Source organism: Ferrovibrio xuzhouensis (assembly GCF_042648965.1).
Lineage (GTDB): Bacteria > Pseudomonadota > Alphaproteobacteria > Ferrovibrionales > Ferrovibrionaceae > Ferrovibrio > Ferrovibrio xuzhouensis.
In genome coordinates, this window is sequence record NZ_JBHRYJ010000008.1 from 1 (window position 1) to 55,221 (window position 55,221).

General features: G+C 66.7%; 57 protein-coding genes (1 of these 57 only partly in view). 36 read left to right on the forward strand and 21 right to left on the reverse strand.

The window, feature by feature from the left end; genetic code table 11:
- Positions 1-306 precede the first annotated feature (306 nt).
- Both ACFOOQ_RS22025 and ACFOOQ_RS22030 read left to right on the forward strand, forming a co-directional pair.
- Positions 307-681, forward strand: a complete 375-nt coding sequence (locus ACFOOQ_RS22025) for a 3'-5' exonuclease (protein WP_379729855.1) — start codon at positions 307-309, stop codon at positions 679-681.
- Complete coding sequence (locus ACFOOQ_RS22030; RefSeq protein ID WP_379729856.1) at positions 647-820, forward strand: topoisomerase DNA-binding C4 zinc finger domain-containing protein; 174 nt, start codon at positions 647-649, stop codon at positions 818-820. The genes ACFOOQ_RS22025 and ACFOOQ_RS22030 overlap by 35 nt, the downstream gene beginning before the upstream one ends.
- A 210-nt stretch (positions 821-1,030) precedes the next feature.
- On the opposite strand, the gene ACFOOQ_RS22035 is transcribed toward ACFOOQ_RS22030, so the two are convergent.
- Entirely contained in the window at positions 1,031-1,189 is a 159-nt protein-coding gene (locus ACFOOQ_RS22035; protein WP_379729858.1) for a hypothetical protein, read from the reverse strand.
- A gap of 158 nt (positions 1,190-1,347) precedes the next feature.
- On the opposite strand from ACFOOQ_RS22035, the gene ACFOOQ_RS22040 reads away from it, so the two are divergent.
- From ACFOOQ_RS22040 to ACFOOQ_RS22050, 3 genes are all read left to right on the forward strand, one after another.
- Complete coding sequence (locus tag ACFOOQ_RS22040; protein WP_379729860.1) at positions 1,348-1,890, forward strand: O-acetyl-ADP-ribose deacetylase; 543 nt, start codon at positions 1,348-1,350, stop codon at positions 1,888-1,890.
- Positions 1,891-2,086: 196 nt separating this feature from the next.
- On the forward strand, positions 2,087-2,827 hold the full coding sequence (gene lexA, locus ACFOOQ_RS22045) for a transcriptional repressor LexA (RefSeq protein ID WP_379729861.1): 741 nt from the start codon (positions 2,087-2,089) through the stop codon (positions 2,825-2,827).
- A gap of 85 nt (positions 2,828-2,912) precedes the next feature.
- Positions 2,913-3,392 (forward strand): gamma-glutamylcyclotransferase family protein, encoded by a 480-nt coding sequence (locus tag ACFOOQ_RS22050; RefSeq protein ID WP_379729862.1) that lies wholly within the window; start codon positions 2,913-2,915, stop codon positions 3,390-3,392.
- A gap of 39 nt (positions 3,393-3,431) precedes the next feature.
- Here the strand turns inward: ACFOOQ_RS22050 and ACFOOQ_RS22055 are convergent, their stop codons facing one another.
- The 3 genes from ACFOOQ_RS22055 to ACFOOQ_RS22065 form a co-directional block, all read right to left on the reverse strand.
- Complete coding sequence (locus ACFOOQ_RS22055) at positions 3,432-3,989, reverse strand: type 1 glutamine amidotransferase domain-containing protein (RefSeq protein WP_379729863.1); 558 nt, start codon at positions 3,987-3,989, stop codon at positions 3,432-3,434.
- A 111-nt stretch (positions 3,990-4,100) separates the two neighbouring features.
- Positions 4,101-4,664, reverse strand: a complete 564-nt coding sequence (locus ACFOOQ_RS22060) for a PAS domain-containing protein (protein ID WP_379729864.1) — start codon at positions 4,662-4,664, stop codon at positions 4,101-4,103.
- A gap of 22 nt (positions 4,665-4,686) precedes the next feature.
- Positions 4,687-6,963 carry a ComEC/Rec2 family competence protein gene (locus ACFOOQ_RS22065; RefSeq protein ID WP_379729865.1) on the reverse strand — a complete coding sequence of 759 codons (2,277 nt, stop codon included), beginning with the start codon at positions 6,961-6,963 and terminating at the stop codon, positions 4,687-4,689.
- Positions 6,964-7,080: 117 nt separating this feature from the next.
- On the opposite strand from ACFOOQ_RS22065, the gene gltX reads away from it, so the two are divergent.
- Together gltX and ACFOOQ_RS22075 are read left to right on the forward strand one after the other, a co-directional pair.
- Positions 7,081-8,484 (forward strand): glutamate--tRNA ligase, encoded by a 1,404-nt coding sequence (gltX, locus tag ACFOOQ_RS22070; RefSeq protein ID WP_379729866.1) that lies wholly within the window; start codon positions 7,081-7,083, stop codon positions 8,482-8,484.
- Between the two features lie 2 nt (positions 8,485-8,486).
- Complete coding sequence (locus ACFOOQ_RS22075; protein ID WP_379729867.1) at positions 8,487-9,038, forward strand: RBBP9/YdeN family alpha/beta hydrolase; 552 nt, start codon at positions 8,487-8,489, stop codon at positions 9,036-9,038.
- A gap of 50 nt (positions 9,039-9,088) precedes the next feature.
- On the opposite strand, the gene ACFOOQ_RS22080 is transcribed toward ACFOOQ_RS22075, so the two are convergent.
- From ACFOOQ_RS22080 to ACFOOQ_RS22095, 4 genes are all read right to left on the reverse strand, one after another.
- Positions 9,089-9,958 (reverse strand): hypothetical protein, encoded by an 870-nt coding sequence (locus ACFOOQ_RS22080; protein WP_379729869.1) that lies wholly within the window; start codon positions 9,956-9,958, stop codon positions 9,089-9,091.
- Between the two features lie 169 nt (positions 9,959-10,127).
- Entirely contained in the window at positions 10,128-10,604 is a 477-nt protein-coding gene (locus ACFOOQ_RS22085) for an SPOR domain-containing protein (protein ID WP_379729870.1), read from the reverse strand.
- The gene (locus ACFOOQ_RS22090; protein ID WP_379729871.1) at positions 10,601-10,810 is read right to left on the reverse strand and encodes a hypothetical protein; all 210 of its coding nucleotides are present in this window, start codon (positions 10,808-10,810) and stop codon (positions 10,601-10,603) included. The genes ACFOOQ_RS22085 and ACFOOQ_RS22090 overlap by 4 nt, the downstream gene beginning before the upstream one ends.
- Before the next feature lie 80 nt (positions 10,811-10,890).
- On the reverse strand, positions 10,891-11,115 hold the full coding sequence (locus ACFOOQ_RS22095) for a sulfurtransferase TusA family protein (RefSeq protein WP_379729872.1): 225 nt from the start codon (positions 11,113-11,115) through the stop codon (positions 10,891-10,893).
- Between the two features lie 151 nt (positions 11,116-11,266).
- Here ACFOOQ_RS22095 and ACFOOQ_RS22100 point away from each other — a divergent pair, with 151 nt between their 5' ends.
- The 4 genes from ACFOOQ_RS22100 (at position 11,267) to ACFOOQ_RS22115 (ending at position 14,565) form a co-directional block, all read left to right on the forward strand.
- The gene (locus ACFOOQ_RS22100; protein WP_379729873.1) at positions 11,267-12,355 is read left to right on the forward strand and encodes a YeeE/YedE family protein; all 1,089 of its coding nucleotides are present in this window, start codon (positions 11,267-11,269) and stop codon (positions 12,353-12,355) included.
- Positions 12,356-12,415: 60 nt separating this feature from the next.
- Complete coding sequence (locus tag ACFOOQ_RS22105; RefSeq protein WP_379729874.1) at positions 12,416-13,159, forward strand: cytochrome c biogenesis CcdA family protein; 744 nt, start codon at positions 12,416-12,418, stop codon at positions 13,157-13,159.
- Between the two features lie 136 nt (positions 13,160-13,295).
- Positions 13,296-13,832 carry a cytochrome b gene (locus ACFOOQ_RS22110; protein WP_379729875.1) on the forward strand — a complete coding sequence of 179 codons (537 nt, stop codon included), beginning with the start codon at positions 13,296-13,298 and terminating at the stop codon, positions 13,830-13,832.
- Positions 13,833-13,890: 58 nt separating this feature from the next.
- Positions 13,891-14,565 (forward strand): SOS response-associated peptidase, encoded by a 675-nt coding sequence (locus ACFOOQ_RS22115; RefSeq protein WP_379729876.1) that lies wholly within the window; start codon positions 13,891-13,893, stop codon positions 14,563-14,565.
- A gap of 4 nt (positions 14,566-14,569) precedes the next feature.
- Here the strand turns inward: ACFOOQ_RS22115 and ACFOOQ_RS22120 are convergent, their stop codons facing one another.
- Positions 14,570-15,319 (reverse strand): SDR family NAD(P)-dependent oxidoreductase, encoded by a 750-nt coding sequence (locus ACFOOQ_RS22120; protein ID WP_379729877.1) that lies wholly within the window; start codon positions 15,317-15,319, stop codon positions 14,570-14,572.
- A gap of 147 nt (positions 15,320-15,466) precedes the next feature.
- Between ACFOOQ_RS22120 and ACFOOQ_RS22125 the strand changes: the two genes are divergently transcribed.
- Together ACFOOQ_RS22125 and eutC are read left to right on the forward strand one after the other, a co-directional pair.
- On the forward strand, positions 15,467-16,861 hold the full coding sequence (locus ACFOOQ_RS22125) for an ethanolamine ammonia-lyase subunit EutB (protein WP_379729878.1): 1,395 nt from the start codon (positions 15,467-15,469) through the stop codon (positions 16,859-16,861).
- Positions 16,858-17,616 carry an ethanolamine ammonia-lyase subunit EutC gene (eutC, locus tag ACFOOQ_RS22130; protein WP_379729879.1) on the forward strand — a complete coding sequence of 253 codons (759 nt, stop codon included), beginning with the start codon at positions 16,858-16,860 and terminating at the stop codon, positions 17,614-17,616. The genes ACFOOQ_RS22125 and eutC overlap by 4 nt, the downstream gene beginning before the upstream one ends.
- Here eutC and ACFOOQ_RS22135 read toward each other — a convergent pair.
- Positions 17,606-19,027, reverse strand: coding sequence for an FMN-binding glutamate synthase family protein (locus ACFOOQ_RS22135; protein WP_379729880.1), 1,422 nt, complete (start codon positions 19,025-19,027; stop codon positions 17,606-17,608). The genes eutC and ACFOOQ_RS22135 overlap by 11 nt on opposite strands.
- Positions 19,028-19,531: 504 nt before the next feature.
- Between ACFOOQ_RS22135 and ACFOOQ_RS22140 the strand changes: the two genes are divergently transcribed.
- Positions 19,532-20,587 (forward strand): methyl-accepting chemotaxis protein, encoded by a 1,056-nt coding sequence (locus ACFOOQ_RS22140; protein ID WP_379729881.1) that lies wholly within the window; start codon positions 19,532-19,534, stop codon positions 20,585-20,587.
- 145 nt (positions 20,588-20,732) lie between these two features.
- On the opposite strand, the gene ACFOOQ_RS22145 is transcribed toward ACFOOQ_RS22140, so the two are convergent.
- Together ACFOOQ_RS22145 and ACFOOQ_RS22150 are read right to left on the reverse strand one after the other, a co-directional pair.
- Positions 20,733-21,662 carry an SAM-dependent methyltransferase gene (locus tag ACFOOQ_RS22145; RefSeq protein WP_379729882.1) on the reverse strand — a complete coding sequence of 310 codons (930 nt, stop codon included), beginning with the start codon at positions 21,660-21,662 and terminating at the stop codon, positions 20,733-20,735.
- Between the two features lie 14 nt (positions 21,663-21,676).
- Entirely contained in the window at positions 21,677-21,877 is a 201-nt protein-coding gene (locus ACFOOQ_RS22150; RefSeq protein WP_379729883.1) for a FitA-like ribbon-helix-helix domain-containing protein, read from the reverse strand.
- 448 nt (positions 21,878-22,325) lie between these two features.
- Here ACFOOQ_RS22150 and rpsF point away from each other — a divergent pair, with 448 nt between their 5' ends.
- The 9 genes from rpsF to ACFOOQ_RS22195 all read left to right on the forward strand — a co-directional run bounded on the left by rpsF (position 22,326) and on the right by ACFOOQ_RS22195 (position 30,428).
- The gene (gene rpsF / locus ACFOOQ_RS22155) at positions 22,326-22,802 is read left to right on the forward strand and encodes a 30S ribosomal protein S6 (RefSeq protein ID WP_379729884.1); all 477 of its coding nucleotides are present in this window, start codon (positions 22,326-22,328) and stop codon (positions 22,800-22,802) included.
- Positions 22,802-23,074: a 30S ribosomal protein S18 gene (gene rpsR, locus ACFOOQ_RS22160; RefSeq protein WP_379729886.1), complete on the forward strand. Its 273-nt coding sequence runs from the start codon at positions 22,802-22,804 to the stop codon at positions 23,072-23,074. The genes rpsF and rpsR overlap by 1 nt, the downstream gene beginning before the upstream one ends.
- 48 nt (positions 23,075-23,122) lie before the next feature.
- On the forward strand, positions 23,123-24,112 hold the full coding sequence (locus ACFOOQ_RS22165) for a DUF2232 domain-containing protein (RefSeq protein WP_379729887.1): 990 nt from the start codon (positions 23,123-23,125) through the stop codon (positions 24,110-24,112).
- Positions 24,112-24,669 (forward strand): 50S ribosomal protein L9, encoded by a 558-nt coding sequence (gene rplI, locus ACFOOQ_RS22170; RefSeq protein ID WP_379729889.1) that lies wholly within the window; start codon positions 24,112-24,114, stop codon positions 24,667-24,669. The genes ACFOOQ_RS22165 and rplI overlap by 1 nt, the downstream gene beginning before the upstream one ends.
- A gap of 314 nt (positions 24,670-24,983) precedes the next feature.
- Entirely contained in the window at positions 24,984-26,483 is a 1,500-nt protein-coding gene (locus ACFOOQ_RS22175; RefSeq protein WP_379729890.1) for a replicative DNA helicase, read from the forward strand.
- A gap of 206 nt (positions 26,484-26,689) precedes the next feature.
- Positions 26,690-28,738, forward strand: a complete 2,049-nt coding sequence (locus ACFOOQ_RS22180; RefSeq protein WP_379729891.1) for a methyl-accepting chemotaxis protein — start codon at positions 26,690-26,692, stop codon at positions 28,736-28,738.
- Between the two features lie 2 nt (positions 28,739-28,740).
- Positions 28,741-29,193, forward strand: a complete 453-nt coding sequence (locus ACFOOQ_RS22185; protein WP_379729892.1) for a chemotaxis protein CheW — start codon at positions 28,741-28,743, stop codon at positions 29,191-29,193.
- Positions 29,194-29,331: 138 nt separating this feature from the next.
- Entirely contained in the window at positions 29,332-29,877 is a 546-nt protein-coding gene (locus ACFOOQ_RS22190) for a Spy/CpxP family protein refolding chaperone (protein WP_379729893.1), read from the forward strand.
- Positions 29,878-29,990: 113 nt separating this feature from the next.
- Positions 29,991-30,428: a carboxymuconolactone decarboxylase family protein gene (locus ACFOOQ_RS22195; protein ID WP_379729894.1), complete on the forward strand. Its 438-nt coding sequence runs from the start codon at positions 29,991-29,993 to the stop codon at positions 30,426-30,428.
- A 9-nt stretch (positions 30,429-30,437) separates the two neighbouring features.
- Here ACFOOQ_RS22195 and ACFOOQ_RS22200 read toward each other — a convergent pair whose 3' ends face one another.
- Positions 30,438-31,394: a DMT family transporter gene (locus tag ACFOOQ_RS22200; protein WP_379729895.1), complete on the reverse strand. Its 957-nt coding sequence runs from the start codon at positions 31,392-31,394 to the stop codon at positions 30,438-30,440.
- A 192-nt stretch (positions 31,395-31,586) separates the two neighbouring features.
- Between ACFOOQ_RS22200 and alr the strand changes: the two genes are divergently transcribed.
- The 7 genes from alr (at position 31,587) to ACFOOQ_RS22235 (ending at position 38,787) form a co-directional block, all read left to right on the forward strand.
- Positions 31,587-32,729, forward strand: coding sequence for an alanine racemase (gene alr, locus ACFOOQ_RS22205; RefSeq protein WP_379729896.1), 1,143 nt, complete (start codon positions 31,587-31,589; stop codon positions 32,727-32,729).
- Entirely contained in the window at positions 32,726-33,520 is a 795-nt protein-coding gene (locus ACFOOQ_RS22210) for an MlaE family ABC transporter permease (protein ID WP_379729897.1), read from the forward strand. The genes alr and ACFOOQ_RS22210 overlap by 4 nt, the downstream gene beginning before the upstream one ends.
- Entirely contained in the window at positions 33,517-34,293 is a 777-nt protein-coding gene (locus ACFOOQ_RS22215) for an ABC transporter ATP-binding protein (protein WP_379729899.1), read from the forward strand. The genes ACFOOQ_RS22210 and ACFOOQ_RS22215 overlap by 4 nt, the downstream gene beginning before the upstream one ends.
- A 127-nt stretch (positions 34,294-34,420) precedes the next feature.
- The gene (radA, locus tag ACFOOQ_RS22220; RefSeq protein ID WP_379729901.1) at positions 34,421-35,869 is read left to right on the forward strand and encodes a DNA repair protein RadA; all 1,449 of its coding nucleotides are present in this window, start codon (positions 34,421-34,423) and stop codon (positions 35,867-35,869) included.
- Between the two features lie 18 nt (positions 35,870-35,887).
- Complete coding sequence (locus ACFOOQ_RS22225; protein WP_379729903.1) at positions 35,888-36,544, forward strand: CvpA family protein; 657 nt, start codon at positions 35,888-35,890, stop codon at positions 36,542-36,544.
- 43 nt (positions 36,545-36,587) lie between these two features.
- Positions 36,588-38,045: an amidophosphoribosyltransferase gene (gene purF, locus ACFOOQ_RS22230; protein WP_379729904.1), complete on the forward strand. Its 1,458-nt coding sequence runs from the start codon at positions 36,588-36,590 to the stop codon at positions 38,043-38,045.
- Between the two features lie 19 nt (positions 38,046-38,064).
- A complete protein-coding gene (locus tag ACFOOQ_RS22235; RefSeq protein WP_379729905.1) occupies positions 38,065-38,787 on the forward strand; it encodes an SDR family NAD(P)-dependent oxidoreductase in 723 nt (240 codons plus the stop codon).
- A gap of 216 nt (positions 38,788-39,003) precedes the next feature.
- On the opposite strand, the gene ACFOOQ_RS22240 is transcribed toward ACFOOQ_RS22235, so the two are convergent.
- Positions 39,004-39,570 carry a hypothetical protein gene (locus ACFOOQ_RS22240; protein ID WP_379729907.1) on the reverse strand — a complete coding sequence of 189 codons (567 nt, stop codon included), beginning with the start codon at positions 39,568-39,570 and terminating at the stop codon, positions 39,004-39,006.
- Complete coding sequence (locus ACFOOQ_RS22245) at positions 39,563-40,117, reverse strand: hypothetical protein (RefSeq protein WP_379729908.1); 555 nt, start codon at positions 40,115-40,117, stop codon at positions 39,563-39,565. Before ACFOOQ_RS22245 ends, ACFOOQ_RS22240 begins: the two co-directional genes overlap by 8 nt.
- A gap of 135 nt (positions 40,118-40,252) precedes the next feature.
- On the opposite strand from ACFOOQ_RS22245, the gene hemN reads away from it, so the two are divergent.
- The 4 genes from hemN (at position 40,253) to ACFOOQ_RS22265 (ending at position 45,992) form a co-directional block, all read left to right on the forward strand.
- Positions 40,253-41,683 carry an oxygen-independent coproporphyrinogen III oxidase gene (gene hemN / locus ACFOOQ_RS22250; protein ID WP_379729909.1) on the forward strand — a complete coding sequence of 477 codons (1,431 nt, stop codon included), beginning with the start codon at positions 40,253-40,255 and terminating at the stop codon, positions 41,681-41,683.
- A 100-nt stretch (positions 41,684-41,783) separates the two neighbouring features.
- Positions 41,784-42,866: an alkene reductase gene (locus ACFOOQ_RS22255; protein WP_379729910.1), complete on the forward strand. Its 1,083-nt coding sequence runs from the start codon at positions 41,784-41,786 to the stop codon at positions 42,864-42,866.
- A gap of 220 nt (positions 42,867-43,086) precedes the next feature.
- Positions 43,087-45,423, forward strand: coding sequence for an Orn/Lys/Arg family decarboxylase (locus tag ACFOOQ_RS22260; RefSeq protein WP_379729911.1), 2,337 nt, complete (start codon positions 43,087-43,089; stop codon positions 45,421-45,423).
- Positions 45,420-45,992 carry a GNAT family N-acetyltransferase gene (locus tag ACFOOQ_RS22265; protein ID WP_379729912.1) on the forward strand — a complete coding sequence of 191 codons (573 nt, stop codon included), beginning with the start codon at positions 45,420-45,422 and terminating at the stop codon, positions 45,990-45,992. Before ACFOOQ_RS22260 ends, ACFOOQ_RS22265 begins: the two co-directional genes overlap by 4 nt.
- A 5-nt stretch (positions 45,993-45,997) precedes the next feature.
- Here ACFOOQ_RS22265 and edd read toward each other — a convergent pair whose 3' ends face one another.
- A complete protein-coding gene (gene edd, locus ACFOOQ_RS22270) occupies positions 45,998-47,830 on the reverse strand; it encodes a phosphogluconate dehydratase (protein WP_379729913.1) in 1,833 nt (610 codons plus the stop codon).
- A 134-nt stretch (positions 47,831-47,964) separates the two neighbouring features.
- On the opposite strand from edd, the gene ACFOOQ_RS22275 reads away from it, so the two are divergent.
- Positions 47,965-49,134, forward strand: a complete 1,170-nt coding sequence (locus tag ACFOOQ_RS22275) for a thiolase domain-containing protein (RefSeq protein WP_379729914.1) — start codon at positions 47,965-47,967, stop codon at positions 49,132-49,134.
- A 5-nt stretch (positions 49,135-49,139) separates the two neighbouring features.
- A complete protein-coding gene (locus ACFOOQ_RS22280; protein ID WP_379729915.1) occupies positions 49,140-49,514 on the forward strand; it encodes a Zn-ribbon domain-containing OB-fold protein in 375 nt (124 codons plus the stop codon).
- Between the two features lie 10 nt (positions 49,515-49,524).
- Here ACFOOQ_RS22280 and ACFOOQ_RS22285 read toward each other — a convergent pair whose 3' ends face one another.
- From ACFOOQ_RS22285 to ACFOOQ_RS22305, 5 genes are all read right to left on the reverse strand, one after another.
- A complete protein-coding gene (locus ACFOOQ_RS22285) occupies positions 49,525-50,745 on the reverse strand; it encodes a hypothetical protein (RefSeq protein ID WP_379729916.1) in 1,221 nt (406 codons plus the stop codon).
- Complete coding sequence (locus ACFOOQ_RS22290; RefSeq protein ID WP_379729917.1) at positions 50,742-51,545, reverse strand: OmpA/MotB family protein; 804 nt, start codon at positions 51,543-51,545, stop codon at positions 50,742-50,744. The genes ACFOOQ_RS22285 and ACFOOQ_RS22290 overlap by 4 nt, the downstream gene beginning before the upstream one ends.
- Positions 51,538-52,359: a motility protein A gene (locus tag ACFOOQ_RS22295; RefSeq protein ID WP_379729918.1), complete on the reverse strand. Its 822-nt coding sequence runs from the start codon at positions 52,357-52,359 to the stop codon at positions 51,538-51,540. Before ACFOOQ_RS22295 ends, ACFOOQ_RS22290 begins: the two co-directional genes overlap by 8 nt.
- Before the next feature lie 338 nt (positions 52,360-52,697).
- Positions 52,698-53,396: an ABC transporter ATP-binding protein gene (locus ACFOOQ_RS22300; protein WP_379729919.1), complete on the reverse strand. Its 699-nt coding sequence runs from the start codon at positions 53,394-53,396 to the stop codon at positions 52,698-52,700.
- Positions 53,393-55,221: the 3' portion of a branched-chain amino acid ABC transporter ATP-binding protein/permease gene (locus ACFOOQ_RS22305; protein ID WP_379729920.1), read on the reverse strand. The gene runs 13 nt beyond the window's last position; 1,829 of the gene's 1,842 nt are visible here — the last part of the coding sequence; its start codon lies off the right edge, out of view; its stop codon occupies positions 53,393-53,395. The genes ACFOOQ_RS22300 and ACFOOQ_RS22305 overlap by 4 nt, the downstream gene beginning before the upstream one ends.

The following is a 55,221-nucleotide window of genomic DNA, read 5'->3' on the forward strand; positions in this document are numbered from 1 at the left end:
ATGAAACGCGCCCCTCGCAGCCGTCAACGCCATGATTTATATGCGAAATATCACGATTACGACAGCGAAATCAGCGACTTACTTGGAGAATGTGGGGGCACTCATGCCCGATAGCGTTCTGACACGTTGGGGAGCATTTCTCCTGCTCGCGGTAAGGCTGAATAACGTAGACCTTGCTGTACTTCGCCAACGCCCGTTCGACGAAATCGTTGAACCAAGCTTTCGGCAATTCCCAGTATTTCTTGCCGTCAATCCAGACCGGGCTTTCCAAGCCGGATTACCGACGATCCGATCCTCCAGATAGCGATGCCGGAACCCGACCCATATCCCCTGGCTGAGGAACGCCGCCTTTTCTACGTCGCGCTCACGCGGGCTCGCCGTCAGGTTCGCATTTGCACCCTGGCCGATGCGCCGTCGCGCTTTCTGATCGAGCTAGCGAGAACCGGCGCAGTGGAGATCGAAGCGGAGGAAGGCGTTCAGAGCCCGTGCCCGAAGTGCGGCTGCGGCACCATGAAGCGGTACGACGGCCAATATGGCCCCTTCGAGGCATGCAGCACCCACCCTCGTTGTAATTTCAAGCGCAACATCTCGGTGGAAAGTTCCCGTGCGGGGGGCACCGTCCAATCGGGTGAGGATCGCACGCCCGATGTCAGTTGGAGATTATTGTCCCACCTGTGGTGATGGATCGATGGTCGTTCGTTCCGGCGGAGCATATCAACCGTTCCTGGCTTGCTCGGGTTATCCTTCCTGCAAGACTACCGCTGCCCTTGACGGAGGCACTGAGGGTGGCGCAACTCGGAGGCAGAAGTTGCCCGGTTGATCATCTAGCCGGAACCGGCTCGCGGACGGCTCCAGAGGCTCCACCGAATCGGCGAGATAGAAGCCTGAGCCGGAAGGGATTGAATTGAGCGCCGTGCATCAAAGGAATTCACTGCGCGCGCCGATGATCGCTCGTGACCATCACAATAGCGCACTAAATGCCGATCCCCAATCCCGGCACCACCTCTGGAATCACTTAGAAAAAATGCTTTCATTTCAATATGATAAAGCAGGTCGTAGGATGATCCACAACCGGACGGCCGGGCGCGGCCTGTGCCTGCGTCGTGCCATAGGCCTGCGCCGCGCTTTGCGCGCTGGCGGCGCGGCGCGGTTTCAGGTTCAGCTCGGGTGCTCTGGTCGGATCGCTCATCTCGCCCCGGTTAAACGATGGCCGGCAGGGCGGCAAGGCTGCATCGCAAGGCCTTGCTGTCATTGTCGTTTCCCATGGTTAGGGAAGCGTAAACAACGGCGGCGCCGATGCTTTCCCGGCGAGTCGCCGGAAAATCGCGGATTCGCTAGGATGCCGCCATGGCCGCGCCCCGCATCCGCATCGAAACCGGCGACATCACCAGACTCGCGGTCGATGCCATCGTCAACGCGGCGAATGAAAGCCTGCTTGGCGGCGGCGGTGTCGATGGCGCCATCCACCGTGCGGCTGGCCCCGCCCTGCAGTCGGAATGCCGCACGCTCGGTGGCTGCCCGACCGGCGAGGCCCGCATCACCGGCGGCTATCGCCTGCCCGCCCGCCATGTGATTCACACGGTGGGGCCGGTCTGGCAAGGCGGCCGGCGCGGCGAGTCCGGATTATTGTCCGCCTGCTATCGCAACAGCCTCGAGCTCGCCCGCCTGCACCGGCTCGGCAGCATCGCCTTCCCCGCCATCTCGACCGGCATCTACGGTTACCCGCTGCAGGCCGCGACCGGGATCGCGGTGGCGGAAGTCCGCCGATTCGTTGCCCGCGAACCGCGCCCGGAACAGATTGTCTTTGTCTGCTTCTCGGCCGAGGCTGTTGCCCTCTATGAGGCAGCCCTCGCCGACCCCGAACCACAAAATACGGGGAACATGGGATAAACAATATCAAGATATAGAGGGGCCGCGGCCCTGCCTGTGGAAAAAATACTTGACCCGTATGCAGAACCTCATTAGAACATTTCGTGGATTTCGCGTTCATGCCGCCAGTCCACGGGCCGACCGCCGCAGCCGCTGATGCCCAGCCTGCGGGCAACAGGACCCACCGGCCGGCGGCGGATATCGAGGAGGCACCTCTATGCTGACCCGCAAGCAGCACGACCTGCTGCTCTACATTCACGACAAGCTGGAAACCACCGGCGTCTCGCCCTCTTTCGAGGAAATGAAGGAGGCGATGAAGCTGAAATCCAAGTCCGGCATCCACCGTCTGGTGACCGGCCTGGAGGAACGCGGCTTCATCCGCCGGCTTGCCCATCGTGCCCGCGCGCTGGAAGTGCTGCGCCTGCCGGACTCGGCGGTACCGATCCGCGGCGGTGTCGGTGCCGTCGCGCAGCGCAGCGCCACCCCGCGCAACCGCATGATGCCGCGCGCCGTCGAGAGCAGCGACAAGCCGATGCCGGGCACGCCGGTGACGGTCAATCCCTACAACGCCCGCGACATCGTCACCCTGCCGCTCTATGGCCGCATCGCCGCCGGTACGCCGATCGAGGCGCTGCGCGACATGAGCACGCAGATCGACGTGCCGATCGGCCTGCTCGGCAACGGCGAGCATTATGCGCTGGAAGTGGCCGGCGACTCGATGGTCGATGCCGGCATCATGGATGGCGACACGGTGATCATCCAGCGCAGCGAGAATGCCGACAACGGCACCATCGTGGTGGCGCTGGTCGACGACCAGGAAGTGACGCTGAAGCGCCTGCGCCGCAAGGGCAACTCGGTGGCGCTGGAAGCCGCCAATCCGGCCTATGAGACGCGCATCTTCGGCCCCGACCGGGTCAAGGTGCAGGGCCGCCTGGTCGGCCTGCTGCGCCGCTACTGATTGACGATACCGGCATCGCCGGGACTATGATCGCGGGGCGCAGCAATGCGCCCCGTTTCTTTTTTGCCCGCAGGACAGCGCCGCGATGACCGCCGCACCGATCTGGTATTTCGCCTACGGCTCCAACATGAATCCGGCGCGGCTGGCCGATGACCGGCTGACTCCGCGCGGCGTCGCGGTCGAACAGCGCCTGCTGGCCGCCCTGCCCGACTGGCGGCTCGCTTTCAACAAGCCCTGGGCGAAGTTCAACGGCGCCGGCGCCGCCAACATCCTGCCCCTTGCCGGCGGCCGGGTCTTCGGCACCATCAACCGCATGCTGCCGGCCGGCCTCGATGTACTCGACGAATACGAGGGCGTCGCCACCGGCCAGTATCGCCGCCAGCCGATCACCGTGTTCGGCGGCGACGGCCGGCCGGTGCAGGCGATCACCTATATTGCGGAAAACGTGGCCACGACCGACCTGCTGCCACACCGGGACTACCTGGCGCATCTGCTGGCCGGCCGCGACCTGCTGCCTGCCGACTATCTCGCCGTACTCGAAGCCCAGGCCTGCTGCGGCGAGTGAGGGCCGGCGACGCCGCCCTCACGCCTTATCGAATTAAGGTCAGGCGGCGCGCTTGTGCTTGCCCTCCTGCACCTCCTCGATGATCTTGCCGACGAAGGCGTCGAGGTCCTTTGGCGAGCGGCTGGTGATGATGCCGTTGTCGTTCACCACCGCCTTGTCGACCCAGTGCCCGCCGGCATTGCTGACATCGGTTTTGATCGACTTCCAGGACGTGACCTGACGGTCGCGCACCACGCCGGCTTCGACCAGCAGCCACGGGCCATGGCAGATCGCCGCGACGATCCTGCCGCCGGAGATGAAGCTTTTCACCAGCCCCATCGCGGCATCGTCGAGACGCAGCGTATCGGGGTTCATCTGGCCGCCGGGAATCACCAGCGCATCATACTGGTCCGGCTTCACCGCCGAGAGCGCGAGATCGACCTCGACCTTGTCACCCCAGTCCTTGTCCTTCCAGCCGCGGATCGCCTTGCCGTCCGGCGAGGCCACCTCGACCGTGGCGCCGGCTTCCTTCAGGCGGTCGCGCGGCACTGTCAGTTCCGATTGCTCGAAGCCGTTGGTGGCGATGATGAGAATCCGGGATTTCCTGATGTCCGTCATGATGTGGCTCCTGTCTGCTGCCTGTCCGTACGGAACGGGTCGGCGGCGGATCGGTTCCGCCATGGCAGGCAAAAGCCACAATGTCTGCGGCGCCCGGAGAAAACCGCGAGATTACGGCGTTTCCCGGCGCATGCCGTAGAGCGCGATCTCGCGCAGGCTGTGGTCGAAATAGGCATTCACCGCCAGCACGATGCCGGGCGCGCCGTCTTCGCCGGCCAGCGGCATGTAGATATTCTCGATATAGGGCGCGCGATCGCCGATGATGTTGACCCACAGCGGCGGGCCCAGCCGCCAGTGCGCCCGGCCATTGAGCAACACGAGAGCGAAGCGGGCGCTGACATCCTGGCGGCCGGCGAGTTCACGGTTTACCTCGTCGACGAATTTTCCGGTATCATCGCCGCCACGTGCCGCCACGATTTCGGTGCCGATCAGGCGGTAGCGATAACGCATGCCCCGCTCCGCCGGCACGGCATCCACCATCCACAGGAACGGCAGATGCAGCCGCAGCGCCAGCGGATCGATATGCTGGCGCCCCGGCAGATGGCCGAGGGACTGCCTGAGGTCCAGCCAGTAGGCGTAGACATCGCGGAGCCGGCCGGAGCGGATCGTATCCGCCGGCAACTCATCGCAGAAACCCGTCCTGGTATCCGAGCCACGCCCGGGGCCGAAGATCATGCGGCGAGTCTGACACAGGCTTTCAGGGCGATACAGAAAAATGATTGCGAGGCGATCCCGCTTCATCCGTATCCGCACTGCCGGGCAGCCCATGGCCCTGCAACAGCGCCCAGGGCCGCCGGCCGCGGCTTTCCGCCACGGTCACCACGCGCAGGCCGGTCTGGCGGTCGAGGAATAGCGTATGCGCACCTGAGCGCCGCAGATCAAAACGGTCGATCACCACGCGGGCGGCCGGACAGCGATAGCGGATCGCCAGTTGCTGGGCGATCACCGCATCGGCATGGCGGCAATCCTCGGTGATCGCCTGCGGCCGTTTCGGCAGGGCAACCAGAAAGCCGTCATGGCGCCAGGCGCAGCCGTCGGGATCGCAGCGCACGGACCCGTCGACGCCGCTGCGTCCCTCGGTGTCGTTGCGACGCAAGGCCGGCCAGGGATAAAGCGGCGGTGCGCCGAGACGCTGCCACCAGACTTCGCCGGCAAAGCTGCGCGGCGGCACGCTGCCGCTGAGATAGAAATGCACGCCATCGCCGGCGCGCGCGGCGATCAGCCGACCGTCGTTGCCGATCAGCAGGTCCGGCACCGGCACCAGCCAGGGCGAGACGCTGCCGAGTGCCAGGCCGGCAAGACCGAGCCAGCGCCAGGCCCGTCGCCACAGGCAGAGCCACAGGCCGCCGCCGGCGATGCCGGCGAGGCCCCAGACCGGCATCGCCGGCATGTAGCCGACGGCGCCGGGCCAGCCGGACACCCAATGCGCGATGCCGACCAGCAGGTCGACACCCCAGACCATCGGCGTGAGCGCGAGTTGCTCCAGCCCCAGCGGCATCAGCAGGAAGGCCAGCATGCCCAGCGGCATGATGATGAAGCTGACCAGCGGCGTCGCCAGCAGGTTGGCGATCAGCGCATAATCGGCAACGCGATTGAAATGATAGGCGGCGAAGAAGGACGAGCCCATGCCGGCGACAAAGCTCGCCGCCATGGTGCCCAGCAACCACAGCAGCGCCAGCCGCAGCGGCGCGCCATCGGCCGCCGCGCGCCAGGCAGTGATCCGCGGCCCCCACAGTTCGAAGGCGGCAACCAGCGCCGTCACCGCGGCAAACGACATCTGGAAACCCGGATCGAGCAGGCTTTCCGGCCATAGCACCAGCAGCACCAGCGCCGCCCAGGCCACGCTGCGCAGGGTAATGGCACGACGATCAAGCACTACCGCCAGCAGGGCCAGACTGATCATCACCAGCGCCCGCAGGGTCGGCAGCCCCGCACCCGACAGCAGCGTGTAGGTGACGGCGCCAAGCAGCGCGATGGCTGCCGCCCACTTCTTGATCGGGTAATGCAGCGCGAGACGCGGCGACAGGGCCAGCAATGCGCGCACCACGAAGAACAGCAGGCCGGCGACCAGCGTCAGATGCAGCCCGGAGATCGACAGGATATGCGCCAGTCCGGAATCGCGGAAATCCTGATCGGTCGTATCGGGGATCGGCCCGCGCTCGCCGGTCATCAGCGCGATGGCAATGGCGCCACCGGCGCCCTTCGCACTCTCGGCCAACCGGCGAGAGATGTCCTGGCGCAGGCTGCTGAGCGCCATCAGTCCGGCATCGCGCCAGCCGGCGGTTTCTTCGATACGCAGAACTTCCGGCGCGCTGATCGCATAGCCGACGGCACCGATCTGCCGGAACCACGCGGCACGGGCGAAATCATAGGCGCCGGGCAGTGCCGGCTCCGGTGGCGGCGACAACAGGGCGCGCAGGCGGATGCGCTGGCCCGGCCATAGCATATCGCCGTCGCGGCGCAGGGTGACGCGGATACGCTGCGGCAGGTCCAGCTCGCCCAGGCTGCCGATCACCAGTCGGTCGAGCAGGACGCGATAGCCACTGTCGCGCTGCTCGGCCTCGCGCACCCGGCCTTCGATCCAGACCGCACCGGTGCGGTGTTCCAGCACCGGGGCGGCCACCTGCCACGTGCGCTCGGCGGCCAGCCACGGACCGGCCAGCACGGCCAGCAATGCGATCAGCGGCACCCGCCAGACCGCCGCCTGCCGCCGCCAGGCCAGCGCAAAGATCGCCAGCAGCAGCGTCGCGACCGCCCAGCGCAGCAGCGCCAGCGCCGGCTCGAAGGGCAGCAGGAAATAGCCGGCGATGCCGGTGCCCAGCAGGACGGGCAGCCACAGGAACCAGCGGTCGCGCTCGGCCAGCAGGATTTCGGCCAGATCGGCCTGCCACAGCCCGGCAACGGCATCGCCGAGCCGCAGGCCGGCGGCCACCAGCCAGTGCCGCAGGTCCCGTTGATGCAGCCGCCCCGCCATGGTGGAAATCTCTGCATGACAGGCATACCGGCGCCAATCCGTGCAAAACGGGAACACGCCTTGCCCGCCTGCCCCCGTATGCTAAAACCCTGCTTCCTTCGTTTTCCGGATTGCCCGATGACCAAGATCGTTACCCGTTTCGCCCCCTCGCCGACCGGTTACCTGCATATCGGCGGCGCCCGCACGGCGCTGTTCAACTGGCTGTTCGCGCGCCATCACGGCGGTACCTTCCTGCTGCGCATCGAGGACACCGACCGCGAACGCTCGACCCAGGATGCCGTCGACAAGATCTTCGAGGGTCTGACGTGGCTCGGCCTCGACTGGGACGGCGAGCCGGTGCTGCAGTTCGCCCGCATGAACCGCCATGCCGAGGTGGCGCACAAGCTGCTGGCCGAGGGCAAGGCCTATCACTGCTACTGCTCGCCGGAAGAGCTGGAGGAGATGCGCGCCACGGCCAAGGCCGAGGGCCGGCCGATGCGCTATGACGGCCGCTGGCGCGACCGCGACCCGAAGGATGCGCCCGCCGGCGTGAAACCCGTCGTGCGCTTCAAGGCGCCGCAGACCGGCAGCACGCTGATCAAGGACCATGTGCAGGGCGACGTCACCTTCCAGAACGAGCAGCTCGACGATCTGATTATCCTGCGCTCGGATGGCACGCCGACCTACAATCTGTCGGTCGTGGTCGACGATCACGACATGGGCGTCACCCACATCATCCGCGGCGACGACCATCTGACCAACGCGGCCCGCCAGACCCAGCTGTATCTGGCCGCCGGCTTCGCGGTGCCGGAGTTCGCCCATATCCCGCTGATCCACGGCGCGGATGGCGCCAAGCTGTCGAAGCGCCATGGCGCGCTCGGCACCGAGGCCTATGCCGACATGGGCTACCTGCCGGCGGCGATGCGCAACTACCTGCTGCGGCTCGGCTGGAGCCATGGCGACGACGAGATCATCTCGACCGAACAGGCGATCGAATGGTTCGGCCTCGACCATGTCGGCCGCTCGCCGGCGCGTTTCGACTTCGTCAAGCTGAACAACCTGAACGGCCATTACATCCGCAGCACGCCGGACGCCGACCTGCTGCAGGCCGCCCTGCCCTTCATCGCCAAGCGCGTCGGCCGTGCGCCCGATACGATCGAGCAGGCGAAGGTCATGGCGATCCTGCCGGCGGTGAAGGAGCGTGCCAAGGACCTCAACGAACTGGCTGAAGGCGTGCTGTTCCTGTTTGCTATGCGACCCCTCGCGCCCGATGCGGCCGCCCAGAAGCATCTGGATGACGGCGCGAAACAGCGGCTGAAGAAACTCGCCGAGGCGCTCGCCGCGCTGAACGACTGGAGCGCCGCCGCCGCCGAGGCCGCCGTGCGCGCACTGGCCGAGGCCGAACAGGTCAAGCTCGGCCAGATGGCGCAGCCGCTGCGCGCCGCGCTGACCGGCCGCACCGTGTCGCCGCCGATCTTCGACGTGCTGGCCGTGCTCGGCCGCGACGAGACGCTGGCGCGGCTGGCCGATATCACCGGCTGAGCATGCCGGCGCCGGTCCTGATCGTTCCCGGGCTCGGCAGCTCCGGGCCGCTGCACTGGCAGAGCCTGTGGCAGGTGCGGCACCCGGAGTTCATCCGCGTCGAGCAGGCCGACTGGGACCGGCCCGATTTCGCCGACTGGCTGGCGCGACTCGCTGCGGCGATTGCCGCCTGCCCGGCACCGCCGATACTGGTGGCGCACAGCCTGTCCTGCGCGTTGGCCGCCCATTGGGTCGCGCGCCACGACCGCGCACTGAAAGGCGCCCTGCTGGTGGCGCCGGCCGATGTCGACTCCGACGCTCACACGCCGCCGGAGACCCGTGGCTTCCGGCCGATGCCGCTGGTGACATTCTCCTGCCCCGCCGTCGTGGTGGCGAGCAGCGACGACCCTTACATCGACCTGCCGCGCGCCCGTGGCTTTGCCGCCGCCTGGGGCGCACGCCTTGTGGAGGCCGGCCCGCATGGGCATCTCAATGCGGCATCGGGGCTCGGCGACTGGCCGGCGGGCCTGGCTTTGCTGAAAGAACTGGCTTTGCTGGAAGAACTGCGCGGCTGAACGCCGCGTTTTTTTGAATCTTGCGCGGCTGAAGGCCGCGCGGGTGCCGTTTAGCGGCGGCTGTGTTTCGACGCGGTCGACTGCTCGGCCATGAAATGCTGCAGCCGTTCGATCGACTGACGCGGCATCGGATCCTGGCCGCTCAGCATCAGGGTCAGCGCGACACGGCTGACGCCGATGCGCTGGGCCAGCTGGTCGAGCGACAGCGCCGCCTGCTTGCAGGCCTGCGAGACCGCGACCAGCGAGCCCTTCTCGACATAGAAACGGCCCCATTGCTCGCGGACCGAAATCTTGGACGGCAGGGTCGCCATGCCGTTGCCGGGGAACATGCGGTCGGCAATCGCACCTTCCGGCAGCGGGATGGTGTTGCGCGGGATCGACGGCGTGGCGGAGATGCGCGGCGGCGGCGGGGCCGGCTGGAATTCCTCCAGCCTCGGCGCGCCCTCGATGCTCTGTTCGAGCAGCTTGCGCACGGCCTCGACCAGGTCCTGGCTGATCGGCGAGAGATCATACTCCTCGCCGAAGCGGTCATAATACTGGGCGATCTCGCTGAGCCGGTCGAGCCGGCGCATCAGGAACTCGCGGGCGCCCAGCGGCAGGCGGCGGCCGGCGCGGGTGATGTTGATCAGGTAGATGCGCGTGGTGTCGAGTTCGAGGATGGTGATCTTCCAGCGGATCTTCGACAGGTGCTTCAGCAGCGGCTGGCGCTTGCCCTCGTCGAATTCCGGAATCCGGCCGTCGACCAGATCGACGAACACGTAGAAATGCTCGATCTTCTCAACGAAGCGCTTGTAGTCGGCGAAGTTGGACGTGAGGTTTGTGTCGTTCCGGCAAAAGGCGAGCAGTTCCCGGCTCTGGTTTTCCACCACGCCGACCAGTTTCAGGGTCTCCTGAACAACCGGTTTTATCGCCTGGTTCACGTCGCGATCCCCGTTCTGTGGACAGCGTCATGCTGCCGTGAGCCGCATTGCACCGCACTCGACATATGATTTTTGCCAGAAAAACTGGAAAACAGCAATCAAACTTGCTGCCAAAGTAAACGGCAAATATGGCCGGAGTATTGCCGGCCGGTGGCCGGTCTGGGGCCGGTCAGTGCTTGGGCGGGACAGCCGGCGCCGCAGCGGCCATGGCGCCGCCCGGTGCCGCAGGACGGTCGTGCGGGGCGCAGTAGAGGCCGGCCGACTTGAGCTGCTGGCAATAGGCAATGGCCTGATTTCGCTCGGCAAATCCCCCCAGCAGCAGGCGGACGACCTTGCCGCGCTGGCCGCCCAGATCGACCTCGACATACTGCCGCTCGGCGCTCTGGATGACCGGGAACCGGGCCGCCAGCTTCGGCCAGTCAGCTTGCGCCGCGGCCATGGTCTTGTAGCTGGCGACATGGTCGGCGTATTTCAGCGGCGGCGGCGGGGGAGCCGGTGGTGGTGGTGGTTCGGGCGGCGGCGGCGGGGCCAGGGCCGGCTGGATCGGCGGGGCCATGGCCGGAGTCGGCGGCGGCGCCGAGGAGCAGGCGGACAGCCCGGCGAGGGCCAGCGCCAGCAGCAGGGCGGTCGCCGGCCCTCGCGTCACTTCTCGACCAGCTTGAACAGGCTGCGGTCGAGCACCGCATTGATCGATACGGTCTTGGTGCTGCTGGCGTCGCGCTCGTTGACGAGTTGGACGTGCATGACGTCCTCGCCCGGAAAATGGATCAGGCGCGTCACGCGCCACGTTAAGCCCTGGCGTTGTTCGAAACGCTGGCCGGGAACAATGTCGTTGGCCGTCAACTTCGCCATGGTAAACACCCTGAATCACCCGGTTTTCAGGCTAGCGCATTCGCACCCCAGCGCCAACCGTCGCGGCGGCAGGGTGTATGTCAGGCGGCCTGGCGGATCTTGAACACGAAGACGCCGTCGCGTTCCTCCAGCGACAGCAGCTCGAAGCCCGAGGCCTCGCACAAAGCCGGGATGTCGCGCGCCGCATTGGGGTCGGTGGCCTCGACGGTCAGCACCTCGCCTTTCGGCACGCCCTTCATCGTCTTCTTGGTGCGCAGCACCGGCAGCGGACAGTTGAGGCCCTTGACGTCGAGAAGCTCACTCATCACAAAAATCCCGTACCGCCGGAAAATTCCGGCCTATTTCACAAATTATCTTGTTGATAAATATAATACTTCACTTCGCGAATGTAAATCCTATACTCCCGGCAAATAAACGCATTCCGTCCGTCTTTAGCCTGATTCCGGAGCTATCGCCATGAGCGCGCTGCCCCTGCCCTATCTGGTCAACATCGCCGGCCTGCTGCTCGGTGCCGTCTTCGGCGCCGCCGTCCAGCGCAGCAACTTCTGCACCATGGGCGCGATCAGCGACATGGTGCTGATGGGCGACGGCAACCGCCTGCGCAGCTGGGTGCTGGCCATGGCGGTGGCGATCCTCGGCAGCCAGCTGCTGCAGCTCACCGGCCTGATCGACCTCAAGGGCGCGATCTACACGACGCCCAATCTCGGCTGGCTCGGTGCCGCCATCGGCGGCCTGCTGTTCGGCTTCGGCATGGTGCAGGCCGGCGGCTGCGGCAGCCGCACGCTGGTGCGCTTCGGCGCCGGCAACTTGAAATCCCTGCTGGTGATCCTGATGATCGGCATTGCCGGCTACGCCACCCTGCGCGGCATCGTCGGCCCGGCACGAGTGTGGATGGAAGGCTGGTCGATGGTCGACCTGAAGGGCCATGGCTTCACCAGCCAGGCGCTGCCCGACCTGCTCGGCGGCAGCGCCACCGTGCGCTGGGTGCTGGCACTGGCGATCCCGGCGGCACTGCTGGTCTGGGTGTTCAAGGCGGCCCGCTTCCGCCGCCAGCCTTTGCTGATCATGGCCGGGCTGGTGATCGGCCTGGTTATCGTCGGCGGCTGGGCCGCCACCGGCATCCTCGGCGCCGATGAATTCGAGCCGACACCTTTGGCCTCGATGACCTTCGTCGCGCCGATCGGCTATGCCCTGCAGTATCTGATGACGTTTACCGGCGCCTCGCTCGATTTCGGCATCAGCACGGTGGGCGGCATGATCCTCGGTGGCTTCCTGATGGCAAAACTCGACCGCAGCTTCCGCATCGAGAGTTTCGCCAGTGCGCAGGATGTCGTCTCGCATGTCCTCGGCGGCGTCCTGATGGGCATCGGCGGCGTCACGGCGCTCGGCTGCACCGTCGGCCAGGGCATGACCGGCATCTCGACGCTGGCGGTCGGCAGCTTTGTCGCACTTGCCGGCATTGTGATTGGCGGCATCCTCGGGGTTCGCTATCTTGAGGAAGGCAGCCTGCCGGGGGCGGTCCGCGCGCTGTTCCAGCGCGGCTGACCACAGCCGGCAGAGCGTATACGAAAGAAACGGCCAGTCTCGCAGGAGCGGAACACCATCATGGGCGGTCTTGATATCTCTTACGCCGGCGCCGCCGGCGCCGGCCTGCTCAGCTTCCTCAGTCCCTGCGTGCTGCCGCTGGTGCCGGCCTATCTCTGCTTCGTCGCCGGCACCACGCTCGACCGCCTGGTCTCCGAAGACGGCGTCGACCCCGCCATCACCCGCCGCGTCTTCGTCTCGGCGCTCGCCTTCGTGATCGGCTTTTCGACCGTCTTCATCATCATGGGCGCTTCGGCCTCGGCGCTGAACCGGATCATCATCGACAATATCGACATCATCGGCAAAGTGGCCGGTGCGGTGATCGTGCTCTTCGGCCTGCATTACATGGGCCTGCTGAAAATCCCGCTGCTCTACCGCGAGGCCCGCATCAACACCGTCGAGCGGCCGACCAGCATCCTCGGCGCCTATGTGATCGGTCTGGCCTTCGCTTTCGGCTGGACCCCCTGCGTCGGCCCGATCCTCGCCACCATCCTGACCGTGGCGGCCAGCCGCGACCAGCTCGGCTTCGGCGTCTCGCTGCTCGCCGTCTATGCGCTCGGCCTCGGCATCCCCTTCCTGCTGGCGGCGCTGGCGGTGAAGCCCTTCATGGCCTTCATGCAGAAGTTCAAGCGTCACCTGCACAAGGTGGAAATGGTGGCCGGCACACTGCTGGTGATCACCGGTATTCTCATTTTCACCAACAGCCTCGGGCAGCTCAGCTATTACATCCTCGACCTGTTCCCCTGGCTGGCGAAGATTGGCTGACCGCGACCTGACACAGCCTAAAAATATTTAAGCCGGAAAATGCGCAGTTGATTTGAATATGCAACTGCAGCCATAGCCCTGCCTTGCAGCGCTGCCCTAGCATGACGGTTCCTTCCACCATTTCCGGCGAGTATCCATGTCATCTCTGTCCCCGCCCCTGCGTTTCACCCTGCCGGCGCGCCTGTTCCACTGGACGATCGCCGCGATGATCGTGCTGCTCTATGCCACCGACTACCTGCGGGAAGCCGCCGAGCGCGGCAGTGCGCTCCGCACCACCATCCTCGCCGCCCATACCACCATCGGCATCCTGGTGCTCGGCCTGACCATCCTGCGCCTGGGCTGGCGGCTGCATGCCGGCGCGCCGGCGCCGCTCGGCCACAGCCCGCTGCTGCGCTTCGCCGCCAGCACCGGTCATGCCACGCTTTATGGCATCACGCTCATCATGCCGGTCTTCGGCTATCTGCGCCTGGCCACGCGTGACCAGGTCACCAGCTTCTTCGGCTTTCCGATACAGTCGGTGACCGGCAAGGTGCCCTGGCTGTACGACATCGCGCATTTCATCCATGGCGAGTTCGGGGAAATTTTCATCATCGTGGTGGTCGCCGGCCATGTCGCCGCCGCCCTGTGGCATCACTACATCATCCGCGACGACACGCTGCGCCGCATGATCTAGGCCGCGAGAGGCCGATTGCCGCTGGCCCGACTCGGGGCCGGTCGGCTATGCAAAAGGCATGTGCGGCCGCTACAGCCTGACCAAACCGCTCGACGACCTCGCGTCGTTCTTCGAGCTGTATGACCAGTCGCAGCGCCCCAATCTGGCGCCGCGCTGGAATATCGCGCCGACGCAGGCCAGCGCGGTCGTGCGTGCCGGCACCGAGGGCCGGCGCGAACTCGCCCTGCTGCGCTGGGGTTTTGCCGGACCTAACAATGCGCCGCTGATCAACGCGCGCAGCGAGACCGCCACCGCCAAGCCGACATTCCGCGAGGCTTTCGCTGCGCGGCGCTGCCTGGTGCCGGCCGACAGTTTCTATGAATGGCAGACGGTCGAAGGCCAGAAAGCAAAGCAACCCTGGCGGATCGGCCTGAAGGGCGGCGGCCTGTTCGCCTTCGCCGGCCTGTGGCAGGTCGAGTCCGCTTTCGATGGCGCCGCATGCTTCACCATCCTGACCACGGCGGCGAACGACTATCTGGCGCCGCTGCATGAACGCATGCCGGTGATCTTGTCACGCGAAACCTTCGCCCGCTGGCTCGATCCGGCGACGCGGGCGGATGCTTTGCACGCGCTGATGCGCCCTTATCCGGACGCGCCGATGGCGCGCTATCGCGTCACCGCGGCGGTGAACAGCGTGAAGACCGACGATGCCGCCTGCTTCGCGCCGCTCAATCCCGCCCTGAAGGTGGCCTGACGCCTTACAGCATCTGGCCGCCGTCGACCACGACGGTCTGGCCGGTGATCCAGCTTGCCGCCTGCGAACACAGGAACAGCGCCAGGTTGGCAACTTCATCCGGCCGGCCCATGCGGCCGAACGGGATGCCACTCAGGATCGCCTTGTAGAGCTGCGGGTTGCCGGTCTTCGCCTGGTCCCAGACGCCACCGGGAAACTCGATCGAGCCCGGCGCGATGCAGTTGGCGCGGATGTTCTGCGAGGCCAGCGCCGCCGCCTGGGTCAGGGTGTACTGGATCAGCGCCGCCTTCACCGCGCCATAGGGCGGCGTACGGGTGCTGGGCGCCAGACCCGAGATCGACGAGATATGCAGGATGCTGCCGCCGCCCGCCTTCTCGAGATGCGGGATCGCGGTCTGCGAGGCGCGCACGCTGCCCATCAGGTCGACATTGATCGAGGCGGCCCAGCCTTCCTCGTCATCGGTGCGGCCGAAACCCGAGGCATTGTTGACCAGGATGTCGATGCCGCCGAGGGCTTTCGCCGCATCCTCGACATAGCCGCGCACCGCCGGACCGTCGCCCAGGTCGCAGGGCGCCGCATGCACCTTGCCGCCGAGTGTCTTCAACTCTGCCTCGGTCTCGCGCAATGCGCCTTCCGAACGGGCACAGATCGACACAGCGGCGCCTTCACTGGCAAATCCCATGGCGATCCAGCGGCCGATGCCGCGGCTGCCGCCGGCCACCACCACGCGCTTGCCTTTCAGTCCGAGTTCCATACTCCGTCTCCTCCTGTCCTGAAGACGCCAGCTTGCGGCGGTCCGGCGACGGGCGCAACGGCCAGCCGCCAGCCTTGCCGTGACGGCACCCGGTGAAATCTGGTACGCTTCTTGCTGCCTCGACAAGGCCATGCTCCGGATCACGCCATGCCGTCCTATGCCAGCAGCCTGAACGGCACCCGCTACCGCTTCGACGACCTGAAGGCGCTGCTGGCCTGCGCCTCGCCGCTGCGCTCGGGCGACCAGCTTGCCGGCATTGCCGCCGCGCATGACGAGCAGCGCGTCGCCGCCAGGCTGGCGCTGGCCGATCTGCCGCTGCGCAGCTTCCTCGACGATGCCGTCATTCCCTATGAGCAGGACGAGGTAACCCGGCTGATCGTCGACCGCCATGATGCCGCCGCCTTCGCAGCCGTGGCACATCTGACCGTCGGCGGCCTGCGCGACTGGCTGCTGTCCTATGCAGCCACCCCGGAAGCGCTGGCCCGGCTGGCACCGGGCCTGACGCCGGAGATGGTCGCCGCTGTCTCCAAGCTGATGCGCAACCAGGACCTGATCGCGGTGGCGGCGAAATGCCGTGTCGTCACGGCGTTCCGCAACACGCTTGGCCTAGAGGGGCGGCTGGCGAGCCGGCTGCAGCCGAACCATCCGACCGATGATCCCGAAGGCATCGCCGCCGCCCTGCTCGACGGCCTGCTGTTCGGCATCGGCGATGCGGTGATCGGCATCAACCCGGCCGGCGACAGCGTGCCGGACGGCATCCGCCTGCTGGACCTGCTGGATACCGTGCGCCAGCGCTTCGATATTCCGACCCAGAGCTGCGTGCTCGCCCATGTCACGGCGACCCTGCAGATGATCGAACAGGGCGCGCCGGTCGACCTGGTATTCCAGTCGATTGCCGGCAGCGAGGCGGCCAACCGTGCCTTCGGCATCGACCTCGCCGTGCTGCGCGAGGCCCATGACGCCGGGCTGTCGCTGAAACGCGGCAGCCTGGGCGACAACGTGATGTATTTCGAGACCGGGCAGGGCAGCGCGCTGTCGGCCGATGCCCATCACGGCGTCGACCAGCAGACCATGGAGGCGCGCGCCTATGCGGTAGCCCGCGCCTTCCGGCCGCTGCTAGTCAATACCGTGGTCGGCTTCATCGGCCCGGAATACCTCTACGATGCCAAGCAGATCATCCGCGCCGGTCTGGAAGACCATTGCTGCGGCAAGCTGCTCGGCCTGCCGATGGGCGTCGATGTCTGCTACACCAACCATGCCGAGGCCGACCAGGACGACATGGACAGCCTGATGACCCTGCTGGGTGTGGCCGGCGTCAATTTCCTGATCGCGGTGCCCGGCGCCGACGACGTGATGCTGAACTACCAGAGCCTGTCGTATCACGACGTGCTCGGCCTGCGGCATCTGCTCGGGCGCAAGCCGGCGCCGGAATTCGAAGCCTGGCTCGGCCGCATGGGCCTGCTGGACGATCAGGGCCGCCTGCCGCCGCCGGCCGGCGACAGCGATGCCTTCCGCCGGCTGACCACTATGGGGCTGCCGTGACCACCCCCGTAAGCGACCCCCCCGTATATGATGCCTGGTCACGCTGGCGGTCAGCGACCCGCGCCCGTATCGGGCTGGGGCGCAGCGGCGACGGCCTGCCGACCACCGCCCTGCTCGACTTCCAGGCCGCCCATGGCCGCGCCCGCGATGCCGTGCATGGCGCGGCGGATTTCGCGAGCCTGGCCGATGCGCTGGCGCCCCAGGCGGTGATCGCCGTGCACAGCCAGGCCAGCGATCGCGCCACATACCTGCGCCGGCCGGATCTCGGCCGCCGTCTCGATCCCGCCGGCCTGCCGCTGCTGGAGGCCGCGCGTGGCGACTGGGATGTCGCTTTCGTCATTGCCGACGGCCTGTCGGCCCGGGCCGTCGCGCATCATGCCGTGCCGCTGCTGCAGACCTGCCGCGTGCGCCTCGATGGCTGGCGCATCGCGCCGGTCGTGCTGGCGGCGCAGGCGCGGGTGGCGATCGGCGACGAGATCGGCGCGCGGCTTGGGGCCGCCTGCGTCGCCGTGCTGATCGGCGAGCGGCCCGGCCTGTCGGTGGCCGACAGTCTCGGCGTCTACCTGACCTGGGCGCCACGGCCGGGCCGCAGCGATGCGGAGCGCAACTGCATCTCCAACATCCATGCCGACGGCTTGGGCTATGAGCAGGCTGCCGGCATGCTGTGCTGGCTGCTGCGCGCGGCGCGGCAGCGGCAGGTCAGCGGCGTCAGCCTCAAGCTCGACACCGCCGCGGCCGCCGCGCTCACATCATGAGGTCGCCGCCATTGACGCGGACATGCTGGCCCTTCAGGTCGCGTACCGACTTGCAGCCGCAGGCATGCGCGATGGCCTCGACATCATGCTGCACGGCGCGGGCGTAATTGGCGACGCGCACCGACTTGCGGGCCGGATCGAGGCCACGCATGAAGCGCGGGTCGTTCGAGGTCACCCCGGTCGGGCAATGGCCGGTGTTGCACTTCATCGCCTGGATGCAGCCCAGCGAGAACATGAAGCCGCGCGCCGAGACGACGAAATCCGCCCCCATGCAGATCGCCCAGGCGACCTTGTCAGGCGTCAACAGCTTGCCGGATGCGACCAGCCGGATGCGGTTGCGCAGATTGTAGTCGCGCAGGCGCTGCGCCACATAGGGCAGCGACTGCACGATCGACTGGCCGACATAATCGGCCAGCGGTGCCGGCGCCGCGCCGGTGCCGCCCTCGGCGCCGTCGATCTGGATGAAATCCGGTGCCTCGTCGGGCCGCTGCTGCAGATAGCCGAAAAATTCGTCGATGAACTCGTAGCTGCCGACCGCCATCTTGATACCGACCGGTTTCTCGGTCACCCGCCGCACCCGGTTGATCAGGGCCACCAGGGTCGGGATATCGGTGATGTCGTGATGGCGGCTCGGCGAGTTGGACGGCTTGCCGGCGGGAATGCCGCGAATCCCGGCGATCTCCTCGGTCACCTTGGTGGCCGGCAGGATGCCGCCGCGGCCGGGCTTGGCGCCCTGACTCAGCTTGATGCAGAACATGCGGACCTGCTCGTAATCGGCAATCCGGCGCAGCTTCGCTTCATCGAGATTGCCGTCCTGGTCGCGCACGCCGTATTTCGCGGTGCCGATCTGGAAGCAGATGTCGCATTGGCCCTTCAGGTGATAGGGCGACAGGCCGCCCTCGCCGGTATCCATCCAGATGCCGGCCATCGCCGCGCCTTCCGACAGGGCGGTCACCGCCGCCGAGGACAGCGCGCCGTAGGACATGCCAGAGATGTTGAAGAAGCTTTTCGGCTTGAACGGATGCTTGACGATGCCGCGGCCGATCCACTTGCCGGTGTAATCCTCGGCCTCTTCGTCATTCACCGGAAAGGCGGAATGCAGGAAGTAGATATGGCCCGGCTGCTGTGCATCGACCTCGGAACCGAAGGCGATGTAATTCGACACGCCCTTGGCCGAGCGGTAGACCCAGGCGCGGGTCAGGCGGTTGAACGGGCGTTCCTCCCAGTCGGCGGTGAACCAGTACTGGCGGAAATACTCGCCCAGATTTTCCATGATATAACGGAAGCGGCCGTAGATCGGGAAGTTGCGCCGGATCGCATGGTCGCGCTGGATCCAGCGGTCGTAAATATAATACCAGCCCATGGTGCCGGCCGCGAGCAGCACCACTGCGGCAAACAGATACCCGACCATGATTGTCTCCCACCCTGCCTGTACGCTGCATTGCCTCAGCAGCTTGGGGCAAGTTTAGCACACTCTGCAATAGAACCCGGCAATAGAACCGGGCAATAGAACCGGCAGCGCGAAACGCCCGGCCGCCGACAGCAAACCTGCAGCAAGGCTTCGGCCTGCGTCGGATGGCGCTTGCCCGACATGTTCGGCCGGGTCAGCCCGTCACGGGCAGCGGTGTCAAAGATGCCCCAGCCCATCCATTGTCTATTTTATAAGCATAATATGGCCCATTTTTTAATCAATTCTCCGCCTGCGCTATTATTACGCGATGTTAGTTCCAAAGTAGGATTGTATACAGACCACTCAGGATACACGGTAATGGCAGTGTCAGGGTTGGCTTTCCGCCATCCCGGCCGCTTCACCCGTGAGACGGGCAATCCATCCGTGCACGGCATGCATCCTGCAAAGGCCCAGGCAACCAAATCAGACTCCGTTTCGCCTCCGTCCCGCACATAGAGCAAAATCATGACAGCCCAGATGCATCATCTGCAGGTCCATAAACTGATCGATGACATCGAACAGGACGTGCAGCAGTTCGGTGCCACCAACGAAGAGATCGCCTTCCAGACTACCCTGCTGTCGCTGAATGCCTCGATCGAGGCGGCACGCGCCGGCGAGGTCGGCCGCAGTTTCGCCGTGGTCGCGCAGGAGGTGAAGGCGCTGGCCAACCAGGCCTCGACCAACTCCAAGCGTTTCCGCGAGGTGGTGCTGACCCGCATCACCGATTCCAAGCGCGCCGCCGAACAGATCGTCGGCCAGATCGTCAAGGACCTCGAAGGCCCGCGCCTGACCGACATGGCGCAGACCATGGTGCAGCTGATCGTGCGCAACCTCTATGAGCGCACCTGCGACTGCCGCTGGTGGGCCACCGACGACGCCATGTGGCAGGCGCTGGCAGAACCTTCCGACGAGCTGTTCGCCCGCGCCGGCGAGCGGCTCACCATGATCAACCGCTTCTACACCGTCTATCTCAACCTCGTGCTGGCCGATGCCAGCGGCCGCGTCGTCGCCACCTCGAACCCGCGGCAGTTCCCGCGCGTCGCCAAGGCCTCGGTGGCCCGCACCCAATGGTTCAGCGCGGCAATGCAGTCGGCGACCGGCGACGACTACATCGTCGACGATATCACCCAGAGCGCCAGCCACGACAACAAGGCGGTGGCGATCTATGCCGCGGCGGTGCGCAGCGGCGGCGAAATCCATGGCGCGCCGCTCGGCGTGCTCGGCGTCGTCTTCGACTGGGACAAGCAGGGCAGGAGCATCGTCATCGACGAGCCGAGCCTGAGCGAGGAGGAATGGAAGCGGTCCCGCGTGCTGCTGCTCGATGCCAAGCAGCGCATCATCGCCGCCTCCGACGGCCAGGGCCTGTACCAGCCTTTCCCGCTGAACACCGACGGCAAGGCGCGCGGCAACTATTACCTGCCCGACGGCAGCCTGGTCGCCTTCGCCCGCACCATCGGCTACGAGACCTACGACGGCATGGGCTGGACCGGCGTGATCGTCCAGCAGCCGCGCAAGGACTGACGCCGGTCTGCATTGTGATGTCATGCCCGGGCCCGACCCGGGCATCCCATTTTCTTCACTGCAGAAGGAAAACAATGGGACCCTCGGGTCAAGCCCGAGGGTGACGATGGATGTTTTCCCTGTTCGTCGCCTGCCCCACCGGTCTTCAGGCGGGCCGGCGCCACAGCCAGCTCAGCTCGTGCTTGTTGTTATGCATGTGCTGCAGCCGGCTGCCGGGGATGGCGGCGAAAGCCCGCGCCGTCTCGTGATCGGTCTCGCCCTGGAATTTCAGCGTGCACACCGCATTGCGCACCTGCCCCGCGGCCAGCCAGCGCTCGACCAGTTTCAGCAGTCGCGCCGGATAGCAGATCACGTCGGAACACAGCCAGTCGATGGGGCCGAAATCGCCGGGCTCCAGCGCAAAGGCACTGCCCTGCCGCCATTCCACGCCCGGCATCGCCGCCACGGCCGGCGCCAGCGGCGCCTTGTCGATGGCGATCACCGTGGCGCCCCGTTTTGCCAGCACCCAGGTCCAGCCGCCCGGCGAGGCGCCGAGATCGAGGCAGGTCTCGCCCGGCTGCGGCAGGCCGGCGGGCACGCCGCCGCCATGCTCCAGCGCATGGCGGGTCAGGGCTTCCTGGAATTTCAGATAGGCGCGGTTCGGTGGCCCCGCGCGATCCTCGACGAAGCGCCATTCGCCATGCGGCATCGGCGACAAACAGCGCGCCGCGTAGAGCATGCGGTCTGGCGCGGTCAGCGTGAAACTGCCGAGCGGCGCCGCCGGCACCGGCGCGCCGAAGACCGGCGGCTTGGCCGAGACATGGGGCAGCTTTCCGGCGATCAGGCTGGCGCGGCGGTGGTGCAGCGGCGCATAGGCCACCCAGTTGCGCTGGATCGCTTTCAGCTTCGCGGCGGCATCGCCGATGGACCCGATGGCGACCTCCTGCACATCGAACCAGGTATTGGCCGCCCAGGCAGCATCTATGACCGCATCGGCCAGCAGCAGCCGGCCATGCTCGGCCATAATGCGGCCGGCCAGCTCGTGGCGCAGCTGGTCTTCAAAGCCTTCGGCGGCGAGATAGCCGGTGATGGTCATGGCGGGTGTCCGGTTCAGGGAGGGTCCGGATAGCCGTCCACCGCCCCCCTGTCCACTACCATCCCTGCCGCCTCGCCGGCCGGCCCGTCCTGAAGCAGCGCACGGAAGAGAATCCGGCGCACCTCTTCTTCCATCGACACGCCGTTCCGGGCCGCCCGCAGGCGCAGCAATGCCTTAGCCTCGGCCGGAAGCCCGCGGATGCAGATTGCGACCATCCTCATCTCCTTTCCGGACTGACAGCCCCAATCGTGTCCGGTGTGGGCCGGTGCGGACCGTTTCTGACCGTTTCCGACCGCCGGCAACCATTTCCGACCGCTACGGCCCGGTTTCTGACCGTTCCGGATCGCTCCTGACCGTTACGGACGATTTCCGCCCACCGCCCGCTATCACTGATATCAGTGCTGTCAGGCCGCCAGCCGGCCTCACGACTAGGATCACACGCCAGATTTTAAGAACATATATCGTACATATACATGATTCAAGCCCGGCGCCGCCCGGTTTTTCCGCCCTGACAGCCCATATTGCCAAGCGGGGGAAAATCGCTATAGTCCGCGCCCTCACATAGCTCCTTGCTGGGTTTCCGTACGCGGGCCCGGCTAGGTCCGATCCGCCGGCACATGGGGTGCCGTCGTCGGGCCGCAAAAGCCAGAAGGAGAGCTGCCGATGGCGTTCTACGAGAACGTATTCATCGCGCGCCAGGACGTTTCGACCGCGCAGGTCGAAACCATGGTTGCGCAATTCAGCGAGATCATCAAAGGCCAGGGCGGCGAGGTCACCAAGACCGAGCAGTGGGGCCTGCGCAATCTCAGCTACCGCATCAAGAAGAACAAGAAGGGCCATTACGTCCTTCTGAACATCTCGGCCAGCGGCGGCGCCATTGCCGAGATGGAGCGCAACATGCGCATCCACGAAGACCTGCTGCGCTACCTGACGGTGCGCGTCGAGGCCCTCGAGGAAGGTCCGTCGGCCATGCTGCTGAACAAGGACCGCGGCGACCGTCCGGATCGCGGCGACCGTCCGCGTTTCGGCGACCGTGACCGTGGGGATCGTGGCGATCGCGGTGATCGTGGCGACCGCGGCGAGCGTCGCCCGCGTTTCGACCGTGACGAGCCCGCCGCTCCTGCCGTGGAGGCCAACTGATGTCGAGCTTTGGTTCCAAGCCCGCCGCCGGCGGCCGTCCGGCCGCCACCCGTCGCCCGTTCTTCCGGCGCCGCAAGACCTGCCCGTTCTCGGGCGCCAATGCGCCGAAGATCGACTACAAGGACACGAAGCTGCTGTCGCGGTTCATTTCCGAACGCGGCAAGATCGTGCCCTCGCGCATCACCGCGGTGTCGGCCAAGAAGCAGCGCGAACTGGCCCAGGCCATCAAGCGCGCCCGCAACCTGGCCCTGCTGCCGTTCGTCATCAAGTGAGGCCTGAGGCGGCCCTCCTGTGAGGACCGCCGAACGGAAGCCCCGGACATGACCCGCAGCCTGATCTTTGGCAGCCTCGCCGGCCTGGCGAGTGCGTTGCTGACGCTGACCGCCTCGAACGGTCTGCTCGGCTTCGTGCTCAGCTATCTGGCGCCGCTGCCCCTGCTGCTGGCCGGCCTGACCCATGGCGTACTCGCCGTGGGCATCGCCGGTGCAGTCGGCACGGTGATCAGCGGTGTGAACGGTCTGGCCACCGGCGGTGTCTTCCTCGCCACGTTTGCGGTTCCGGCCGTGATCCTGGTGCGGCAGGCGCTGCTCGCCCGGCCGGCCGAAGAGGCCGGCGCGGGTGCCGGAGCGGTCAGCAGCGGCGCGCTGGAATGGTATCCGGCAGGCCGGCTGCTGCTGTGGCTGGTGGGATGGGCGGCCGGCATGTTCGCCGTGGCGGTTATCGTCGCGGCCGGCCATGACGGCGGCCTGCCCGGCACCATCCAGCCGGCGCTGGAAAAGGTGCTGCTCGCCTTCCAGCAGGTCAGTGCCGACACGGCAACGCGCAACGCCGATCCGGCCGAGCTGGCTGCCACCCTGGCCCCGCTGCTGCCGTCGGCGATCGCCTTCGGCTGGCTGATGGTGATGGTGCTGAACGGTGCCCTGGCCCAGGGGCTTGCGGTGATGCTGAAGCAGAACCGCCGGCCCAGCCCGCAGTATCGCGCGGTGCTGCTGCCGCGGGTGCTGGTGATCCTGCTGGCGGTTGCCATCGCGGCGGCTGTCCTGCTGCCGCGCGGGGCTGCCTATGTCGGAATCACGATGGCAACGATTCTCGCCGTCCCCTACCTGTTGCAGGGGCTGGCGGTGATGCATGGGCTGGCGGCACGCACCGCCATGCCGGGTTTTCTGTTGGCCGCTTTTTACGCGGTTTTGGTGGCTGGCTCGCTGGGCGGTTTTCTGATCGCACTGGTGGTCATCCTTGGACTGATCGAAGAATGGGCGGGTTTCCGCCGGCGCCTTGCCGGGGCCGGAGCCAGCCGGGAGAAGGACTGATGCAGGTTATTTTGCTCGAACGTGTCGAGAATCTCGGCCAGATGGGCGAAGTGGTGAAGGTGAAGGACGGTTACGCCCGGAACTTCCTGCTGCCGCGCAAGAAGGCGCTGCGGGCCACCGATGCCAACAAGGCCGTGTTTGAAACCCAGCGTGCCCAGCTCGAGGCACAGAACCTGGCCAAGAAGGGCGAGGCCGAGAAGGTCGCCGCCAAGGTGGGCGACCTCAGCGTCACCCTGCTGCGCCAGGCCGGCGACAGCGGCCAGCTCTATGGTTCGGTCAGCGCACGCGACATTGCCGAAGGCGTCACCGCCGGCGGCGTCAGCGTCAACCGCAACCAGGTCGTGCTGTCGACCCCGATCAAGATGGTCGGTGTCTATGCCGTCAAGGTCGTGCTGCATGCCGAAGTCAGCATCGAGGTGAAGGTGAACGTCGCCCGCTCCGAGTCCGAGGCCGAGGCGCAGGTCAATGCCGAAAGCCTGCTCGACGAGGGCGTTGCCCTGGAGAGCGATGAGGCCGAGGCCGCCGCTGACGAAGGCGACGAGGCCGCCACGGCCTGATATCGCCGTGACATCGTGACGATGACGGTCCGGGCCGGCAGCAATGCCGGCCCGAGTCGTTTTCTCGTCCGTTCGGACGAGGCTGTGGATGACTTTTTTGCGCCGCCGGAAATGGCAGCAGTCATATCGACTTACGCAGTCGACTTACTCACAGCGAAATTCCGGTGGATAATACCCCGTCAATACAAATCTGGGGCTGGAACTCCCGGGCGGCATCGAAGTTAATGCCGCCCCGCACCGTGGTGTCGCCATAAAAGCGTCACCGCGCTGTCACGGGGAACCGCCTCAGAACTCGAACCGGGAAGACTTCCGCCATGGCCGTGGTGAGTCCATTTTCGTCGCCGACCGCCAACGACCAGGCCAGTGCCGCGCCCGCGGCGGGCGATGCCGCCTTCCGCGTCCAGCCCCATAACATCGACGCCGAGCAGGAACTGCTGGGCGCCATCCTGGTCAACAACGACGCCGCGATGAAGGTGTCGGGTTTCCTGCAGCCGCCGCATTTCTTCCACGAGGCGCACCGGCGCATCTACGAGGCGTCGCTGACCCTGATCGAGCGCGGCGAGATCGCCAATCCGGTGACGCTGAAGGCCTATTTCGAGCGCGACGAGGTGCTCGCCAAGGCCGGCGGCACGCCCTACCTCGCCCGCCTCGCCGCCGCCGCCACCACCATCATCAATGCCGAAGACTACGCCAAGGTGATCCACGACCTTAGCTTACGGCGCGAGCTGATCGGCATCGGCGAGGACATGGTCAACCGCGCCTATGACCCCAAGGTCGAGGAGCCGGCCACCGACCAGGTCGAGGAAGCCGAGCAGCGGCTGTTCAAGCTGGCCGACGAGGGCAGCTCGGAAGGCGGCTTCGTCTCGTTCAAGGATTCGATCCGGCAGTCGATCGAATCCGTGCAGTCCGCCTTCCAGAAGGGCGGCCTCAGCGGCGTCACCACCGGCCTGAAGGACATGGACCGCATGCTGGGCGGCATGCATTCGTCGGACCTGATCATCCTTGCCGGCCGCCCCTCGATGGGCAAGACGGCACTGGTCACCAACATGGCCTTCAACGCCGCCAAGAAGTATTTCGAGACCGATGGCGCCGAAGGCGCCCCGGTCGCCTTCTTCAGCCTGGAAATGTCGGCCGAGCAGCTCGCCACCCGTATCCTGTCGGAACAGACCCGCGTCCCTTCGGAGCGCCTGCGCCGCGGCGAGATCACCGACGACGAATTCACCCGCGAGATCGTCCCCAAGAGCCGCCTGCTCGAACAGATCCCGTTTTTCATCGACGATACCGGCGCCATCTCGATCGCCCTGCTGCGCAGCCGCGCCCGCCGGCTGAAGCGCACCCACAACATCGGCATGATCGTGGTCGACTACCTGCAGCTGGTGCGTGGCGCCAACTCCCGGCGCAACGACAACCGCGTGCAGGAAATCTCCGAAGTCACCCAGGCCCTGAAGGCGCTGGCCAAGGACCTCAACCTGCCGGTGATCGCCCTCTCCCAGCTCAGCCGCGCGGTGGAAAGCCGTGACGACAAGCGGCCGCAGCTGTCTGACTTGCGTGAATCGGGCGCCATCGAGCAGGACGCCGACGTCGTCATGTTCGTGTTCCGCGAGGAATACTACGAGATGCGCAAGCAGCCCTCCGAGGGCACCCCCGAGCATGTCGCCTGGCAGGAAAAGATGGATCGCATCCAGAACCTGGCCGAGGTGATCATCGGCAAGCAGCGCCATGGCCCGATCGGCCGCGTCGTGCTGCATTTCGAGAGCGCCTTCACCCGCTTCGGCGACCATGTCGCCGCCGACCACCTGCCCGAGGCGTTCTGAGCCGGGCCAAATATTATCGATTGATAATCAGCAGGTTATTGGAAAGTAACGGCCCTCTTTCGCATAAAAAAAGAGAATTATACCCCTGTGCCATTCTGTCGTTGGTAGTATCGCGCTGCCAAACAGAAGCTCCCGCCCGCCACCAGCGCCCCATCGGCCACATGGATCGGGACGGCAAGCCAATGCAGGGGAAACAGATGCAGTTCATGTCAAATATCAAAATCGGCACCCGCGTCATCGCGGTGCTGCTGATCTTCACCGCCGGCCTGATCGGCGTGGCCTGGGTCGGGTTCAACGGACTGCATGTCTATGACCGCAGCGTGCAGGATATGAAGGGCATGTCCGTTCGTTCCGTGCTGGCACTCAAGATCAACATGGCGATCTCCGACAGCGCCGCTACGGCCCGGACCATCTATGCCGGCAAGGATGCCCGGGACATCAGCAAGCAGACCGACGAGCTGCTGGCCATCACCGGCGGCATCGAGAAGCTGATCCCGCTCTACGAGGCTTCGCAACCGCCGGGCAGCCAGCAGGCCTTCCAGGCCCGCAAGGCCATGATGGAGGAGTTCGTCCGCTACCGCCGCGAAATCGCCCGGCTGGCCACCGGCCAGGGCGCCGCCGCCGCCGAGGCCTATGGCAACTCTCCGGAAGGCAATGCCCTGCGGGCCCGGCTCGGCAAGGATCTCGATGACGCCGTCGAGCGCAATGACAAGGGCATCGAGGCGGTGATGCAGCGTCTCCACGTCTTCATCGAGGAAGAGAGCGTATTGCTGCTCAGCCTGTCGGCGCTGATCATCCTGCTGTCGCTGTCGGCCGGCTTCGGCATCTCGCTGTTCACCATCACCCGGCCGATCAACAAGCTGGCCACCGGCATGCGCACGCTGGCGGACGGCGACACCGGCGTCGAGGTGTTCGGCGCCCGGCGCAAGGACGAGATCGGCGTGATGGCCAAGACCGTGCAGGTCTTCAAGGACAACATGATCGCCCGCGCCCGCGCCGAAGCCGATATCGCCGAGCAGCGGCGTGTCGCCGAAGAACAGCGCGCGGCCCGCGAGACCCGCGAGCGCAAGGCCATCGAGGAGATTTCCGCCCTCTGCGACAAGGTCTCGGACGGCGATCTCGGCACCCGGCTGAACGAGGCCGACAAGGAAGGCTTCCTGCTGACCATCAGCCAGCAGCTCAATACCCTGACCGGCATGCTGGGCGAGATCACCGGCGAGCTGGCCACCGTCACCGGCGGCATGGCCGACGGCGACCTGACCAGCAGCGTGCGCGGCAGCTATCGCGGCGTGTTCGGCACGCTGAAAGACAGCGTCAACGCCATGGCCGACAAGCTGCGTGACTTTGCCGCCAAGCTGAACGAGAGCGCGGGGACCGTCAGCGAAGCGGCCGCCGAAATCTCGACCGGCAGCCAGGACCTTGCCCAGCGCACCGAAAGCCAGGCGGCGTCCATCGAGGAAACGGCGGCGTCGATGCACGAGATCACCGCCACGGTGAAGCAGAATGCCGACAACGCCCAGGCCGCCAGCCAGCTTGCCACCACCGCGCGCGATGCCGCCGACAAGGGTGGCACCGTGATGACCAATGTGGTCGGCGCCATGGGCCAGATCGAGACCTCGGCCGGCAAGATCAGCGACATCGTCGGCCTGATCGACGAGATCGCCTTCCAGACCAATCTGCTGGCGCTGAATGCCTCGGTCGAGGCGGCCCGCGCCGGCGAGGCCGGCAAGGGCTTTGCCGTGGTCGCGCAGGAAGTCCGCTCGCTGGCCCAGCGTTCGGCCGATGCGTCCAAGGACATCAAGGCCCTGATCATCGCATCGAACAGCCAGGTCCGCGAAGGCGGCAAGCTGGTCGGCCAGGCCGGCGAAAGCCTGGGCGAGATCGTCAGCGCGGTGAAGAAAGTCTCGGATATCGTCTCCGAGATCGCCGCAGCCTCGCGCGAGCAGGCCACCGGCCTCGAGCAGATCAACACCGCGGTGGCGACGATGGACGAGATGACCCAGCGCAACGGCGCCCTGGTGGAAGAGACCTCGGCCTCGGCGCAGTCGCTGTCCGAACAGGCCCGCCAGCTCGCCGATCTGGTCGGCTTCTTCCACACCGGCGCCGCCGCGCCGGCCCGCAAGGCCACAGTCCAGACCGCCCGGACGACCGCATCGGTGACGCCGCTGCGCAAGCCGGCTGCCAAACCCGCCGCCGCCCTCAAGAAGACCGGCCAGACGGCCGAAGCTGCCGACGCGAACTGGCAGGAGTTCTGATCATGGAACGCTATGACGCCCTGCTGCTCAAGGCCGGTGACCAGACCTACGCCCTGCCGCTGCTGAAGATCCAGGAAATCCGCGGCTGGTCGCCGGTCTCGCCGCTGCCCGACACCGATCCAGGCTGCCTTGGGGTGCTTAACCTGCGCGGCAACGTGCTGCCGGTGTTCGATGCCCGCCGCATTCTCGGCAAGCCGACGCCGGAGCCGACGCCGCAGGATGTGATCGTGGTCGCCACCATCCATGACAAGCCGGTCGGCCTGCTGGTCGACAGCGTGTCGGATATCGTGTCGATCGACGGCGAGAAGATCAATCGCGCCGAGAATGGCGAGACCTGGGCTTCGCCGCTGGTGGACGGCGTCGCCACGGTCGAGGACCGGCTGGTGCCGCTGCTGTCACTGGAGACGATTGCCGGCAGCCGCCTGCCGGCCCTGCCGGATGCCATGGCCGCCTGATCCCCAAACCCTGCGCCGGACCGCCCCTTGCGGAATCCGGCGCAGGAAACGTGGCCCTGCGGCGTGAGGGGAGAGTGAGACAGCGGCGGTGACGGAAAACCGCCCTTCTCCGTCCCGCCTCACCCGAAGGAGCCCGCCATGTCCAAGTTCCGTCCCCTGCTTGCCGCCGCGCTGGTTACCGCCACCCTCGGCGGTGCCGCGATCACCGCCGCCCCGGCCGTCTTCGCCCAGGCTGCTGCACCGGCCGCCGCGCCGGCCGACCAGGCGATGCCGAAGCCGATGCCGCATCGCCAGCATGCCGACCATGCGGCGCCCGGCCAGTTCATCGAGGGTCGCATCGCCTTCCTGCGCACCGAGCTGAAGGTGACGCCGCAGCAGCAGCCGCTGTTCGACAAACTGGCCGATGAAATGCGCGGCACCGCCAAGACGATGGCGGCCCGCCACGCGGCCATGAAGACGGCCGACCACAAGCCGGCCTCGTCGCTGGAGCGCCTGGAGCGCCGCAGCGCCATGATGAAGACCGCAGCCGCCGACAGCGACCGCTTCCTCGCCACCTACAAGCCGTTCTACGAAAGCCTGTCGGATCCCCAGAAGAAGACCGCCGACCTGCTGTTCGCCCGCTTCGGCGGCATGGGCGGCCCCGGTGGCATGGGCGGCGGCCATCCCGGCATGCGTCGCCACTGATTGTGCTCCGTGCAGGGGGGCGCCACGGCGCCCCCCTGTCACAAACTGCCGGCTGTCACAAAATCCCGGCCCCGTCCGTCTGTGCTCCGTGGACCATAACCAAGGAGCCGACCGTGAGCCGCCGTCTCGATTACAAAGCCGCCGCCCCCGAGGGCGTCCGCGGCCTCTATGCCCCCCATAGCTATGTCACCGCCAGCGTGCCGCGCCCCCTGCTCGACCTCGTCTGGCTGCGCGTATCGCAGATCAACGGCTGCGCCTATTGCATCGACCTGCACAGCCGCGAGGCGGCCGAGCATGGCGCGCCTCAGCGCAAGATCCACAATGTCGCCGGCTGGTGGGAATCGCCGCTGTTCGATGATCGCGAGCGGGCCGCCTTCGCCTATGCCGAGGCGGTGACCCGGCTGACCGACCAGCGGGTCGCCGATGCGGCCTATGACACCGCGGCGGCGCAGTTCGACGCGAAGGCGCTGGTCGACCTGACCATCGCCATCGCGCTGATGAACGCCATGAACCGCATGGCGATCAGCTTCCGTCAGGGGCCGCCGGCATGAGGCAGCGGTTCAGCGCCGCCGCAGTTCCGCCAGCAGGATGCCGCCGATCACCAGCACCAGCGCCACGACGTGATAGGGCGACAGCACCTCGCCGATGAACAGCATGGCAAAGCCGGCGCCGAACAGCGGCATCAGGTTGGTGAACAGGCCGGCGCGGCCGGGTCCGATCAGTTCGACGGCGCGGATGAAAAAGATCTGCGACAGCAGCGACGGGAAGACCGCCACGAAGGCGAGCGCCAGCCAGCCCTTCCAGGTCGGCCAGAAGAACCCGCCGGCGGCGACCTCGACGCCGAGCACGGCCACCGAGGCGACTGCCGCCGTCAGCGCCAGCATGGTGAAGAACACCGGACTCGGCACTGCTGGCCGCTTGCGCAGCAGCACGGAATAGCCGGCATAGAGGATCGTCGCGATCAGAATCAGGATGTCGCCCTGGTTGACACTGAGCGACAGCAGGGTGGCCGGATCCCCCTTGGCCGCGGTGATCACCACGCCGGCGATCGAGACCAGCAGGCCGAGCCATTGCAGCGGCAGCACGCGCTGGCGGAACGCGAAGAACGCGCCGGCGAAGATCATCGCCGGCATCGCGGCATTGATGATGCTGATGTTGATGGCCGTCGTGGTATGCGCCGACCAGTAAAGCAGCATGTTGTAGGACGTGAAGCCCAGCGGCCCCATCAGCGCGAAATAGCCGAGCCGCGGCCGCAGCACCGGCCAGTGTTCACGCAGCCCGCGCCATGACAGCGTCAGCATGAAGCTGCAGACGATCAGCCAGCGCAGGCAGGTCAGCGTCGCCGGCGAAATCTCGCCGACCGCCAGCCGGCTGACCACCGAATGGCCGCCCCACATGGCCATGGTCAGGATCAGCAGCAGGTAGGGATTGTCGTACAGCCAGCCGACCGGCCCGGCAGGCGACTTGGCAGACGGCTTGGCGGACGGGGCGGCGGGTGAAGACGCGGACGCGGACATGAACCCCTCGGACGATGCGCCGGCCGCTGCCCCGGCGATCCGCCCGGTCAGCCGGCCATGCCGGTTGCGACAAACCGCCCTCTTCCGTGGCTCATCCCCGCTGGCGGTCAATCTGGCGCGGCAGACCCTATTCTGCAAGCACGCAAGGCCTCAGGCCTGTTCCTTTGCCGGCGGCTGGGCTAAACAGCCGCCATGACCGATTTTGGTGATCAGGCGACTCTGACCATCGATCTGGACGCGCTGGTCGCCAACTGGCGCCGGCTCGGCGCCCTGGCGCCGGCGGCCGAATGCGCCGCCGTGGTCAAGGCCGATGCCTATGGCCTTGGCGCTGCCCGGGTCGGCCCGGCCCTGTTCGCTGCCGGCTGCCGCCGCTTCTTCGTCGCCCATTCCGGCGAGGCGCTGGCGCTCCGCGCTGCCCTGCCCGCGTCAACCGGCGCCATCATCCATGTGCTGCACGGGCCCGGGCCCGGCGGCGAAGACGACCTCGCCGCCGCCGGCATCGTGCCGGTGCTGTCGACCCCGGGCCAGATCGCCGCCTGGCAGGCGGCGGCCCGCCGCGCCGGCCGCGCGCTGCCGGCCGCCCTGCATATCGACACCGGCATGAACCGGCTGGGCCTCACCGCGGCCGAGGCCGACCAGGTGACGGCCGATGCCAGCCGGCTCGACGGCATCGCGCTCGAGTTCGTCATGACCCATCTCGCCTGCGCCGACGAGCCGGAGCATCCGCTGAACACGCAGCAGCGCGACCGCTTCGCTGCCTGGCGGCAGCGGTTTCCCGGCCTGAAGGGCAGCCTGGCCAATTCGGCCGGTATCTTCCTCGGACCGGACTTCCATCACGACCTGCTGCGGCCCGGCATCGCGCTGTATGGCAGCAATCCGCTCGGTCCTGCAGCCGGCCCTCGCGGTGATGCGGCAAAAATGGCCCAAGTCGTTCACCTGCAAGGGAAAATCCTCCAGGTACGTTCCGTTGACAGCGGCATGACGGTTGGCTACGGTGCGGGCTATATCGTTGAAAAACCGAGCCGAATCGCCACGATCGCAATCGGCTATGCGGACGGGTTCACCAGGTCCCTGTCCAGCCGGGGCTTCGCCGTTATCAGAGGACGACAGGGCCACATGCGGGTGCCGATTGCCGGGCGGGTCTCGATGGATCTGATCACACTGGACGTGTCTGCCGTGCCGGACGGCGACTGCCGGCCGGGCGATGCAGTCGACCTGATCGGCGGTGGCGTCGATATCGACGCGCAGGCCGCGACGGCCGGCACCATTGCCTATGAATTGCTGACCCAGCTCGGCCGCCGCTATCGCCGCATCTACACGGGCGCCGCCGCATGACCAACCTGCTTGCGAACAACCCGCTCGCCGTCATCGGCCGCGTCATTCTCGAGTTCACGGCCGGGATCGGTCGCGTCGCCATCTTCACCTTCCACGGCGTCCGCCATGTCTTCGCGCCGCCGGTGTATCTGCGCCTGGTCGGCCGGCAGATGATGGTGATCGGCTATTTCTCGCTGCCGGTGGTGGGCCTGACCGCCCTGTTCACCGGCATGGTGCTGGCGCTGCAGATCTATCTCGGCTCGTCACGTCTGAATGCGGAGAGCGCCGTCGCCTGGATCGTCGTGCTCGGCATCACCCGCGAGCTCGGCCCCGTACTCGGCGGCCTGATGGTTGCCGGCCGCGTTGCTTCTGCAATGGCGGCAGAAATCGGAACGATGCGGGTGACCGAGCAGATCGACGCGCTGACCACCCTGTCGACCAACCCGTTCAAGTATCTGGTGGCGCCCCGCATCATTTCCGGCGTGGTGACCCTGCCGCTGCTGATCGTGGTCGCCGATATCATCGGCGTCATGGGCGGCTATCTGGTCAGCACCCACAAGCTCGGCTTCAACGCCGGCATCTACCTGAAGAACACCTTCGACTTCATGCAGACCCTCGATGTCGTCTCCGGCCTGGTGAAAGCCGCCGTCTTCGGCTTCATCATCGCGCTGATGGGCTGCTACCACGGCTTCCACTCCAGAGGCGGCGCCCAGGGCGTCGGCAAGGCGACCACCGATGCGGTGGTGTCGGCCTCGATCCTCATCCTGGTGGCCAACTACTTCGTCACCGAACTCTTCTTCTCGGGCAAATGAGCAGCGACGCGAAAATAGCCCTGAAGGGCGTCTCCAAGCGCTTCGGCAAGAAGGTCGTGCTGGACGGCATCGACCTCGAGATCCCGCGCGGCAAGTCACTGGTGGTGATCGGCGGCTCGGGCACCGGCAAGTCGGTGATGCTGAAATGCGTGCTCGGCCTGCTGCGCCCCGAACAGGGCCAGATCCTGATCGACGGCGAAGACGCCATGAAATTCGGCGCCGACCAGCGCGAGAAGGTGCTGCGCAAGTTCGGCATGCTGTTCCAGGGTTCCGCCCTCTTCGACAGCCTGAAGGTCTGGGAAAACGTCGCTTTCGGCCTGATCCAGGGCCGCAGGATGAAACGCGACCAGGCGAAACAGATCGCCCTCGACAAGCTGGGCCAGGTCGGCCTCGGCCCGGAAGTCGCCGAGCTGTCGCCGGCCGAGCTGTCGGGCGGCATGCAGAAGCGCGTGGCGCTGGCGCGCGCCATCGCCGCCGAGCCGGAGATCATCTTCTTCGACGAGCCGACCACCGGCCTCGACCCGATCATGGCCGACGTGATCAACAACCTGATCAAGGCCTGCGTGCAGCAACTGGGCGCCACCACGCTGAGCATCACCCACGACATGGCCAGTGCGCGCAAGATCGCCGACTACATCGCGATGATCTACAAGGGCAAGATCATCTGGCACGGCACGGCCGCCGAGGTCGACCACTCCGGCAACGCCTATGTCGACCAGTTCATCCACGGCCGCGCCGATGGCCCGATCCAGATGGAAGTGCTGAAGCCTTGAGTTTGCTCAACGCGTTCTCACAAACCGTCACCCCGGGCCTGCCCCGAGGTCCCGTTTCTCGGCCAACACAAAATGCGATCCCGGCTCTGCGCTGCGCTTCGGCCGGGATGACGACAATGGGCTTCTGATGGCCAAGGCCGCGGAGTCCTTTGTCTGCCAGTCCTGCGGTGCCGCCTACGGCAAATGGCAGGGCCGCTGCGACGCCTGCGGCGAATGGAACACCATCCTGGCGGAAGCGCCGAAAACCACCGTGCCCAAGGGCCTGTCGGCCGGCAAGGGCAAGGCGATCAATTTCGCCGCCCTGAGCACGCAGCCCGACACGGTGGTGCGCACGGTCAGCGGCATCGAGGAATTCGACCGCGTGCTGGGCGGCGGCCTGGTGCCGGGCTCGGCCATCCTGATTGGCGGCGACCCCGGCATCGGCAAGTCCACCATCCTGCTGCAGGCCGTCGCCCAGCTGGCGCGGCGCGGCACCACGGCACTGTATGTCTCGGGCGAAGAGGCGGTCGCCCAGATCGGCCTGCGCGCCCAGCGGCTCGGCCTTGCCGACGCGCCGGTGATGCTGGCCGCCGCCAATTCGCTCCGCGACATCCTCGCCGGCATCGATACGGCGATGGCCCAGGCCAAGGGCGGCCCGGCGGTGATCGTGATCGATTCGATCCAGACCATCTTCGCCGACAACATCGAAAGCGCGCCGGGCACGGTGAACCAGGTGCGCGCCTGCGCCCATGAGCTGGTCCGGGTCGCCAAGCGCTCGAACGCCGCCGTCTTCCTGGTCGGCCATGTCACCAAGGACGGCCAGATCGCCGGCCCCCGCGTGGTCGAGCATATGGTCGACACCGTGCTGTATTTCGAGGGCGAGCGCGGCCACCAGTTCCGCATCCTGCGCGCCGTGAAGAACCGCTTCGGCGCCACCGACGAAATCGGCGTGTTCAGCATGACCGATGGCGGCCTGTCCGAAGTCACCAACCCCTCGGCCCTGTTCCTCGGCCGCTCGGAGGCCGGCAAGGGCGAGCCGGTGGCCGGTTCTGCCATTTTCGCGGGTATGGAGGGCACCCGGCCCCTGCTGGTCGAGATCCAGGCGCTGGTCGCCCCCTCGCCGCTTGCGACACCGCGTCGCACCGTGGTCGGCTGGGACACCGGACGGCTCGCCATGGTGCTGGCCGTACTGGACGCGCGCTGCGGCTTGCGTTACTCCGGCTGCGACGTCTACCTCAACGTCGCCGGCGGCCTGCGAGTCGTCGAGCCGGCCGCCGATCTGGCGGTGGCTGCCGCCCTGCTGTCGGCCCTGGCCGACACCCCGGCGCCGGAACGGACGGTGTTTTTCGGCGAAATCAGCCTGGCCGGCGAGGTCCGGCCGGTCAGCCAGTCCGAGTCGCGGCTGAAAGAGGCCGCCAAACTCGGCTTCGAGCATGCGGTGATGCCCGCTGCAGCCAAAACGAAGGTCAAGGGCATCGGAACGAGCGAATTGATGCGCCTGAACGAACTGGTCGAACTGTTCCCCGCCGCCCGGGCCGCCGCCAAACGGGCGGCCGCCGGGCGCGACCGGTCCAGCTGGACCGGCGAAGACGAATGACGGCGGAGGGCTGAACCGATGTCGTCCCTGCCGATCAACCCGGTCGATCTGATCGTCATTGCCGTGCTGCTGCTGTCGGCGCTGCTGGCGCTGTTCCGCGGCTTCGTCAAGGAAGTGCTGGGCATCGCCGGCTGGGTCGCCGCGGTGGCGGCGACGATCTTCTTTTTCCCTATTGTCCGCGACATCGTACGCTCCTATATCGACTCACGCCTGATCGCCGATATCGTCACCGGCGCCGCGATCTTCCTGCCGACCCTGATCCTCTGTTCGCTGCTCACGCACTGGATTTCCGAGCAGGTGCGGGCGTCGGCGGTTTCGGCAGTGGACCGCAGCCTCGGTTTCCTGTTCGGCCTGGCCCGCGGTGCGCTGATCGTGATGGTGGCCTGGTGGGTTGCCGATCGCCTGATGCCGCCGCCGACCCAGCCGGCCTGGCTGCTGGAGGCCCGCACCCGGCCGCTGGCGGAACTGGGCTACACCTGGGGCACCGACCTGATCCTGCGCCAGCTCGACCCCGGGCGGGTGCCGGCAAAACAGGCGGCACCGGCGGCGCAGGCCATGCCGGCGCCCAGTTACCAAATGCCGGCCGCCGGCACTGACTCGCGGCCGCAAAACGGTTATAAGACCGAGGAACGCCGGGGCATCGAAAGCCTGATCCACGATCAGGACAAGCCTTGAAGCCGCAACCGCCGCAGACCGGTTGCGCGATGGAGCCGCAGGAATGCTGACCAATCCGTTCGACGACGACAAGCTGCACGAGGAATGCGGTATTTTCGGCATGTTCGGCACCCCGGACGCCGCCGCCAATACCGTGCTCGGCCTGCATGCCCTGCAGCATCGCGGGCAGGAGGCCGCCGGCATCGTCGCCTTCCACGAGGGCCGCTTCAACAGCCATCGCGCGCTCGGCCATGTAGCGCCGAACTTCTCGTCGGAAAAGGTGATCCGCGAGCTGCCCGGCGACCGCGCCATCGGCCATGTGCGCTATTCCACCTCGGGCGGCACCCTGCTGCGCAACGTGCAGCCGATCTATGCCGACCTCGCACTCGGCGGCATCGCGCTCGCCCATAACGGCAACCTGACCAATGCGCGGGCGATCCGCGACGATCTGGTCGCCAAAGGCAGCATCTTCCAGTCGACCATGGATACCGAGGTGATCACCCACCTCGTCGCGCTCAGCCGCAAGGCCACGGTGGTCGACCGTATCGTCGACGCCCTGATGCAGGTCGAGGGCGCCTATGCGCTGGTGGCGCTGACGCCGAAGAAGCTGATCGGCGTGCGCGACCCCTGGGGCGTGCGGCCGCTGGTGCTCGGCAACCTCAAGGGCGCGCCGATCCTCGCCTCCGAGACCTGTGCGCTCGACATCCTCGGCGCCGATTTCGTGCGCGACGTCGAACCCGGCGAGCTGATCGTCATCGACGAGGACGGCATCCACAGCCTACATCCCTTCCCCAAGGTGCCGCACCGTTTCTGCATCTTCGAGTACATCTACTTCGCCCGACCGGATTCCCAGGTCGAGGGCCTCAGCGTCTACGAGGCGCGCAAGCGCATCGGCGCCGAACTGGCCCGCGAGAACGGCGTCGACGCCGACGTGGTAATCCCGGTGCCCGACAGCGGCGTGCCGGCGGCGATCGGCTATGCCGCCGAGAGCGGCATCCCCTTCGAGCTCGGCATCATCCGCAATCACTATGTCGGCCGCACCTTCATCGAGCCGACCGACCAGATCCGCCATCTCGGCGTCAAGCTGAAGCACAATGCCAACCGCGCCTATATCGAGGGCAAGCGGGTCATCCTGGTCGACGATTCCATCGTGCGCGGCACCACCTCGACCAAGATCGTCGAAATGGTGCGCGATGCCGGCGCCAAGGAAGTGCATATGCGCATCGCCTCGCCGCCAACCACCCATAGCTGCTTCTACGGCGTGGATACGCCGGAACGCTCCAAGCTGCTGGCGGCGACGCATACCGTCGAGGAGATGGCCAAGTTCATCAAGGCCGACAGCCTTGCCTTCCTGACGATGGACGGTCTGTACCGCGCCATGGGCCGCCCGACGCGCGATGCGGCCAAGCCAGCTTTCTGCGATGCCTGTTTCTCCGGCGACTATCCGATCGGCCTGACCGACGAGCTCGCCCGTCCGGCGCGCGGTCCCAAGCAGCTCACCCTGCTCGCCGAATACAGCTAGCAACAACGAGACTCCGCCTATGCGTCTGAAGGACCGGATTGCGCTGATCACCGGCGCCAGCCGCGGCATCGGTGCCGCCATCGCCAAACGCTATGCCGCCGAGGGCGCCCATGTCATCTGCGTCGCCCGCACCACCGGCGCGCTGGAGGAACTCGACGACGCGATCCGGGTGCAGGGCGGCACCGCCACGCTGATCCCGCTCGACCTCGCCAAGACCGAGATGATCGATGGCCTGGCCGCGCCGCTGCTGGACCGTTTCGGCCGTATCGACATCCTGGTCGGCAATGCCGGCATGCTCGGCCAGATGACGCCGATGCACCAGTATCCGCCGGACGTATGGGAAAAGGTGTTCCGCCTCAACGTGCATGCCAACCAGCGCCTGCTGCGCGCCGTGCATCCGCTGCTGCATGCCTCGCCGTCCGGCCGCGCGATCTTCGTCACCTCCAGCGTCGGCGCCAGGCCGCGCGCCTACTGGGGCGCTTATGCCGCCTCCAAGGCCGCGCTCGATGCCATGGTGCGCACCTACGCGCAGGAAGTCGCCCAGAGCAACATCCGGGTGAATATCGTCAATCCCGGCGCCACGCGGTCGCATCTGCGCGCCCAGGCTTTCCCCGGCGAGGATTCCTCGACCCTGCCCGGGCCCGACGACATCGCCGAGGTGTTCGTCGCGCTGGCCGAAGCCGGCTGGCAGAAGAACGGGGAATGGATTTCCGCCCGCGAATTCTGCGGCATCGAGGCCTGACCCCGGCGGCCAGGTCCGGCCGGTTCCCTTCCCTCTCTCATCACCGCAAAGAAAAACCCCGAAGCCTTGCGGCTCCGGGGCGGGAGTTGGGGAACACGAGGGGTCGTCCCTCGACGCTGACACCAGCTTTATCGCATACGGACGGCCTCGCCCGCTGTGACCGCTGTCACAGGCCGGTGGCGTCACAATTCCTTCAAATCTACAGGGGTTTAGCGGCTATCCGGCCATGCTGGTCACGCTGACCGGATCCGGCTCGTGCTGCTTGACCAGCACCGCCTGGAAACCATCGGTCGGCGGGAAACGCCGTTCGAGCTGGGCGAGCGCGGCAACCTGGGTGGTCGCCTGGATCAGATAGAGTCGCCCCTTGCTCCAGCCCGCCGCGGGGTGGTTCGGCTCGTTTTCCCGCGCCCCTTCCGCCACATTGCGGATCAGGTATTCCCAGATCGGGCCGCCCGGATCGAAATTCTCAGTGGGGGTGCCGCGGAACACGAACGGCAGCGGCTCCGTGGCATGGCGCTGCTTCAGCGCCGCGGCATCCAGCTTTGCCTGTTCCAGCTTGACCTTGGTTGCCGCGATCTGCTCGGTCATCTGGCTCGCCTTGGTTTCGGCAGCCTCGATTCCGGCCCGGAAACTCTGGTTGACCGCCTCGGCATGGCGCGCCCGGTTCACCGCACGGCTCCAGGCCTCGCGGGCACGATCCGCGGCCAGCCCGGCCACCAGCATGATCAGTGCCAGGTTGGCCGCCAGCACCAGGAAGAAGGCGATGGAGCCAATATCAAACATCGGCGATCATGATTTTGCCGCGGAAGGCCTGGATCGACAGCACCGAGGCCTCCTTGGAGAACCGCTGCACGCAGAACTGCCTGGCGGTATCCTGGTTGACGTTCCACATCGCCACCCGCGCCAGCCGGTAGGCCTCGCTGTTGGTCGGCGTGGTGCCCAGCCCGCCGAACATGATGTGCTTGCGGCGCAGCAGCACTTTCACATACCAGCCCTCGCAGCCCGGCGCAGGGCGGCCGATCTCGAATACCGTGTACTTTTCCGGGTCCATCAGCGCCTTTTCGGCCTTGCGCAGTCCCTCGAACTCGCGGTGCACGTTCAGATACTCGTGCTCGACACCGGACAGTTCCTTGGCCAGCGTGTCCGTGCGCTCGCGACGGTCTTTGTAGACCTCGCGCAGGCCCTCCTGCTCCTTGACCAGGCCGGTCAGGTTGTGGCGCGAGCTGGCGACATTGGCCACCGTCCGCGAGATCGCATCGCCGCCCAGCCCGACCGCCAGAAGCAGCAGCAGGCCCGGCACCAGGGTGGTGGCAATATCGACAGCAGTCACGGCAACTAATCCATTGGGGATTGAATTCGATCTGATATTATCCGATCAGAAAGTATGAAAATACTTTAAAGACATTAATTTCTCTCCCTGTTCTCTTTTTGATTGCTTTTTGCCTTTTTGAGCAGGATCAAAGCGTTGATCCGCGAAGCCGGCTCTGCTGCCGGGATGGAAAAGATCGCCACTGCTCCGGTCGCCGCCCCGGCCACAACCCTCGCCGCCCTCGCCAGCGCTGCCGGCCCGGTGCCGCGATACACGTCGTACCCCACCGCACCGCATTTCCGGGCCGTTCCCGACGACGAGGACTGGCGCGGCTGGCTCGGTACCCTGCCCGAGGGGGCCCGCTTCGCCCTCTATGTCCATGTGCCCTACTGCCGGCAGATGTGCTGGTATTGCGGCTGCCATACCCAGGTGACCAAGACCGGCGCGACACTGCAGCATTTCACCGAGCTGCTGACCCGCGAGATCGACCTCGTCGCGCAGTATCTGCCGCCCGGCGCGCAGCTCGGCAGCCTGCATTTCGGCGGCGGCACGCCGGGCATTCTCGGCGCCGAGGGGCTGAAGCGGATTGCCGATCCCCTGTACCGCCGCTTCGCGCCGCAACGCGACGCCGAGATCGCCATCGAGCTCGATCCGCGCCATGTCGATGCCGCGCTGGTCGCCGGCCTTGCCGCGATCGGCGTCAACCGCGTCAGCCTCGGCGTGCAGAGCCTCGATCCGCAGGTGCAGGCGGCGATCAACCGGCCGCAGCCTTTCGCGCTGGTGGCGCAGGCCGCCGGACTGCTGCGCGACGCCGGCATCGATGCGCTCAACCTCGACCTGCTCTACGGCCTGCCACACCAGACCGTGCTGAACGTCGTCGAGACGGTGGAGCGCTGCCTGGCGCTGACGCCGGACCGGCTGGCGCTGTTCGGCTATGCCCATGTGCCGTGGATGAAAGCGCATCAGGCCCGCATCGACGCGGCCGCCCTGCCCGACACGCTGGCCCGCCTGGAACAGGAAGCCGCCGCGGCCAGCCAGCTTGTGGCGGCGGGCTTTCGCCGCATCGGCCTCGACCATTTCGCGCGGCCGTCCGATCCGCTGGCGATCCGCGCCGCCGCCGGTACCCTGCATCGTAATTTCCAGGGCTACACGACGGAGGTCGGCGACGTGCTGCTCGGCTTCGGCCCTTCGGCGATCAGCACCCTGCCGCAGGGCTATGCGCAGAACATTCCCTCGGTCGCGTCATGGCGGCAGGCGGTGCAGGCCGGCCGCCTGCCGGTCGCGCGCATGCGCGGCCTGTCGGCCGACGACCGCCTGCGCGGCGCCGTGATCGAGCAGCTGATGTGCAACCTGCGGGTCGACCTCGCCGCGGCCGCCGCGGCCGGCGGCAGGACGCCGGAGGTTTTTACCGCCGCGCTTGACCGCCTCGACCTGCTGCACCGGCACGGGCTGGTCGCCATCGACGGCTGGGTGGTTACCGTGCCGGAACCCGGCCGGCCGCTGCTGCGCCAGGTCTGCGCCGCCTTCGACGCCTATCTCGGCCAGCCCGTAGTCGGCGTCACACTGCCGCGTCATGCCGCGGCGTGACGCCACGGCAGGGTTGTCTTTGCCGCCGACCGCACTTTAGTTACTGGCAGCGGTATCTCCGCCGCGCTCCCCCCCGATGCAAAAAACAGATGAGACTCCCATGACATCGCTCTTCGAGCCCTACCGCCTCGGCAACATCACCCTTGCCAATCGCATCGTGATGGCGCCGCTGACCCGCAATCGCGCCGGTGCCGGCAATGTGCCGACCGACCTGATCGCCGAATACTACCGCCAGCGCGCCGGTGCCGGCCTGATCGTGGCCGAAGCCACCCAGGTCTGCCCCGAAGGCCAGGGCTACCAGTCGACGCCGGGCATCCACAGCGCCGAACAGGTCGCCGGCTGGAAGAAGGTCACCGATGCCGTGCACAAGGCCGGCGGCAGGATCTTCCTGCAGCTCTGGCATGTCGGCCGCATCTCGCATGTCTCGCTGCAGCCCGGCGGCCAGCCGCCGGTGGCGCCGTCTGCCATCCGCGCCAATGCCAAGACCTTCGTCGACGGCGCCTTCATCGATGTCTCGGCGCCCCGCGCGCTGGAGCTGAACGAACTGCCCGGCATCGTCGCGGCCTATCGCAAGGGCGCGGCCAATGCCATCGCCGCCGGCTTCGACGGCGTCGAGATCCACGGCGCCAACGGCTACCTGCTCGACCAGTTCCTGCGTGACGGCGTCAACAAGCGCACCGACGCCTATGGCGGCAGCATCGAGAACCGTGCCCGCCTGATGCTGGACGTCGCCGCAGCCGTGGTGCAGGAGATCGGTGCCGGCCGTACCGGCATTCGCCTTTCGCCGGTCACCCCGGCCGGCGATGCCAGCGACAGCAACCCGCAGCCGGTGTTCGAGTATGTGGTCGAACAGCTCGACAGGCTCGGCCTCGTCTATATCCATGCCATCGAGGGTGCCACCGGTGGCGCCCGCGACTTCGCACCCTTCGACTATGCCGCGCTGCGCAAGCGCTTCCGCAACACCTGGATCGCCAACAACGGCTACACGCTCGAGATGGCGGAGGCCGCACTGGCCGGCAAGCAGGCCGACCTGATCGCCTTCGGCCGGCCGTTCATCGCCAACCCGGATCTCGTCGAGCGACTGCGTCGCAAGGCGCCGCTGGCCGGTCTCGCCCGCGAAACCCTCTACGGTGGCGGCGCCGAGGGGTATACCGACTACCCGGTGCTCGAAGCCGCCGAATAGTCACAGCCGCCGGCCGGCAGGCCCTTCACCGGGGCCGGCCGGCGGTTGACAGGGACGGCCATACATCCGAAATAAAACCGTCACGATCCCGCGCTAATGGGAAGCAGGCAGTTTTTCAGCCGTCCGTCGCCAGATCGTTCGCGTATTCGCCATCCATGGCCATGCCCGATTCCGTGAGGCAGGCGTCCGGTTTCACAGTCCGACCGGGAGGCCGTTCCATATGGATTATTTCCGCCGTTTCAATTTCCTGATCTGGGCCCCCACCTTCGAGGCGGACGAACTGGAGGGCAACCGACTCAAGCATATCGTCAGCGAGGTCGAGCGGCTCGGCTTCGAGGTGGTGCGCGCCCGCCGCGTCGAGGATGCCGAACTCGCCATCCGCACCGATGCCGCCATCGGCTGCATGATCCTCGACTGGGGCAAGCGCGGCCCCGAGGGCAAGGCGGCCGCCCTGATCTCGCTGGTGCGCCAGCGCGGGCTGGAAATGCCCATCGTGGTTCTCGTCCGCCGCCAGCGGCTGGAGGATATCCCGGTCGACGTGATGCGCGAGGTCGACGGCTATATCTTCCTTGCCGAGGAGACCCCGCAATTCATCGCCAAGAACCTGGTCAGCCGGCTGAAGCAGTATGCCGAGACCATGAAGACGCCGTTCTTCGGCGCGCTGGTCGATTATGCCGAGGAAGGCAACCAGCTGTGGACCTGCCCCGGCCATAACGGCGGCATCTTCTATGGCCGCAGTCCGATCGGCCGCATCTTCGTCGACCATCTCGGCGAGGCGATCTTCCGCGACGACCTCGACAATTCGGTGCTGGAGCTCGGCGACCTGCTGACCCATGAGGGCCCGGCCCTGCAGGCGCAGAAGGAAGCCGCCAAGATTTTCGGCGCCGAGCGCACCTACTTCGTGCTGAACGGCACATCGGCCTCGAACAAGATCGTGCTGCAGGCGCTGGTCGCCGAGGGCGACCTCGTGCTGTTCGACCGCAACAACCACAAGGCCGCCCATCACGGCGCCCTGCTGCTCGGCCAGGGCACACCGGTCTTCCTCGAGACCGACCGCAATGCCCATGGCCTGATCGGCCCGATCGACTATGAGGCGCTGGACGAGACGGCGATCCGCGAGAAGATCCGCAACCATCCGCTGGTCACCGACAAGGAGGCCTGGAAGCGCGAACGGCCGTTCCGTGTCGCCGTGCTGCAGCAATGCACCTATGACGGCACCATCAACAACGCGAAGATGGTGATCGAGCGGATCGGCCATCTGTGCGATTACATCCTGTTCGACGAGGCCTGGGCCGGCTTCATGAAGTTCCATCCGCTCTATCGCGACCGTTTCGCCATGGGGCTGGAGGAGCTCGGCCCGGGCCAACCCGGCGTGATCGCGACGCAATCCACCCACAAGCAGCTTGCCAGCTTCTCGCAGGCTTCGCAGATCCATGTGAAGGACCGCCATATCAAGGGCCAGGACCGGCGCATCGAACATCGCCGCTTCAACGAATCCTTCCTGATCCATGCCTCGACCTCGCCCTTCTACCCCCTCTTCGCCTCGCTGGACGTCGGCGCGCAGATGATGAAGGGCCGCTCCGGCATGGTCCTGTGGGACGACACCATCCGGCTCGGCATCGAGATCCGCAAGAAGCTGCGCGCCATGCGCAGCGAATTCGCGACCAAGGAAACCGATCCGGCCCGCCAGTGGTTCTTCGACCCCTTCGTGCCCGATGTTGTCGACCGCGACGGCACCAGCACGCCGTGGGAGAACATTCCGACCGACGAACTGGCGCGCGATCCGACCTGCTGGGCATTGGAACCCGGCGCGGCCTGGCACGGCTATCGCCATGTCGCGCCCGGCTATGCGATGACCGATCCGGCCAAGCTGACCGTGCTGACGCCGGGCTTCGACCGCGCCACCGGGGCCTATGCCGCACATGGCATCCCGGCGCCGGTGGTGGCGGAATTCCTGCGCGACTATCAGGTGGTGCCGGAAAAGAACGACCTCAACTCGCTGCTGTTCCTGCTGACGCCGGGCGTCGAGTCGAGCAAGGCCGGCACGCTGCTGAGCGCGCTGGTTTCCTTCAAGCGCTTTCATGACGACAACGTGCCGCTCGACGTGGCGATGCCGGAATTCGTCGCCCGCCGGCGCCAGCGCTACAGCGGCGTGCGGCTGCGCGAGCTCTGCGCCGAGATGCATGCCTTCTATCGCGAAAATGCGGTCAGCAGCCTGCAGCGCAAGCAGTTCCGGCCCGAGCATCTGCCGGAGTCCGTCATGCTGCCCTACAAGGCCATGCAGCTGCTGACCCGCAACAAGGTCGACTACCTGCCGCTCGACCAGATCAAGGGGCGGATCGCCACCACGCTGATGCTGGTCTATCCGCCGGGCATCGCCACCATCCTGCCCGGCGAGCGGCTGGATGACCATGCCCAGCCGATGCTGGACTACCTGAAGGTCTTCGAGCGCGGCGCCAACCTGTTTCCCGGCTTCGAGAGCGAGGTGCAGGGCGTCTACCGCAAGGCCGAGGACGACGGCTCGGTGCGTTTCTACACCTATGTGGTGCGCGAGTGAGCACCGGCGCACAGGCCCCGGAACCGCGGCCGGATATCGTGATCCGGCCGTCCACCGAGCAGGACGTGCCGGCGATGCTCGACATCTACACCCATCACATCCAGCGCGGCATGGGCGACCTGGTGGTCGAGCCGGCCGATCCGGACGACATCAAGAAGCGCCGCAAGAACATGCTGCGCAAGCGGCTGCCGCATCTGGCTGCCGAATGCGACGGCCGCATCGTCGGCTATGCCTATGCGGTGCCGTTCCGCAAGCGGCCGGCCTACCGCTACACGGTGAAACATTCGATCTACATCCATCCGGATTTCGTCGGTGTCGGCATCGGCCGCCGCCTGCTGAAGGCGCTGGTCGAATCCTGTGCCGCCTCGGGCTTCCGGCAGATGATCGGCTATATCGATGCCGCCAATGCGGCCTCGATCCGCCTGCACGAGGCGGCCGGCTTCCGCGAGGTCGGCCGCCTGCCGGCGGTCGGCTTCAAGTTCGGCCACTGGACCGACAGCATCCTGATGCAATGCCCGCTCGGGCCCGGCAGCGACAGCGTGCCGGCGCCGCTGACCCGCAAGGACTGATCCGTTCAGGCCGCCGCGAAAATGCTGGCGCCGGCCTCGGCGGCGCCGACGTTGCGGCGGAACAGGCCGAACAGTTCGCGGCCCACGCCCTGGGTCCGCTGCATCGCCGGCGGCAGGCTGGCTACTTCTCGGGCCTGCAGTTCGGCCTCGGTCAGCCTGACCTCCAGCACGCCGGCTTCACCATCGAGGCGCAGGATGTCGCCGTCTTGCAGGCGCGCCAGCATGCCACCATCGAGCGCCTCGGGGGTGACATGGATCGCCGCCGGTACCTTGCCGGACGCTCCCGACATGCGGCCATCGGTGACCAGTGCCACCTTGAAGCCGCGATCCTGCAGCACGCCGAGCGGCGGGGTCAGCTTGTGCAGTTCCGGCATGCCGTTGGCCTGCGGGCCCTGGAAACGCACCACGGCAATGAAGTCGCGGTCGAGCTCGCCGCGCGCAAAGGCCGCCTGCAGGTCGGCCTGGTCGTGGAAGATGCGCACCGGCGCCTCGACGATGCGATGCTGCGGTTTCACGGCTGAAGTCTTGATCACCGCGCGGCCAAGATTGCCGCTGAGCAGCTTCAGGCCGCCATCGGCGGCGAAGGGCTCATCGACGGTGCGCAGCACGTCGCGGTCGCGGCTGGCGCCGCCGGCGGTTTTCCACACCACGCCGCCGCCTTCCTCCAGCGCCGGCACCTGGCGGTAGCGGTCGAGGCCGGGGCCGGCCACCGTCTGCACATCGCCATGCAGCAGGCCGCCGTCGAGCAGGCTGCCGATCAGCACCGCCATGCCGCCGGCGGCCTGGAAGGCATTCACATCCGCCGTGCCGTTCGGATAGATGCGGGTCAGCAGCGGGATGACGGCAGAAAGCTCGCTGAAATCCTGCCAGTTGAGCCGGATGCCGGCCGCCGCGGCCATCGCCACCAGGTGCAGGGTATGGTTGGTCGAGCCGCCGGTGGCCAGCAGGCCGATGATGCCGTTCACAAACGCGCGCTCGTCCAGCACCTGCGCCAGCGGCGTCGGTTCGCTGCCCGATGCCGCCAGCATCACGATGCGCCGGGTGGCCGCGGCGGTCAGCGCGTCGCGCAGCGGATCGCCGGGATTGACGAAACTGGCGCCCGGCAGATGCAGGCCCATGATCTCCATCAGCATCTGATTGGAATTGGCGGTGCCGTAGAAGGTGCAGGTGCCGGGCGCATGATAGGCACGCGCCTCGGCCTCCAGCAGGCCGGCACGGTCGAGCTTGCCCTCGGCGGCGAGCTGGCGCAGGCGCGCCTTTTCGCTGTTCGGCAGGCCGGACGGCATCGGCCCGCCGGGCACGAAGATCACCGGCAGATGGCCGAAGCGGGCGGCGCCGATCAGCAGGCCGGGCACGATCTTGTCGCAGACGCCGAGGCAGAGCGCGGCATCGAAGGTGTTGTGCGACAGGGCAACCGCAGTGGCCAGCGCGATGACGTCGCGGCTGAACAGCGACAGTTCCATGCCGGCCTCGCCCTGGGTGACGCCATCGCACATGGCCGGCACACCGCCGGCGACCTGGGCCACCGCGCCGGCGGCGCGCGCTGCGCGGCGGATGATCTCGGGGAAACGCTCCAGCGGCTGGTGCGCCGACAGCATGTCGTTATAGGCCGTGACAATCCCGATGCTGGGCGCCGCCTCGCCGCGCAGCGCCGCCTTGTCGTCGGCGGCACAGCCGGCGAAGGCATGGGCGAGATTGGCACAGCCGATCTTATGGCGCGGCGCACCCTGCCCGGCCGCCTGCGCCATGTCGTCGAGATAGGTGGTGCGGCTGTCGCGGCTGCGGTCGCGGATGCGGTCGGTGACGGCGGCGATGACGGGATGCAGGGGGCTGGTCATGCTTCAACTCCTCGGGACGGCCGCTTTCCCTAACGGTAGGGCCCTAACGGTAGGGCATTGCCGGGGCTGTTTCCAGCACGCCGCAAATGCGTAAACTGGCTTGTCACAGTAGCAGACCGATCCGGGGCGCCGTCATGAGCATCAGGAACAGGGCCTATATCGCCGGTGCCTTCGAGCATCCCACCCGCAAGGCCGACGACAAGTCGCTGGCCCAGCTGCATGCCGAAGTGGCCAAGGGCGCCCTGGAAGATGCCGGCCTGAGCAAGGACGACGTCGACGGCTATTTCTGCGCCGGCGACGCCCCCGGCCTCGGCCCGCTCAACATGGCCGACTACATGGGCCTGAAGCTGCGCCATGTCGATTCCACCGATACCGGCGGCTCGTCGTATCTCATCCATGTCAGCCACGCCGCACAGGCGATTGCCGCCGGCAAATGCAGCGTGGCGCTGATCACGCTGGCTGGCCGGCCGCGCGCCGAGGGCATGGCGACCGGTACGGCGCCGCGGGTGTGGAATGCCGCCGCGCCCGACGTGCCCTTCGAGCTGCCCTACGGGCCGACGGTGGCCAACATGTATGCCATGTGCGCCATGCGGCACATGCATGAGTATGGCACCACCAGCGAACAGCTCGCCTGGATCAAGGTGGCCGCCTCGCATCACGCCCAGTGGAATCCCCATGCCATGCTGCGCGATGTGGTCACGGTGGAGGATGTGGTCAACTCCCCGATGATTGCCGATCCGCTGCACCGGCTCGACTGCTGCGTGATCAGCGATGGCGGCGGCGCGCTCGTCGTGGTCGCGCCCGAGGTGATGAAAAGCCTGAACCGGCCGCGGGTGCGCATCCGTGGCGCCGGCGAGGCGCCCAAGCACCAGATGGGCGGCCAGATCGACCTGACGTATTCAGGCGCGCGCTGGTCCGGGCCGGCCGCCTTCGCCGAGGCCGGCGTGACCCCGGCCGACATCAAATACGCCTCGATCTACGACAGCTTCACCATCACCGTGCTGATGCAGCTCGAAGACCTCGGCTTCTGCGACAAGGGCCAGGGCGGCCGCTTCGTCGCCGACGGCAACCTGATCTCGGGCACCGGCAGGCTGCCGTTCAACACCGACGGCGGCGGGCTGTGCAACAACCATCCGGCCAATCGCGGCGGCATGACCAAGGTGATCGAGGCGGTGCGGCAGTTGCGCGGCGAGGCGCATCCGAAGGTGCAGGTGCCGAACTGCGACCTGGCGCTGGCCCAGGGGACCGGCGGCTCGCTCGGCACCCGGCATGGCAGCGCCACGCTGATCCTGGAACGGGAGTGACCGCCATGACCACTCTCCCCTCCAATCCCGAGACTGCGGCCTTCCGGGATGCCTGCCGCGACCACCGCCTGCTGGTGCGCAAATGCACCGCGTGCGGCAAGGTGCACTGGTATCCGCGCACGCTCTGCCCGATCTGCTTCAGCGACAAGACGGTCTGGCAGGACAGCCCCGGCACCGGCGTGATCTACAGCTACAGCGTGATGCGCCGCGTGGCCACGCCCTATGCCATCGCTTACGTGACGCTGGACGAGGGCGTATCGCTGATGACCAACATCGTCGAGGCCGACCTCGATGGCCTGCGCATCGGCCAGCGGGTCAAGGTCGCCTTCCGCGAACAGCCGGACGGCTCTGCCGTGCCGGTCTTCCGCCCGGCCGTCTGAGGCCGGCCGCCTAGGCGCTTTCCGGCGCGCGGCCGAACAGGCGCTCCAGCGCCGCGTCATCTTCCAGCAGCGGCGTCAGGCCACGGCCCTGGAAATACTGCAGGCCGAGACCGAGACCACCGGCCACGGTCGCCTCGTCCTCGCAATGGCAGAGGATGCCTTTCTGGGCCAGCAGCGCCCGGCGCTGTTCCGGCAGGGCCGCAAGCGCGGCCTGCTGCGTCGCCGCAACGGGCCCCGCAGCGTCGAATTTCAGCAGGTCCGCTCCGTCCCAGTCGGCATCGGTCAGCGCCGCCACATCGCCGGGCTGGATGCCGTCGAGGCAGAGCCGGATGCCATGGCGGCGCAGCAGGCCGACCGCCGTCTCCCGCAGCTTGCCGTCGAGCTGCCATTCGACCAGCGGGACCTCGGCGATCAGCCGGGCCACCTGTCCCGCCGGCTTGTCGCTGACCAGCCGATGAAAGGCGGTGCTGACCAGGGTCGCGAGGTGGAAGTTGACCGACAGCGGATAGTCGAGGCTGCCCTCGTCGCCGGCGATCTGGGAAATCATCCGCTGGTCGAGCAACTCCGTGGTCTTACCGAACAGCCAGATGTCATCCTGCAGCGACAGGCCGAGAGCCTGTTCCAGCGCCCTGATCGAGACCCAGGTCTCCTCGGCGAAGGCCGCGATATCGGCGCCCGGACGCATCTGCCAGATGACCTGCCGGCGGCTCAGGCTCGACAGGTCCGCCTGCCAGAGGGCGCGATTCAGGTCGATCACCCGCGTCAGCGCCTCCAGATCCGGCGGCGGCTCGTCACGCAGCGGCAGCAGGCGCTCCGACGGCGGCGGCGGCGCCTGCCCCATCAGGTCGCGGGCGGTGGCGGCGAACTGCTCGGCCTGGCTGTCGATGGCGAACAGCCGCAACCGGATGGCCCCATGCCGGTGTTCCATGAGCTGGGCGCTCAGCGCCTCCAGCCGGCTGCGCAGGCGCTGAGCGGCATCCGGCGGCGCCAGCATGACCAGGATATTGCGCGCCAGCGGCACGGCGTCGATCGGCTGGTCGGCGGTATGCTCCTCGATGAACCGGGCCATGCTGCGGAACATGATCCGGCTGTGAATGGCCGGGATCGCGGACAGGTCGACCAGGATGGCAACCTGTCCGGCATGCTGCTGTTTCAGGCGCAGGGCGAGCTGGGGCAGCGGCAGGGTTCGCGAGCTGATCGCGGCGGCCGCTTTTTTGTCGGCTTCGCTCATCTGGTATCCTCAACGACAAGGGTGACGCGGCGGTTCTGCACCCGGCTGTCCGCATCGGCGCCCCGGGCTATCGGCCGCGAATCGGCATAGCCGACCGCGCGCAGCCGTTGCGCCGGCAAACCGTTTTCCACCAAGGCCCGCACCACCGAAGCGGCCCGGCCGGCCGACAGCTCCCAGTTCGACGGGAAACGGTCGGAATGGATCGGCACGTCATCAGTGTGGCCCTCAACGGAAATCGTACCGGGCAGAGTCCGCAGCATCGCGGCCAGCCGTCGGATCATCTGGTCACCACCCGGCTGGATGTCGATCTGGCCCGAGGGAAACAGCAGCCGGTCGCGGATCTGCAGGCTGACGCGGCGCTCCTCCACCTGCAGAATCACCTGGCCATCGAGATTGTTCTGCTGCAGGGCGGCAACCCAGCGGTCGACCAGGCCGCGGGTCTGCGGCGTGATCGAGACATTCTCCGGCAACGGACGTACAGCCTGCGCCGGCTGCGGCACCGCGGAAATCGCCGGTGCCGCATCGGCAAAATCCCGGCGCGGCATCTGTCCGGTCTCGATCTGCAGCACGTTCACTACCGTCGGCCGCGTCTTCTTGTCGATCCACAGCATGCCCACCAGCGTGAGGAACACGATCATCAGCAGGGTGACCATGTCCATGTAGCTGACGACCCAGTCTTCCGACTCCTCTCCGGCCCCTGCTTCATGGGGCACGTCTGCCATCGCCATCATGCGCCGCACCGCCTCGCCGCCCTTGCGGTTTTCTGGCGCCCGGCGAATCGGGATCGGCCGGTCAGACATTGTAGATCTCGTCGCGAGTTTCGTTGATGAAGGCCTGCATGGCATCGGTGACCACGGTCGGCGAGCGGCCGAGCGAGACCAGCATGATGCCTTCCAGCAGGATATTCAGGGTCGCCACGCGGCGCTGGGTGCGCTGCTCGATCTTGATCGCGATCGGCTTGAAGATCAGGTTCGACAGCACCACGCCATACAGGGTGGCCAGCATGGCCACAGCCATGCCGCTGCCGACCCGGGCGATGTCGCCGGTGCCGAGTTCGCGCAGCATCGCCACCATGCCGGCCAGCGTGCCGAGCAGGCCGAAACCCGGCGCCAGCGCGGCGAGCGTGCGGAAAAACCGCGCCTGCGCGCTCTCCACCTCCGCCATCTTGCGGATACGCCAGTTCATGATGTGCATCAGGTCGTCCATCGGCGTGCCGTCGACGACGAGTTGCAGGCCCAGCCGCAGGAAGGGGCTGGCAATGCGAGCCGTCCGCGCCTCGGCGGCGTGGATGTTCTTCTGCGCCAGAAGGCGCGATACCTCGATCAGTTCGGCAATTTCCGCCCGCATGCCCGGATCGGCGCGGAAAATGGCACCGAAGGCGCGCAGGGCGGCCAGCAGCTCGCGCCCCTGGAAGGCGATCAGCGCGGCCACCACGACACCGCCGAAGACGATCACGAAACCGGTCAGATTCAGGTAGCGCAGCATGTCGCCTTCGCTGGCCAGCACGAACCACAGCAGCGACACCGCGCCGACCAGGCCGACCACCGTGACGACGTTGATGCGCATGCCGCTGCGGGCCACTGGCCGCCCGGCGCCAGGGTTGCGATCAGCCATGGGACAGCCTGCCCCGCCCCGTCAGGGGGACGCGGAATCTGCAACCACAGAGAAGTCCCTTATCCCGTCCGGCTGGGGATCGGACGAAATTACCCGACATGGTGGTACTGCTTTCCCTGAACTCCCGAAAATACCGTAATCGCCACATATCAGGCATGCAGCCTGCGGGCTGACGGCGGCACCGGGATACTGCACAACCTGTGCAAGATTGAACTTGATGCCAATCAAGCCACGAAAAAAGCAGAAAGGAAAATATCTTTTCGGCAACACCCGTTCATCCGGCGTGCAAGCTGCCCGCCGGTTCATCCGTCGTCCGGAAAAGGAAAGCCCGCGCCGGGTCAGACGCCGAGGTAACGCTGCAGGATTTCCGGCTGCTGCTTGATCTCGCCGGCCGGTGCCTCGTGCACCACATGGCCGTTGTTGATCACATAGACCCGCTGGGCCAGCGCCAGCGTCGCCGCCAGATTCTGCTCGACCAGCACGATGGTCTGGCCGGCGGCAGCGAGGTTGCGGCAGGCCTGCATCAGGTCATGCACGATCACCGGTGCCAGCCCCTCGAAGGGCTCGTCGAGCAGCACGATCTTGGGATCGCGGATCAGCGCGCGGGCGATCGCCAGCATCTGCTGCTCGCCGCCCGACAGGTCGGTGCCGCGGCTGGTGCGGCGTTCCTTGAGCCGCGGGAACATCTCGTAGATGCGGTCCAGCGGCCATTTCTTCTGCGCCGTCAGGCCGGCGAGAACCAGGTTCTCCTCGACATTCAGGCTGCCGAAGATGCGGCGTTCTTCATGGACGAGCTGCATGCCGGCCAGCGCGATGGCATGACTCGGCTTGCCGGTGACATCGGCGTCGTCGAAGATCACCGAGCCGCTGCGCGGACGCACCACGCCCATCAGGCTTTTCAGCGTGGTGCTCTTGCCGGCGCCGTTGCGGCCGAGCAGCGCCACCACCTCGTTGCGCTCTACCCGCAGCGAGACATCGAAGAGGATGTGGGAATCCCCGTAATAGGTGTTGAGCGACCTCGCCTCGAGCAGGCTCATTCCAGCACCCCGCCGAGATAGGCTTCCTGCACCATCTTGTTCCCCTGGATTTCCGCCGGCGTGCCCTCGACCAGCACCTTGCCTTCGTGCAGCACGGTGATGCGCTCGGCCATTTCGAAGATCGCATCCATGTCATGCTCGATGATGACCAGCGTGCGGCCCTGCCGGATCGATTTCAGCAGCTTGACGGTTTCGACGCGTTCGCTCGGGCTCATGCCGGCCAGCGGTTCGTCGAGCAGCAGCAGGCTCGGTGAGGTCGCCAGTGCCAGGCCGATCTCAAGCCGGCGTTTCTCGCCATAGGCAAGAGCGGACACCGCGACATCGAGCCGATGGGTCAGATTGACCAGCGCCGCGGTATGCGTCACATGCTTGTCGACGCCCGGCAGGCTCTCCGTGTTACGGATCACGTCCATGCGGAAGCGGCCACGATTCTCGGCCAGCGCCGCGATGGTCAGATTCTCGCGCACCGTCAGGTTGCTGAACAGCTGGTTGACCTGGTAGCTCTTGGTCAGGCCGAGCTGGCAGACATCGGTGACATTCATGCCGGTGATATCGCGGCCCTCGAAGACGATGGTGCCGGACGTCGGCGCCACCTCGCAGGTCAGCAGCTTGAAGAAGGTCGACTTGCCGGCGCCGTTCGGCCCGATCACCGCCCGCAACTCGCCATGCTGCACGGTGAAGTCGATATCGCCATTGGCGACCAGGCCGCCATAGCGCTTGGTCATGCCCTTGGCCTGCAGGATCGGTCCCGAGGAACTGGCCAATGCATGGCTGCTGGGCGGCAGCGGGGTCGCCATGGCGACATCCGCCGTTGAGACCACTGCGGCCGGATCGGCTTCCGGTTCGGCGCTGTTGCGCGCCGTGGACAGTATCCAGAGATCCTTGATCGCACCAATGATGCCGCGACGCAGGAAACAGACCAGCAGCACGAAAATGATACCGAGCGCCAGCTTCCATGAGGCCCCAAGCCCCAGCGGTCCCTGCAGGAAGTCGCGCAGGTAGAGCCACACCGTGGCGCCGACCAGCGGACCGAACAGCGTGCCGAGACCGCCGATCACCGTCTGCATGACCAGCTGGCCCGAGGTATCGAAGGTGAAGGCCTCCGGCGGCATGTAGCCCTGCAGCACGCCGAGCAGGCCGCCGGCGAGGCCGGCATAGGCGGCGGCAATGACGAACACCAGATGCTTGTATTTCTGCACGTCATGGCCGACCGCGGCAGCGCGCTGCGGATTGTCGCGAATCGCCACCAGAATATGGCCAACCGGCGAGCGCACGATCTGCCGCGCAATCACCATGCCGATCAGATAGCAGACGGCAATGAAGCCGTACATCGACCAGCCGCTGGTGATCTCGATGGTCGTGAACCCGAGATAGAAGGTCGGCGCCGGCACGCCGGGCAGGCCGTTTTCGCCGCCGGTCACCGCCGACAGCGGCGAATTCTCGACGAAGAAGAACACCTCGGCGATCGCGACCGTGATCATGGCGAAATAAATGCCGGTGCGGCGGAGCGCGATGAAACCGACCAGATAGCCGGTAATCGCCGCCACCACGGTGCCAAGAAAAAGACCGAGCACCACGCTGGACAGCCCGGCCCGGGTCAGCAGGTAGGCGGCGAAGAAGCCGCCGGTGCCGAAGAAGGCCGACTGGCCGAAGGACAACAGGCCGGTAAAGCCGAACAGCAGGTCGAAGCCGATGCCGAACAGACCGAACACCAGGATGCGGTTCATGGTGTCGGGCACGAAGCCGGCAAACGGCAGGATATAGGGCGCGACCAGCAGGCCGAGCGCCGTCAGGGCGTCCGGAAACCAGCCCCGGCGGAACAACT

Coding starts and splice junctions, on each gene's coding strand:
- ACFOOQ_RS22255 (WP_379729910.1), top strand. CDS start 41,784: ATGACATCGCTCTTCGAGCCCTACCGCCTCGGCAACATCACCCTTGCC.
- ACFOOQ_RS22235 (WP_379729905.1), top strand. CDS start 38,065: ATGCGTCTGAAGGACCGGATTGCGCTGATCACCGGCGCCAGCCGCGGC.
- ACFOOQ_RS22240 (WP_379729907.1), bottom strand. CDS start 39,570: ATGTTTGATATTGGCTCCATCGCCTTCTTCCTGGTGCTGGCGGCCAAC.
- ACFOOQ_RS22210 (WP_379729897.1), top strand. CDS start 32,726: ATGACCAACCTGCTTGCGAACAACCCGCTCGCCGTCATCGGCCGCGTC.
- gltX (WP_379729866.1), top strand. CDS start 7,081: ATGACCAAGATCGTTACCCGTTTCGCCCCCTCGCCGACCGGTTACCTG.
- lexA (WP_379729861.1), top strand. CDS start 2,087: ATGCTGACCCGCAAGCAGCACGACCTGCTGCTCTACATTCACGACAAG.
- ACFOOQ_RS22115 (WP_379729876.1), top strand. CDS start 13,891: ATGTGCGGCCGCTACAGCCTGACCAAACCGCTCGACGACCTCGCGTCG.
- ACFOOQ_RS22300 (WP_379729919.1), bottom strand. CDS start 53,396: ATGAGCCTGCTCGAGGCGAGGTCGCTCAACACCTATTACGGGGATTCC.
- ACFOOQ_RS22035 (WP_379729858.1), bottom strand. CDS start 1,189: ATGAGCGATCCGACCAGAGCACCCGAGCTGAACCTGAAACCGCGCCGC.
- rpsR (WP_379729886.1), top strand. CDS start 22,802: ATGTCGAGCTTTGGTTCCAAGCCCGCCGCCGGCGGCCGTCCGGCCGCC.
- ACFOOQ_RS22105 (WP_379729874.1), top strand. CDS start 12,416: ATGGGCGGTCTTGATATCTCTTACGCCGGCGCCGCCGGCGCCGGCCTG.
- ACFOOQ_RS22175 (WP_379729890.1), top strand. CDS start 24,984: ATGGCCGTGGTGAGTCCATTTTCGTCGCCGACCGCCAACGACCAGGCC.
- ACFOOQ_RS22285 (WP_379729916.1), bottom strand. CDS start 50,745: ATGAGCGAAGCCGACAAAAAAGCGGCCGCCGCGATCAGCTCGCGAACC.
- ACFOOQ_RS22145 (WP_379729882.1), bottom strand. CDS start 21,662: ATGACCATCACCGGCTATCTCGCCGCCGAAGGCTTTGAAGACCAGCTG.
- ACFOOQ_RS22215 (WP_379729899.1), top strand. CDS start 33,517: ATGAGCAGCGACGCGAAAATAGCCCTGAAGGGCGTCTCCAAGCGCTTC.
- ACFOOQ_RS22125 (WP_379729878.1), top strand. CDS start 15,467: ATGCCGTCCTATGCCAGCAGCCTGAACGGCACCCGCTACCGCTTCGAC.
- ACFOOQ_RS22185 (WP_379729892.1), top strand. CDS start 28,741: ATGGAACGCTATGACGCCCTGCTGCTCAAGGCCGGTGACCAGACCTAC.
- ACFOOQ_RS22055 (WP_379729863.1), bottom strand. CDS start 3,989: ATGACGGACATCAGGAAATCCCGGATTCTCATCATCGCCACCAACGGC.
- ACFOOQ_RS22200 (WP_379729895.1), bottom strand. CDS start 31,394: ATGTCCGCGTCCGCGTCTTCACCCGCCGCCCCGTCCGCCAAGCCGTCT.
- ACFOOQ_RS22100 (WP_379729873.1), top strand. CDS start 11,267: ATGAGCGCGCTGCCCCTGCCCTATCTGGTCAACATCGCCGGCCTGCTG.
- ACFOOQ_RS22150 (WP_379729883.1), bottom strand. CDS start 21,877: ATGGTCGCAATCTGCATCCGCGGGCTTCCGGCCGAGGCTAAGGCATTG.
- ACFOOQ_RS22225 (WP_379729903.1), top strand. CDS start 35,888: ATGTCGTCCCTGCCGATCAACCCGGTCGATCTGATCGTCATTGCCGTG.
- ACFOOQ_RS22095 (WP_379729872.1), bottom strand. CDS start 11,115: ATGAGTGAGCTTCTCGACGTCAAGGGCCTCAACTGTCCGCTGCCGGTG.
- ACFOOQ_RS22135 (WP_379729880.1), bottom strand. CDS start 19,027: ATGGTCGGGTATCTGTTTGCCGCAGTGGTGCTGCTCGCGGCCGGCACC.
- ACFOOQ_RS22065 (WP_379729865.1), bottom strand. CDS start 6,963: ATGGCGGGGCGGCTGCATCAACGGGACCTGCGGCACTGGCTGGTGGCC.
- ACFOOQ_RS22040 (WP_379729860.1), top strand. CDS start 1,348: ATGGCCGCGCCCCGCATCCGCATCGAAACCGGCGACATCACCAGACTC.
- ACFOOQ_RS22050 (WP_379729862.1), top strand. CDS start 2,913: ATGACCGCCGCACCGATCTGGTATTTCGCCTACGGCTCCAACATGAAT.
- ACFOOQ_RS22060 (WP_379729864.1), bottom strand. CDS start 4,664: ATGATCTTCGGCCCCGGGCGTGGCTCGGATACCAGGACGGGTTTCTGC.
- ACFOOQ_RS22260 (WP_379729911.1), top strand. CDS start 43,087: ATGGATTATTTCCGCCGTTTCAATTTCCTGATCTGGGCCCCCACCTTC.
- rplI (WP_379729889.1), top strand. CDS start 24,112: ATGCAGGTTATTTTGCTCGAACGTGTCGAGAATCTCGGCCAGATGGGC.
- ACFOOQ_RS22030 (WP_379729856.1), top strand. CDS start 647: ATGTCAGTTGGAGATTATTGTCCCACCTGTGGTGATGGATCGATGGTC.
- edd (WP_379729913.1), bottom strand. CDS start 47,830: ATGACCAGCCCCCTGCATCCCGTCATCGCCGCCGTCACCGACCGCATC.
- ACFOOQ_RS22295 (WP_379729918.1), bottom strand. CDS start 52,359: ATGGCTGATCGCAACCCTGGCGCCGGGCGGCCAGTGGCCCGCAGCGGC.
- purF (WP_379729904.1), top strand. CDS start 36,588: ATGCTGACCAATCCGTTCGACGACGACAAGCTGCACGAGGAATGCGGT.
- ACFOOQ_RS22180 (WP_379729891.1), top strand. CDS start 26,690: ATGTCAAATATCAAAATCGGCACCCGCGTCATCGCGGTGCTGCTGATC.
- ACFOOQ_RS22140 (WP_379729881.1), top strand. CDS start 19,532: ATGACAGCCCAGATGCATCATCTGCAGGTCCATAAACTGATCGATGAC.
- ACFOOQ_RS22280 (WP_379729915.1), top strand. CDS start 49,140: ATGACCACTCTCCCCTCCAATCCCGAGACTGCGGCCTTCCGGGATGCC.
- ACFOOQ_RS22290 (WP_379729917.1), bottom strand. CDS start 51,545: ATGTCTGACCGGCCGATCCCGATTCGCCGGGCGCCAGAAAACCGCAAG.
- radA (WP_379729901.1), top strand. CDS start 34,421: ATGGCCAAGGCCGCGGAGTCCTTTGTCTGCCAGTCCTGCGGTGCCGCC.
- ACFOOQ_RS22120 (WP_379729877.1), bottom strand. CDS start 15,319: ATGGAACTCGGACTGAAAGGCAAGCGCGTGGTGGTGGCCGGCGGCAGC.
- ACFOOQ_RS22090 (WP_379729871.1), bottom strand. CDS start 10,810: ATGGCGAAGTTGACGGCCAACGACATTGTTCCCGGCCAGCGTTTCGAA.
- ACFOOQ_RS22165 (WP_379729887.1), top strand. CDS start 23,123: ATGACCCGCAGCCTGATCTTTGGCAGCCTCGCCGGCCTGGCGAGTGCG.
- alr (WP_379729896.1), top strand. CDS start 31,587: ATGACCGATTTTGGTGATCAGGCGACTCTGACCATCGATCTGGACGCG.
- ACFOOQ_RS22075 (WP_379729867.1), top strand. CDS start 8,487: ATGCCGGCGCCGGTCCTGATCGTTCCCGGGCTCGGCAGCTCCGGGCCG.
- ACFOOQ_RS22110 (WP_379729875.1), top strand. CDS start 13,296: ATGTCATCTCTGTCCCCGCCCCTGCGTTTCACCCTGCCGGCGCGCCTG.
- ACFOOQ_RS22025 (WP_379729855.1), top strand. CDS start 307: ATGCCGGAACCCGACCCATATCCCCTGGCTGAGGAACGCCGCCTTTTC.
- rpsF (WP_379729884.1), top strand. CDS start 22,326: ATGGCGTTCTACGAGAACGTATTCATCGCGCGCCAGGACGTTTCGACC.
- ACFOOQ_RS22275 (WP_379729914.1), top strand. CDS start 47,965: ATGAGCATCAGGAACAGGGCCTATATCGCCGGTGCCTTCGAGCATCCC.
- ACFOOQ_RS22190 (WP_379729893.1), top strand. CDS start 29,332: ATGTCCAAGTTCCGTCCCCTGCTTGCCGCCGCGCTGGTTACCGCCACC.